A 56,465-nucleotide genomic window follows, 5' to 3' on the forward strand; every position below is an offset into this window, starting at 1 on the left:
TTGTTCTGCCAAGGGCATGGCTGGTTGGCTACGTTCGGGAGGGATAACCGCTGAAAGCATCTAAGCGGGAAGCCTGCTTCGAGATGAGTATTCCCACCCCCTTTGAGGGGTTAAGGCTCCCAGTAGACGACTGGGTTGATAGGCCGGATCTGGAAGCCCAGTAATGGGTGGAGGTGACCGGTACTAATAGGCCGAGGGCTTGTCCATATTTGCTCGCGTCCACTGTGTTAGTTCTGAGGCAACGACCGTTGTCGGCTTTGAGCTAGAACGCATAACAGAAAAGTGTGCTTGTTCGCTCGAAACCATTAGGGTTTCGGTGGCCATAGCGTGAGGGAAACGCCCGGTTACATTTCGAACCCGGAAGCTAAGCCTTACAGCGCCGATGGTACTGCAGGGGGGACCCTGTGGGAGAGTAGGACGCCGCCGAACAATATTTGGAGGACCCCTGGTCCCAGCGTTCAGCTGGGACCAGGGGTCCTTTTGTTTTTAGAATGCTTGCAGTACCGAAGACAGGAGTCACCATGTCCACCAACTCTCCCGACGACCGACCGGAGCGCGACCAGCGGCGACGGGACAGTGGTGACCGTGGCGGTTTCCGCCGCGACGACAACCGCGGTGCCGGCGACCGTGGCGGTAATGAGCGCGGCGGTAATCGCGGTGGCGGCTATGGCCGTCGTGACGACAACCGCACTGGTGGCTACCCCCGGCGGGATGACCGCCGTGACGACCGCCGGAGCGATGACCGCGGCGATCGTGGTGGTTTCCGTCGTGATGACAACCGCGGTGGTGACAGTCGTGGTGGGGACAACCGTGGTGGTGGCTACGGCCGGCGTGATGACCGTGACCGTGGGCCTCGTGCGGACGACCGTGGGCCTCGGCCCGCATTCCGTCGTGACGACCGGCCGACCGGGCCGCGCCGTGACGACCGCGATCGCGACCGTGGGTTCCGGCGCGAGGGTGACCGGCCTGCCTTCCGCCGTGACGACCGAGGCGACCGTGGCGAGCGCGTAGAGCGTCGCGACAACGACCGCGGCGGTTTCCGCCGCGACGACAACCGCGGCGGTGGATACGCCGGCCGTGACGACCGCCGGAGCGATGACCGCGGCGATCGCGGTGGCTTCCGTCGCGACGACAACCGTGGTGGTGACAGTCGTGGTGGGGACAACCGTGGTGGTGGCTACGGTCGGCGTGATGACCGTGACCGTGGGCCTCGTGGGGACGACCGTGGGCCTCGGCCCGCGTTCCGTCGCGACGACCGGCCGACCGGTCCGCGCCGTGACGACCGCGATCGCGACCGTGGGTTCCGGCGCGAGGGAGACCGGCCTGCCTTCCGCCGTGACGACCGAGGCGACCGTGGCGAGCGCGTAGAGCGTCGCGACAACGACCGCGGCGGCTTCCGCCGTGACGACAACCGTGGCAGCTACGAGCGCCGTGACGATCGGCGGGACGACCGCCGGAGCGACGACCGCGGCGACCGTGGTGGCTTCCGCCGTGACAACGACCGGCGTGACGACAACCGTCGTGACGACAACCGAGGCGACCGTGGTGGCTTCCGGCGTGACGACAACCGGGACGACCGGGGCGGCTTCCGCCGGGACAGCGACCGGCGTGATGACCGTGGCGGGCGCGGTGGACCGCGTAGGGACGACCGTGGTGGGCGGCCCGGCGGGTTCCGTGGGCGCGACGACCGGCGCGGTGGGGACGACCGGCGTGGCGGCGGGCGTTTCCGCGACGAGCGGGAGCGCGATCGTGAGCCGATCAAGCGGCTGCCGATCCCCGAGGACGTCACGGGCGACGAGATCGACAAGGACGTACGGCAGGAGCTCCAGAGCCTGCCGAAGGGGCTCGCGGAGGATGTCGCCAAGAACCTGGTGATGGTCGCCCGGCTCATCGACGAAGACCCCGAGGGTGCCTACGGCTACTCCAAGGTGGCCCTGCGGCTGGCGTCGCGTGTCGCCGCCGTACGAGAGGCGGCCGGGTTCGCGGCGTACGCCAGCCAGAAGTACAGCGAGGCGCTCGCCGAGTTCCGGGCCGCGCGGCGGATGACCGGGAACGTGGAGCTGTGGCCGGTCATGGCCGACTGCGAGCGTGGGCTCGGGCGGCCGGAGAAGGCGCTGGACATGGCCGGGGCGCCCGAGGTGCACAAGCTCGACAAGGCCGGGCAGGTGGAGATGCGGCTCGTCGTCGCAGGCGCCCGGCGTGACATGGGGCAGCTGGACGCGGCCATCGTGACGCTGCAGAGTCCCGAGCTGGCCTCCAACTCGGTGCAGCCGTGGACTGCGCGGCTGCGGTACGCGTACGCCGACGCGCTGCTCGCGGCCGGTCGGGAGGATGAGGCGCGGGAGTGGTTCGCCAAGGCCGTGGAGTCCGACAAGGACGGCAGCACGGACGCCTCCGACCGGCTCGCCGAGATGGACGGGGTCGAGTTCGTCGACGCCTTCGACGAGGCTGAGGAGCAGGCCGACAGCGAGGCCGCCGAGAAGGTCGTAGTCGTAGAAGTGGACGACGAAGTCGCCGAAGAGGGCGAGGACGACGAAGACGACGACCTCAAGGACTGACACGCGCGGTCAGTGAAGCAGTGAACAAAGGGGCGGGATCCCGGGATCCCGCCCCTTCGTGCGTCATATGTCCAGTGCGCGCAGGACAAGCCCCGACGCCGGCTTCGGGCCGAACGACGTCGACTTTCGGGGCATCGTGACGCCCTGGCGGGCGAGGTCGCGTACGACCTCCTCGCGGACCGGGTGCATCAGGACGGCCGTTCCGCCGTCACGTTCCGCCTTCTCGACCGTGGCGGCCGTGTCGTGGATGTAGGCGATGCGGGCGGGGTCGTCCTCGGGGATGTGCCAGACGTGGGCGAGGAGCGTGGCGTGCAGGACCGTGGCGTCCAGGGTGCGCCAGGCGGTGGGGCGGTCCGCGGGGACCGTGCGGGACAGGAGGTCCGGGTCGGGGCGGTCCACGAGGTGGAAGGCGCCGTCTCCGGCGAGGAGGAAGGCGTTGCCCGCGCAGGCCGAGTCGGCGAGGGCGTCCAGGGCCTCGGCCAGGGGCACGTCGAGGCGCTGTACGCGGAAGAGGCCGTCGAGGAGCGCCAGGGACCGGGCCACAGGGACGCCGTGCAGCAGGCGGTGGATGGCTCGGACGCGGAGAGGGTAGCGGGCCGTGTCCACGAGGAGGACCAGGCCGTGGTCCCAGGGGCTGGGGGAGGGATGCTCCGAGCGTAGGCGGCGGTAGGTCGCCCAGCGGTGGTGGCCGTCGGCGATGAGGGCCTGGTGCTGGGCCAGGTCCGAGCGGATGCGGGCCACTTCGACCGGGTCGGTTATCGACCACAGGCGGTGGCTGTAGCCGTCCTCGGTGGTGGTGGCCAGCAGCGGGGGCTGCGCGGCCATGCGTTCGATCGCGGTCGTAGTGACGGACTGCGAGCCGTTGCCGCGGTAGGTCAGGAGCAGGGGTTCCAGGTTCGCCGAGGTGGCGCGCATCAGGGCCGCGCGGTCGGCGACCACGTGCGGCATGACGTCCTCGTGCGGCAGGACCACGCCCTCCGACGGTTCCGACAGGCGCAGCGTGCCGATGATCCCGCGCTGGAGCAGGCCGGTTCCGTCGCGCTGTTCGTACACGTACAGGCCGGGCTCGGGGTCGGCGGTCAGGATGCCCTCGGAGAGCCAGCCGCGCAGGGTGCGGGCCGCCTGTTCGTTGCGTTCGGCCGGTGTCGTCGCCTGCGGGAGGATCAGCCGGACGATGTTGTACGGGTCGTTGGACTGGAGCTGGTGCAGGCCGTCGGGGCGGACCACGACGTCGTACGGCGGTGATGTCACGGCGGCCAGGCTGCCGACCCGGTCGGGGTCGTAGCGCAGGCCTCGGAACGGGGTGAGTTCCAGGCCTCGGCGCGCCGTTGCTTCCGGGTGACCTGCTGTGTTCATCCCGGCATCGTACGGGTGTCAGTGGCATGGGGGATGATCGGGGGAAAGCCGACGAACGAGGAGCGATGCGGAATGAGCCAGGGCGCGAGGACGAGGCCCGAGGGCAGTGGGCAGGCCCTGAGCGAGGCGTACGACACCGCACTGCTCGACCTCGACGGGGTGGTGTACGCGGGCGGGAACGCGATCGCGCACGCCGTCGAGTCGCTCGCTACCGCGCGTGAGGGGGGTATGCACCTCGCCTACGTCACCAACAACGCGCTGCGTACGCCCGACGCCGTGGCCGAGCACCTCACCGAGCTGGGGATACCGACGGGCGCCGGTGACGTCATCACCTCCGCCCAGGCGGTCGCGCGGCTGATCAGCGAGCAGGTGCCGGCCGGTTCCCGGGTGCTCGTGATCGGTGGCGAGGGGCTGCGGGTCGCGCTGCGCGAGCGGGGTCTTGAGCCCGTGGAGTCGGCGGACGACGATCCGGTGGCGGTCGTGCAGGGCTTCGGTGGTCCGGACCTGCCCTGGGGGCGGTTCGCCGAGGCCAGTTATGCCGTTGCGCGGGGGGTGCCCTGGTTCGCGTCCAACACTGACCTGACGATTCCGAGCGGGCGCGGGATCGCACCGGGCAACGGAGCCGCGGTGGAGGTCGTGCGGATAGCGACCGGTGCCGAGCCGCAGGTCGCGGGCAAGCCGTTGCCCCCCATGCACCGCGAGACGATCCTGCGGACCGGTGCGAAGCGGCCGTTGGTGGTCGGGGACCGGCTGGACACGGACATCGAGGGCGCGTTCAACGGCGAGGTGGACTCGCTGCTCGTGCTCACCGGCGTCACCGACGGCGCCCAGCTGCTGGCCGCGCCGCCGCAGCACCGGCCGACCTATGTGGACGCCGATCTGCGCGGGATGCTCACCGGGCAGCCCGAGGTCACCGAGGCTGGAGAGGGCTTCCGGTGCGGTGGCTGGACCGCGAGGGCCGGCGAGGAGCGACTGGAACTCGACGGTGACGGCGAGGCCCTGGACGGGCTGCGGGCGTTGTGCGCTGCGGCCTGGACGGCGGCCGGAGACGATGTGTGCGAGCTGGACGGGGGGAAGGCGCTCGCCAGGCTGGGGTTGTGAGTCGTAGGGGCGGGCAGGCGTTCCTGTGAGTCCGGGGGCGTCCTGTGAGTTCGGGCGGCGTTCGGGCCTCGGGGATCGTGGCCGCTTGGCAGGGTAGGCTAACCTAACTGCGTGTTGGTCGACAGTCCTCCCGAACAGCGCGCGGAGACCGCCCCCGCGCCCCCAACCCGCCGGGCGCTACGAGTCCTTGGGCTCCTCGTGTCCGTCGTGATCCTGGTGCTCGTCGCGACGGCGAGCATCGCGGTCGGGGCGAAAGGGCTGTCTGTGGAACAGGTCTGGCACGGCCTGTTCCAGGACACGGGGACCTATGGCGACGTCGTGGTGGCCGACCGGCTGTCGCGGACCGTCCTCGGCCTGCTCGCCGGTGCCGCGCTCGGTCTGTCCGGGGCGGTGCTGCAGGCGCTCACCCGTAATCCGCTGGCCGACCCCGGGCTGCTCGGCATCAACGCCGGCGCGTCGGCCGCGGTCGTCACCGCGATCACCTTCTTCGGCGTCACCTCGCTCAGCGGCTATGTCTGGTTCGCCTTTCTCGGCGCGGCCGCGGTGGGCGCCCTGGTCTGGTTCCTGGGCGGGAGCCGGGGGGCGACCCCGGTCAGGCTCGCGCTGGCCGGCACGGCGATCAGCGCGGCGCTGTACGGCTATCTCCAGGCCGTGATGATCACCGACGACCAAGCGCTCAACAAGATGCGCTTCTGGACGGTCGGTTCGCTGTCCTCGGCGAACAACTCGACCATCCTGCAGGTGCTGCCGTTCCTCGCGGCCGGCTCACTCCTCGCCCTCGCACTGGCCCGGCCGCTCAACGCGATGGAGATGGGCGACGACACGGCCAAGGCGCTCGGCGCCAACCTCAACCGCACCCGGGCGCTGGCCATGCTCTCCGCGACCGTGCTGTGCGGGGCCGCGACCGCAGCCTGCGGGCCGATCGTGTTCGTCGGCCTGATGGTGCCGCACATCGTGCGCTCCTTCACCGGCCCCGACCTGCGCTGGATCCTGCCGTACGCGACCATCCTGTCGCCCGTGCTGCTGCTGGGCTCCGACGTCATCGGGCGCCTCGTCGCGCGGCCCGCGGAGCTCCAGGTCGGCATCGTCACCGCGCTGATCGGCGGGCCGGTCTTCATCTTTCTCGTACGACGGCGGAGGACGGCGCAGCTGTGAGGACCAACCGTGCCATCAGGACCCCCGGCGGGCTCTCCCTCCGGCTGGACGTCCGGGCCACCGTCGTCGTAGGCCTGATCCTCCTTGCCGCGCTCACCGCGAGCGTCGTGCTGATCGGCACCGGCGACTTCCCGATTTCCGCCGGGGACGTGCTGAAGACGCTGCTCGGGAACGGCAACGCGGGGCAGGAGTTCATCATCAACGAGCTCCGGCTCCCGCGGGTCCTCGTCGGGCTCCTGGTCGGCGCCTCGCTCGGGCTCGGAGGCGCGCTCTTCCAGGCCATCTCCCGCAATCCGCTGGGCAGTCCGGACGTGCTCGGGCTCAGCCAGGGGGCGACGGCCGGGGCGCTCACGATGATCGTCCTGTTCTCCGGGAGCGCCACCCAGGTCACCGTGGGCGCGTTGGCGGGCGGACTCGTGACCGGGTTCGCCATCTACCTGCTCGCCTGGAAGCAGGGCGTGCACGGATACCGGCTGGTGCTGGTCGGCATCGGTGTCTCCGCGATCGTCACGGCGGTCAACGGTTACCTGCTGACCAGGTCCACCCTCACCGAGGCGGCCCAGGCCGTCGTCTGGATGACCGGCTCCCTCAGCGGCCGGGACTGGACGCAGGTCTGGCCGCTGCTGTGGCTGTGCGCCGTCCTCGTCCCACTCGTCCTCGCCAACGCGCGCGGCCTGCGGATGATGGAGATGGGCGACGACGTGTCGAACGCCCTGGGGGTGCGTGTCGAACGCGTACGGCTGCTGCTGTTGGTCGCCGCCGTCCTGCTCACCGCCGCCGCCACCGCGGCCGCCGGACCGGTCAGCTTCGTCGCGCTGACCGCTCCGCAGCTGGCCCGCCGCCTCACTCGCTCGCCAGGGCCCAACCTGGTGCCGTCCCTGTGCATGGGCGCCACCCTCCTGGTCACCGCCGACTGGGTCTCGCAGAAGGTCTTCGGCGCGGACCAGCTGCCCGTCGGCGTGGTCACCGGAGTCCTCGGCGGCGTCTATCTGCTGTGGCTCCTGGTCACCGAGCGCAGGGCGGGCAGGATATGACTGCCGAGACCGTCCTCACCAGCGGACTGAACAACTCAAGGAGCACCGTGAACCGTCTGTCCGCCGACACCGTCACCCTCGCCTACGACCAGCGGGTCATCGCCGAGCAGCTGTCGGTGGAGATACCCGACAACTCCTTCACGGTGATCGTCGGCCCCAACGCGTGCGGCAAGTCCACGCTCCTGCGGGCCCTCTCACGCATGCTCAAGCCCAGCCAGGGCAAGGTGCTGCTCGACGGGCAGGTCATCCAGTCGATGCCGGCGAAGAAGGTCGCCCGCACCCTGGGTCTGCTCCCGCAGTCGTCGATCGCGCCGGACGGGATCACCGTCGCCGACCTGGTCGGCCGCGGCCGCTATCCCCACCAGGGCATCCTGCGCCAGTGGTCCACCGAGGACGAGCGGGTCGTGCAGGAGTCCATGCGGCAGACCGGGGTCGCGGAACTCGCCGAGCGGTACGTCGACGAGCTGTCCGGCGGCCAGCGGCAGCGGGTGTGGATCGCGATGGCGCTCACTCAGCAGACCCCGCTGCTGCTCCTCGACGAGCCGACGACCTACCTCGACATCCAGCACCAGATCGACGTCCTCGACCTCTGCGCAGAGCTCCACGAGGAGCAGGGCCGCACGCTGGTGGCCGTCCTGCACGACCTCAACCACGCCGCCCGGTACGCCACACACCTCATCGCGCTGAAGAGCGGGAAGATCATCGCCGAGGGTTCCCCGAACGACATCGTCACGGCCGAGCTGGTCGAGGAGGTCTTCGGGCTGCGCTGCCAGGTGATCGACGACCCGGAGACGGGGACGCCGCTGGTGGTGCCGGCGGCGCGCAAGGCACGCGTGCGCGTGGAAGCGGCTACAGAAGCTTCCTGAGCTGGAACAGGTCCCTCAGGCCCGCCTCCAGCTTCACCCGGCCCGAGCCCCAGGCCTTGGCGAAGTTCAGCTCGCCGTTCACCAGGGCCACCAGGTCGTCACCGGACATGGCGAGCCTGATCTGGGCCTTCTCCTGCGGAGGACCCTGCAGGGTGTCGTGGACCACGATCCGGCCGCCGGTCATCCGGCCGACGAAGGTGACGTCGAGATCGGTGATCCGGCAGCTCACCGAGCGGTCCATGGACGCCGCCGTGGCGGCGTCCCCCTCGGCGTTGCGCATGTTGTCGGAGAGCTTCTCGAGTGCGGCGCGGCACTCCTCGATCGTGGCCATCGCGATCGACGGTACCGCAGCGGTTCGGGGTAGCGTCTGGGCATGAGCGACGCAGTTCCAGAGCCTTCACAAGAGGTCCCGGTCGTGCCCGAGTACGACCCGGCTGCCCCCGCCCCTCTCCACGTGCCCCGCACCCCCACCGGCAACGCCGACGTGGATGCTCAGCTGGAGCGGCTGGGCGACGCCGACCACCTCGCCACGGACGGACACATCGAGGTGTACGAGGATGTACACCGGGGGCTGCGCGACGCGCTCACCGCGCTCGACGCCCGCCCGGGACCTCCGGCGCCCTCACCGTCGTATGACCAGAGGGCGCCCTCACCCTCGTATGGCACTAGGAGCTGAACCGAACGTGGCAGGAGTCGCACGCAACCGTCTGGACGCGGAGCTGGTCCGCCGGAAGCTGGCGCGCTCGCGCGAGCACGCCGGCCAGCTGATCGCGGCCGGACGGGTCACCGTCGGCAAGACCGTCGCGACCAAGTCCGCCACCCAGGTGGAGACCGCGGCCGCGATCGTGGTGCAGAGCGACGACAGCGATCCCGGCTACGTGTCCCGGGGCGGGCACAAGCTCGCGGGCGCCCTTCAGGTGTTCGTGCCGCGGGGACTCGTCGTCGAGGGGCGGCGGGCGCTGGACGCCGGGGCCTCCACCGGCGGTTTCACCGATGTGCTGCTGCGGGCGGGGGCCGCGCAGGTGGTCGCCGTCGACGTCGGCTACGGACAACTCGCGTGGTCTCTGCAGAGCGATGAACGCGTCACCGTCAAGGACCGTACGAACGTACGCGAGTTGACGCTCGAAGCGATCGATGGGGAACCAGTGGATCTTGTCGTGGGGGATCTGTCCTTCATCCCGCTCGGACTGGTACTGCCCGCCCTGGTGCGGTGCGTGAAGCCGGACGCCGATCTGGTGATGATGGTGAAGCCGCAGTTCGAGGTGGGTAAGGAGCGGCTGGGCAGTGGGGGAGTCGTACGCAGCACGCAGCTGCGGGCCGAGGCCGTGCGCGGTGTCGCCGCGAAGGCGGCGGAACTCGGGCTCGGGGTGAACGGGGTCACGGCCAGTCCGTTGCCCGGGCCCTCGGGCAATGTCGAATACTTTCTGTGGCTGCGTGCCGGGGCACCCGCCCTGGACCCGGCCGATGTCGACCGTGCAGTTGCGGAGGGGCCGCGTTGAGCCAGAACCGAGCTCGTACTGTTTTCCTGCTCGCCCACACCGGGCGGCCCGCGGCCATTCGCAGTGCCGAGCTGGTCGTCAAGGGGCTGATGCAGTCGGGGATCGGCGTGCGCGTCCTGGAGTACGAGGCGGCCGACCTGCCGCTGCCGCCCGAGGTGCAGCTCGTCAAGGAGGCGACTCCGCAGTGCCTCGAAGGATGCGAGCTGCTCATCGTGCTCGGCGGCGACGGGACGCTGCTGCGCGGCGCCGAGTTCGCCCGGGCGTCCGGGGTGCCGATGCTGGGCGTCAACCTGGGCAGTGTCGGGTTCCTCGCCGAGGCCGAGCGGGACGATCTCGACAAGGTCGTCGACCGGGTGGTGACCAAGGCGTACGAGGTCGAGGAGCGGATGACCGTCGACGTCGTCGTTCACCGGAACGGGGACATCGTTCACACGGACTGGGCGCTGAACGAGGCGGCCGTGCAGAAGGCCGGCGCGGAGAAGCTGCTCGAGGTCGTGCTGGAGATCGACGGGCGGCCGGTGACGGGCTTCGGGTGCGACGGGATCGTGCTGTCCACACCCACCGGGTCCACGGCCTACGCGTTCTCCGCGGGCGGGCCGGTGGTGTGGCCCGAGGTGGAGGCGCTGCTGATGGTGCCGATCTCCGCGCACGCGCTGTTCGCGAAACCGTTGGTGACCTCGCCGAACTCGGTGCTGGCCGTGGAGTTGCTGCCGCACATTCCGCCGGGTGTGCTGTGGTGCGACGGGCGGCGGACGTTCGAGTTGCCGCCGGGGGCGCGGGTCGAGGTGCGGCGGGGGGCTGTGCCGGTGCGGTTGGCCCGGCTGCATCACGCTTCGTTCACGGACCGGCTGGTGGCGAAGTTCGCGTTGCCCGTTTCCGGGTGGCGGGGGGCGCCTCACTAGCCGGCTGTGGGGGCTGGTTGCGGAGCGTGGGCGACCGCGGGCCGGTGGTGGCTTGTCGCGCCCACGCGGCGGAGCCGCAAATCGAAACAGCCCCGCGCCCCTGAGGAACCTCCACTCGCCCGAGTGAACAGGGCACCTCGCACTCGCCCGCCCCGACCTCGTAAGGTCTTCACCGTGCTGGAAGAGATGCGGATACGGTCGCTCGGAGTCATCGATGACGCCGTCGTCGAGTTGTCGCCCGGGTTCACCGCTGTCACCGGTGAGACGGGTGCGGGCAAGACGATGGTGGTCACCAGCCTGGGGCTGCTGCTCGGTGGGCGGGCCGACGCGGCGCTCGTGCGGATCGGGGCCGAGAAGGCGGTGGTGGAGGGGCGGATCACGGTGTCCGCCGGTGACTCCGTCGTCGTACGGGCCGAGGAGGCGGGGGCGGAGCTCGACGACGGGGCGCTGTTGATCAGCCGTACCGTTTCCGCCGAGGGGCGGTCCCGGGCGCACCTGGGTGGGCGGTCCGTGCCCGTGGGGGTGCTCGCCGAGCTCGCCGACGAGCTGGTCGCGGTGCACGGGCAGACCGATCAGCAGGGGCTGCTCAAGCTGACCCGGCAGCGGCAGGCGCTCGACCGGTACGCGGGTGACGCCGTCGCCGTGCCGCTGGCCAAGTACACCGAGGCCTACCGGCGGCTGCGGGCGGTCTCCGACGAACTGGACGAGATCGTCACGCGCGCGCGTGAGCGGGCCCAGGAAGCCGACAGGCTGCGGTACGGGCTCGACGAGATCGCCGGCGTGGAGCCCCGGGCCGGGGAGGACGTCGAGCTGGCCGAGGAGGCCGAGCGGCTCGGGCACGCCGAGGCTCTGTCGTCGGCCGCCACGGCCGCTCACGCCGCCCTCGCCGGGAACCCCGAGGACCCCGAGGGCATCGAAGCCGCGACGCTCGTGGCGGGCGCTCAGCGGGCTCTGGAAGCCGTACGGTCGCACGACCCGGCCCTGGCGGCGCTCGCCGACCGGATCGGGGAGATCGGGATCCTGCTGGGCGATGTGGCCGGGGAGCTGGCGGGGTACGCCGACGATCTGGACGCCGATCCGCTCCGGCTGTCGGCCGTCGAGGAGCGGCGGGCCGCCCTCACCGCGCTGACGCGGAAGTACGGCGAGGACGTCGCCGCCGTGCTCACCTGGGCCGAGCAGAGTGCCGCGAGACTCACCGAACTCGACGGCGACGACGAGCGGATCGACGAGCTGACCGCCGAGCGGGACGCGCTCAGGGCCGAACTGGGCGGGCTGGCGCAGGCGCTTTCGGACGCGCGTACGGAGGCCGCGGAGAGGTTTGCCGCCGCGGTGACCGCAGAGCTGGCCTCGCTGGCGATGCCCCACGCGCGCGTGTCCTTCGCCATCCGGCAGACCGAGGACCCGGAGGGTGTCGAGGTCGGCGGGCGCGCGGTCGCGTACGGGCCGGCTGGTGTCGACGAGGTCGAGCTGCTGCTCGCCCCGCATCCGGGTGCGCCGGCGCGGCCCATCGCCAAGGGCGCGTCCGGCGGTGAGCTCTCGCGTGTGATGCTGGCCGTCGAGGTCGTCTTCGCGGGGACGGACCCCGTGCCGACCTATCTCTTCGACGAGGTCGACGCCGGGGTCGGCGGCAAGGCGGCGGTCGAGATCGGGCGGCGGCTCGCACGGCTCGCGAAGACCGCGCAGGTCGTGGTCGTGACCCATCTGCCTCAGGTCGCCGCCTTCGCCGACCGGCAGTTGCTGGTCGAGAAGACGAACGACGGGTCCGTCACCCGGTCCGGAGTGAAGGTCCTGGAGGGCGAGGAGCGGGTTCGGGAGCTGTCCCGGATGCTCGCCGGACAGGAGGACTCGGAGACGGCCCGCGCGCATGCGGAGGAGTTGCTGGCCACCGCCCGGGCGGACGCGTGAGGGGTACGTCCCTGGGCATCACCGCCGCGATGACTCGCGTCGGCATGGCCGCTCTTCGGGCGACGGCGCCGGGTGGGCGGGAGCGGTGGGAGCGGACGAACTACGCGGGGCGGACGGTCGAGTTGTACGCCGGGCCCGCGAGCGCCCTGGCGGTCGCCCTGGGGGCGGGACGGGTTCGGCCCGCCGCGGGAATGGCTGTCGCTGTCGCCGGGCTCTGCGGGGCGTACGACGACCTCGCCGGCGATCACCGGCGGGGGTTCCGGGCGCATCTCGCCGCACTGCGTCAGGGCGAAGTCACCAGCGGGACCGTCAAGTTGTTCGGGATATCGGCGGCCGGGCTGGTCGCGGGGGCGCTGATGAAGGAGCGGCTGGTGGACAAGGCGCTCGCTGGTGTGGTGATCGCCGGGGCCGCGCATTTCGTCAACCTCGTGGATGTACGGCCCGGTCGGGCGGCCGGTGCGGTGGTGGCGCTCGGGGTCGCGGGGATGACGCAGTCGGAGTTGGCCGCCGTGGCCGTGGGCGCGGCGGGGGCCGTACTGCCGGACGACCTCGGTGAGCGCGTGATGATCGGTGATGTGGGGGCGCATGCGTTGGGGGCGGCTCTGGGGGCCGCGGTGGTCGAGAGCAACGGGCGGCTGGGGCTGGTTGCGCATGCCGCCGCGGTTGTTGCTGCCGCTGCCTGTGGGGGTGCGGTGAGTCGTGTGTCGGCTGTGGGCCCCTTCAGATCGGATCAGCCGTCCCATCACTCTTGTGAGTGACCCCGACTCGCCGCACACGCCGTTCGCCCGTCGTCCGCATTCACGGAACACCCGTACGGCCTGGCATCCTTGGCAGAGAACCCATCACGCGTAGGAAGCGCGCGGTACACCCCTCCGCTCGACACCTTCTGTACGTTTCCTCGTGACCGTCCGACCCGAACCAGGAGCCCGGCCACGTGACCCCCGTGAGCAGCCACTCACCGCACGGCCAGTCGCCGCTGCGCACCGTGCAGGTGCTGGGCGGAGGCAATGCCGGCAGCAGCGCGCATGTGCGCTCCCTGACCTCGGGGCTTGTCGCGCGGGGCGTGCGGGTCACGGTGTGCGCCCCCGTCGAGGCGGATCAGGCCTACGACTTCTCCGGGGCCGGTGCCGAGCATGTGCACGTGCCGCGCAGCAGCGACCCGACCTCCGTGGCCGTGCTGCGGGCGGCATGCGCGGACGCCGATCTGGTGCACGCGCACGGGCTGCACGCCTCGTTCCGCGCGGTGCTCGCGCTCAGCGGCCGGCGCACTCCACTCGTCGTCACCTGGCACGACCGGGCGTACGCCGAGGGCGCGCGGGCCCATTTCGTGCGCCTTCTCGAACGCCGGGTCGTGAAGGCCGCTTCCGTGGTGCTCGGGTCCACCTCCGCGCTCGTGGACCGGGCGCGCAGCACCGGCGCCCGGGATGCGCGGCTCGCCGCCGTCGCCCTGCCCGGGCCGCGCGCGGCCGTCGAGCAGGAGGACCCCGACCGGCTGCGGCCCAAGGTGCGGGCCGAACTCGGGGCGACCGGGCGCCCGTTGCTGATGGCGGTCGGCTCCCTGGTCCGGCACCGGGGCTACGAGACCCTGCTGGACGCCGCCCGCGCGTGGCGCCTTCTCGACCCCGTGCCGCTGGTCGTCATCGCGGGGGAGGGGCCGCTGCGGGCGGTCCTTCAGGGCCGTATCGAGGACGAGGGACTGCCCGTTCGGCTGATCGGGCGGCGCGACGACATCTCCGAACTGCTCGCCGCCGCCGATCTCGCGCTTCTGCCCAGCCGCTGGGAGGCGCGCTCGCTCCTCGCCCAGGAGGCCTTCCACGCGCGCGTGCCGCTCGTCGCGACCGAGGTCGGCGGCATCCCCGAACTCGTCGGCGACGCGGCCGAACTCGTCCCGTACGGCGACCCGGAGGCCCTCGGCGAGGCCGTCGTACGGCTGCTCGGAGATCCCGAGCGCCGGGAGCTGCTGAAGGAGCGGGGGGCGCGGCAGGCGGCGACCTGGCCGACCGAGGACGAGACCGTCGCGCAAGTGCTGAGTGTCTACGACGAGTTGACCCAGCCCCGGCCGCTCATCTGAGAAACCCGCCCGAACCGGGCTAGGGCACGTGCCGGCGTGCCCGTAGCGCCAGGCTCAACGCCAGTACCGTCTGCGGGTCGTCGAGGTCCGTGCCGAGCAACTCTCCGATGCGGGCGAGGCGGTTGTAGAGCGTCTGCCGGTTGAGGTGGAGTTCGCGGGCCGTCTCCGCCTTGCGGCCCGCGTGCGCCAGATAGGTCTGCAGGGTGGGCAGCAGCGGCGGCTTGGAGCGGTCGTCGTGGGCGCGCAGCGGGCCGATGGCGCGGTCCACGAAGGCCGCCAGGTCCGGGTGGTCGCGCAGCCGCCACAGGAGCAGGTCGATGTCGAGGCGGCGGGCGTCGTACCAGGGGCGGTCCGGCAGGCCCTGCGCCGCGGTCGCCGTCTCGGCCGCGTGCCTAAGGCCCGCGGAGGCCGCCGCCCAGCTGCCCGCGACTCCGACGACCACGACCGGCGGCTGGGCGCCCGGGCGTTGCATCCCGGCCCGCTCCACGCCCGCCCGCAGCGCTGCCGCGCCCCGGTCCGCCACCGCCGACCGCTCCGACTCCGAGCGCAGACCGAGCAGAACGAGCACCCGTCCCTCGACGGGCCGTACGCCGAGCAGGACGGGCACACCGAGCGAGGCCAGCTCCTCGGAGACCGCCCGGGCCAGCACCGCCCAGCCTCCCCCGGTGGTGGAGAGCGTGTCGCCCAGTCGCATCACCACGGGCAGCAGCGGGCCGGTGCCCGGCCTGAAGCCGAGCACGCGCGCCTGTGCCGGCGCGTCCTGCGAGGTGATGCGGCCCTCGGCGAGGTCGGTCAGGAAGTCGCCGCGTCCGCGGGCCGCGAGCTCCTCCTCCTGGCGGGCCTGCATCAGGACGACCGCCAGGATGCCCGCCGCACGCTCGGCCGCCATGCGGTGCACGGGTACCAGCGGTGCCCGTACGGGAAGCAGGACCAGCCGCGCCCGCACCGAACCCGTGCCGGGCCCGCCCCCGGGCACGTCCACGAGGACCGAGCCGGACGGCGGTGTGTCCTGGTGCTGGCCGCGCAGTCCCTCCCAGACCTGGAGCGGGTCGGCGCCCTCGGGGCCCTCCCCGGCGGCGTACAGGAGCCGGCCGTCCGTCGTCTCCAGGAACACCGGGTTGCCGCTGAAGTCGGCCAGGATGCCGAGGACCTGCGGGACACCGCCGCCGCCCAGCAGGGCCTCCGTGCAGCGACGGTGCACCTCCTCCGCGCGCTGGAGCAGCGCGTAGTGCCCGTTGACGATCTCGGTGTGGATCTCCTCGGTGACCGCCACGAACGGCACCTCGCGGTGCAGCTGGACGAGCGGAAGGCCGGTCGAGCGGGCGGTGTCGACCAGGGCGGCGGGGAGCCGGGTGAAACGCGGGCCCAGTTCGACCACCAGGGCCGCGATGCCGCGTTCGGCCAGGGTGCGGACGAACGCGCGCTGTTCGGCCGGACGGGTACCGAGACCGTAGCCCGTGGTCAGCAGCAGTTCGCCGCCCTTCAGCAGAGAGGCGATGTGCGGGACCTCGCCCGCGTGCACCCAGCGCACGGTCCGCTGCAGCCGGTCCGCGCCCGCGAGGATCTCCGGGAGCCCGCTGCGCAGAGCGGGCAGTTCCAGCGCGCGCTGGACGGTGATCCCGGCGCCCTGGGTGTCGAAGCCGCTGTTCGTAGCGCTGTCCATGAGCCGGACGCTACCCGAGGCGTGCCCGGTGCCGCGGCGGGGTAGCGGCCGGTGCATGGACTTCAGCGTGGTCGCCGTGGCACGGGAGGACGACAGTCCGGTCGAGGAGCCGCTCAGGGTGGCGACGGTCGCCGACCGGCTCGGATACCGGGAGGTCTGGGCCGGGGAAGGGCCGACGTGGGACGCGTTCGTGCTCGCCGCGGCGATCGGGCGGTCCACCGAGCGGGTCGCGCTGACGGCGGGCCCGATCCCGGTGTCGGTACGCGACCCGTACACCTCGGCCCGGGGCGCCGCCTCGGTCGCGGCACTCGTCGGCCGCCCGGTCGGGGTGGCGCTGGGCACGTCCAGCAAGCGGGTGGTCGAGGGCGTGCACGGCCGGCCCCGGGTGCGGCCCGCCGCCGTACTGGAGGAGCAGGCGGCGGCCGTACGACGGCTCCTGCACGTATCTCCGGGCGAACCGGTCGTGCCCGGCAGCACCTTCCGTCGGCGCCTGCCGCCGCCCGGCGGGCCGCTGACGGTGGCCGCGTTCGGGCCCCGCGCGATCGCCACGGCCGCCGCGCACGCCGACCGCATGCTGCTGGACGTGGTCTCCCCGGAGCAGGTGCGGGCGCTGCGCGCGGAGCTGGACGTGGCGGCTCGGAAGGCGGGCCGTACGCCGCCCACGCTCGCCGCCTGGCTGCCGGCCGCCGTCGACCCCGACCCGCGGTCGCTCGCGCAGGTGCTGGGCAGCATCGCCGGATACCTGACCGTGCCGGGCTACCGCGAAGTGTTCGCCGAGGCGGGGTTCGGGGAGGCGGTGGAGCTCGCCGCGAGCGGGGCGGACCGGGAGACCCTGGTGCGGGCCCTGCCCGCGGCCGCCGCGGGCTCGGTCGGACTGGTGGGCGACCTGGACGCCGTACGGGCCCGTGTCGACGCCTACGCGGAGGCCGGGCTCGACGAGATCGCCCTGGTGCCGGCCACGGCGGGGGACCCGGGCGGCGAGCGCACGCTGACGGCGCTCAGGTCGGCCTGACGTTCCTGGCGCCGGAAGGGGGGCACACCATGGGTGCCCCCCTTCCTGGCAGGTGCTGCTCAGCCGCCGTACGCCCCCGACGCCGTCAGCCGCAGGGCCGTGTCGATGAGCGGGACGTGGCTGAAGGCCTGCGGGAAGTTGCCGACCTGGCGCTTCTGGCGCGGGTCCCACTCCTCGGCGAGCAGACCGAGGTCGTTGCGGAGCGAGAGGAGCTTCTCGAAGAGCTTTCTCGCCTCGTCCACGCGGCCGATCATCGCGAGGTCGTCCGCCATCCAGAACGAGCACGCCAGGAAGGCCCCTTCGTCGCCGGGGAGGCCGTCGACGTTCTCGTCGCCGCTCGAGGTCGGGTAGCGCAGGATGAATCCGTCCGGCGTGGACAGCTCGCGCTGGATCGCCTCGATGGTGCCGATCACGCGCTTGTCGTCCGGGGGCAGGAAGCCCATCTGCGGGATCAGGAGCAGGCTCGCGTCCAGCTCCTTCGAGCCGTACGACTGCGTGAAGGTGTTGCGCTCCTTGTCGTAGCCCTTCTCGCACACGTCCCGGTGGATGTCGTCGCGCAGTTCGCGCCACTTCTCCAGCGGGCCGTCGGCGTCACCGGACTCGATGAGCTTGATGGTGCGGTCCACGGCCACCCACGCCATCACCTTGGAGTGCACGAAGTGCCGGCGCGGGCCGCGCACCTCCCAGATGCCCTCGTCCGGCTCGTCCCAGTGCTGCTCCAGGTAGCGGATCAGCTTGAGCTGGAGCAGGGAGGCGTAGTCGTTGCGGGCCAGGCCCGTCATGTGACCGAGATGCAGGGCCTCGGTGACCTCGCCGTACACGTCGAGCTGGAGCTGGTGCGCGGCGCCGTTGCCGACCCGGACCGGGGCGGAGTTCTCGTAGCCGGGCAGCCAGTCGAGCTCGGCCTCGCCCAACTCCCGCTCGCCCGCGATGCCGTACATGATCTGCAGGTTCTCGGGGTCGCCGGCCACTGCCCGCAGGAGCCACTCGCGCCAGGCGCGGGCCTCCTCGCGGTAGCCGGTGCGCAGCAGCGAGGACAGGGTGATGGCCGCGTCGCGCAGCCAGGTGTAGCGGTAGTCCCAGTTGCGGACGCCGCCGATGTCCTCGGGCAGCGAGGTCGTCGGCGCGGCCACGATGCCGCCGGTGGGGGCGTACGTCAGAGCCTTGAGGGTGATCAGCGAGCGGATGACGGCCTCGCGGTAGGGGCCGTGGTACGTGCAGTGCTCGACCCACTCACGCCAGAAGTCCTCGGTGGCCTCCAGCGACTGCTCCGGCTCCGGCAGCGGGGGCGGCTGCTTGTGCGAGGGCTCCCAGGAGATGGTGAACGCGATCCGGTCACCCGGGGCGACCGTGAAGTCCGAGTACGTCGTCAGGGCCTTGCCGTAGGTCTCGCAGTCGGTGTCGAACCACACCGAGTCCGGGCCCGCCACGGCGACCGTGCGCCCCTCGTGCTTGTGGACCCACGGGACGACACGGCCGTAGGAGAACCGCATGCGCAGGGCCGAGCGCATCGGGACGCGGCCCGAGACGCCTTCCACGATCCGGATGAGCTGCGGGGCGCCGTCACGCGGCGGCATGAAATCGGTCACTCTGACCGTGCCGCGCGGGGTGTCCCACTCGGATTCGAGGATGAGCGAGTCACCGCGGTAGGTCCGCCGGGCCGCCGTGGGGGGCTCGGCGTCGGCCGCGTGGGCGGGGCCGAGCCGCCAGAATCCGTGTTCCTCGGTGCCCAGCAGGCCGGCGAAGATGGCATGCGAGTCGAAGCGGGGCAGGCACAGCCAGTCCACCGTGCCGTCCCGGCAGACCAGGGCTGCGGTCTGCATGTCTCCGATGAGTGCGTAATCTTCGATGCGCCCGGCCACGTGCAACTCCAGTCGAACGGCCACGTCACCCCCTCAAGGAAAAAGGGGGCTGTCGCTTGGTGCGGTCAAGGGGGTCGTTGTAATGCGTCGTTGAGCGGTGAAGCAAAACAGTCCTGCCGCTGTGAGGCAAAACGACAACTGTTGCTCAACGAACTGACGAGCTCTCGTTGTTCCGGCGCTCACGGGTGGGGGTGGTCCCGAGTTTCCGGCCGGGCTCGGCAGCGAGTGTCCGAGCAGGATACGACGCACGTAGATGATCTGCGTGCCGCTCCGGGCAACGCGGGTGGGCCGAACGGGTGAGCAACGGGTGAGAAGCGGGTGTGTTCGTGCGGGTCCGTGTCGGCACGTGTGCGGAGCGTGGCCGGAAGCCATCTCCCCGAGGCGCTGATACCCTGGTAGCCCGTGGACCGGTGGGCGTCTGACCCCCGAACCGCACCTCAAGATCGCGACCACGGGAGCCCCCTCTTGGCCATGACCGCTGCTTTTCGAAACAGCACAGCCACGACGACCAAGCACATCTTCGTCACTGGGGGTGTCGCCTCCTCGCTCGGCAAGGGGCTGACGGCCTCCAGCCTCGGCATGCTGCTCAAGGCGCGGGGCCTGCGCGTCGTGATGCAGAAGCTCGACCCGTACCTCAACGTCGACCCCGGCACGATGAACCCCTTCCAGCACGGTGAGGTGTTCGTCACCAACGACGGCGCCGAGACCGACCTGGACATCGGCCACTACGAGCGCTTCCTCGACCGTGACCTCGACGGCTCCGCCAACGTCACCACCGGTCAGGTCTACAACACGGTGATCGCCAAGGAGCGGCGCGGTGAGTACCTGGGCGACACCGTGCAGGTCATCCCGCACATCACCAACGAGATCAAGCACCGCATCCGCCGCATGGCGACGGACGAGGTGGACGTCGTGATCACGGAGGTCGGCGGCACGGTCGGCGACATCGAGTCGCTGCCGTTCCTCGAGACGGTCCGCCAGGTGCGGCACGAGGTCGGCCGTGACAACGTCTTCGTCGTCCATATTTCCCTCCTGCCGTACATCGGCCCGTCGGGAGAGCTGAAGACGAAGCCGACCCAGCACTCGGTTGCGGCCCTGCGCAACATCGGTATCCAGCCGGACGCGATCGTGCTGCGGTCCGACCGCGAAGTCCCGACCGCGATCAAGCGCAAGATCTCGCTGATGTGCGACGTCGACGAGGCCGCCGTGGTGGCCTGTCCCGACGCCCGCTCGATCTACGACATCCCCAAGACCGTGCACAGCGAGGGCCTGGACGCCTACGTCGTCCGCAAGCTGGACCTGCCGTTCCGCGACGTGGACTGGCGGACCTGGGACGACCTGCTCGACCGCGTCCACAACCCCGACCACGAGATCACCCTCGCGCTGGTCGGCAAGTACATCGACCTGCCCGACGCCTACCTCTCGGTCACCGAGGCCCTGCGCGCCGGCGGCTTCGCCAACAAGGCCCGCGTGAAGATCAAGTGGGTCACCTCCGACGACTGCAAGACCCCGGCCGGCGCCGCGGCGCAGCTCGGTGACGTCGACGGTATCTGCATCCCGGGCGGCTTCGGCGACCGCGGCGTGCTCGGCAAGGTGGGCGCGATCCAGTACGCCCGCGAGAACCGGATCCCGCTGCTGGGTCTCTGCCTGGGCCTGCAGTGCATCGTGATCGAGGCCGCGCGCAACCTGGCCGACATCCCGGACGCCAACTCCACGGAGTTCGACTCGGCGACCGGCCACCCGGTGATCTCCACCATGGCCGAGCAGCTCGACATCGTCGCCGGTGAGGGCGACATGGGCGGCACCATGCGGCTCGGCATGTACCCGGCCAAGCTCGCCGAGGGCTCCATCGTCCGTGAGGTGTACGACGGCAAGGAGTACGTCGAGGAGCGGCACCGTCACCGTTACGAGGTGAACAACGCCTACCGGGCCGAGCTCGAGAAGAAGGCGGGCATCCTGTTCTCCGGCACCTCGCCGGACGGCAAGCTCGTCGAGTACGTCGAGTACCCGCGCGACGTCCACCCCTATCTGGTCGCCACACAGGCCCACCCCGAGTTGCGCTCGCGCCCGACCAGGCCGCACCCGCTGTTCGCCGGCCTGGTGAAGGCCGCGGTCGAGCGGCAGAGTTCCAAGTAGCACGACAGTTGTACGGTGGCCGGGGCACACGCATTCAAAGGCGAGTGCCCCGGCTTCTTTTGCGCACGTGGGGAAGGACAGGGAATGACGATCAAGGATGCCCCGGAGGAGTGGGAGATCCGGGCGACGGAGACCCCCTTCGTGGGCAACAAGACCTCCGTCCGCACGGACGAGGTGGTGATGCCCGACGGGTCGGTGGTCCGCCGCGACTACCAGGTCCACCCGGGTTCCGTGGCCGTCCTCGCCCTCGACGACGAGGACCGGGTCCTGCTCATCCGGCAGTACCGGCATCCCGTACGGCAGAAGCTGTGGGAGATCCCCGCGGGGCTGCTGGACGTGCCCGGTGAGAATCCGCTGCACGCGGCCCAGCGGGAGCTGTACGAGGAGGCGCACGTCAAGGCGGAGGACTGGCGGGTGCTGACGGACGTCTACACCTCGCCCGGGGGCTGCGACGAGGCGATCCGGATCTTCCTGGCCCAAGGGCTGTCCGAGGCCGAGGGCGAGCGCTTCGAGGTCGAGCACGAGGAGATCGACCTGGAGTACGCGCGCGTGCCGGTGCCCGAGCTGGTGCGGGGGGCGCTTGCCGGAGAGCTGCACAACGCCTGCCTGGTGGTGGGGGTACTTTCGCTCGTCGCCGCGCGGGCCTCCGGCGGGGTGGACGGGTTGCGTTCGGCCGATGCGGAGTGGCCTGCGCGGCCGTTCGAGGCGTGACGTTTTCCGGGATTCGCCGTTCGGGGCGCGGTTCGTTGCGCGGCGCGGGTTCGTTGTGGCTGGTCGCGCCCACGCGGCGGTAGCCGCACATCGATACAGCCCCGCGCCCCTAAGACCGGTACTGCCGAACCCGGCGATCCTATGATCCGTTGATCCGATTGAGGGACTCCCGCGGCCCCGCCGCCGCGCTCTGCCGGGACCGTTGCACAGGGTGAACTAGGCTCTGAAAAGCCCGAACCGGGGTCACCGGCGGGCTTTGCGCGTGCGGTGGGACGGGAGTGTGGCCCGTGACGGATCAGGCGGTGGACACAGGCGGCGTACGGCTGTCGGGCGAGGGCCAATTCCTGGGGCGCACGCGGGAGTTGAAGGAGCTGCTCGCCGACATCGAGCGGGCGGGACTCGACACGCTGTCCGGCAAGAAGGCACCTCGCGCGCGCGTGCTGCTCATCGCCGGGCGCCCCGGATCCGGCCGTACCGCACTCGCCGAGGAACTCGTCCGGGCGGTAGCTGACCGTTACGACGACGGGTTGCTGCGCGCCCGGCTGAGCGAGCCCGACGGCACCCCCGTGCCGGTCGGGAACTCCGCCCGTGAACTGCTCACCGCGCTCGACGTGGCGGCGCCCGCCGGGGCCGCCGAGGACGACCTCACGGCGGTGCTGCGCGAGGCGCTCGCCGACCGCCGCTCGCTGCTCCTGCTCGACGACGCGGTGGCCGCGGAACAGGTGGACGCCCTGCTTCCGGATGCTCCGCAATGCCTGGTCGTGGCCGTTTCAGGTGGTCCGCTGACCGGGATCGCGGACGTTCGCCCGTGCACCCTCGGCGGCCTCGACACCAAGGCCGCGCTGGAGCTGCTGTCCCGGCACACCGGGTCGGTCCGCATCACCGTCGACCCGCGCGCCGCCGAGGGCCTGGTCGAGGAGTGCCAGGGCCACCCCGCCGCACTGATGCTGGCGGGAGGCTGGCTCGCCGCCCGCCCCAAGGCGGCCGTCGCCGATCTGGCCAAGCAACTGCACACGGAGAGTGACGAAGGAAGCCCCCTCAGCCGGGTCTTCAAGCTCGTCTACACGTCCCTTCCCGCCCCGGCCGCCCGGATACTGCGACTGCTCTCGCTGGCCCCGGCCGGCCTCGTCGATCCGCACACCGCCTCCGCGCTCGCCGGCTGCTCGGTGAGCGGCGCCCGCTCCACCCTGGACGACTTCGTCGCCCTCGGTCTGCTGCACGCCGTGGAGTCACCGCTGCCGCAGTACGAGGTCCCCGGCTGCCTGTATCCCCTGCTCAAGGCCCTCGCCGACACCCAGGACCGCCCGGCCGAGCTGCAGCTGGCCCGGGCCCGCATGCTGGAGCGGACCGTACGGCTGCTCCAGTCCTCCCGCACGATCACCGAGACCGACAGCCCCGACGCCCGCGAGAAGCTCCAGGGCATGCCGCCCTCGGTGCGCTTCCCGAACCCCAGGGCGGCCGAGGACTGGCTGCGCAACCGAAGGCCGGCCCTGCTCGCCGCGGCCCGTCACGCGGTCGCCGACGGGCAGCTGGACACCCTGGCCCGGCGTCTGATGTCGCAGCTCGTGCGCGCGATGGTGGCCCACTTCGGCATGAAGGCCGCCGCCCCCGACCTCTACGGCATCCACGGCCTCGTCCTCGACGTGGCGGAGCGGCGGGCTCTGCCGCGCGAGAAGGCCGCCGCCCTGCTGAACCTCGCCGACCTGGACGCCCAGACCGGCCGGACCCGGGAGGCGCTGGCACGCTATCGGGCGGCCCTGGACGCCGGACGGGAGGCAAATGACCCGTACGCGACCGGCCGCGCGATGGAATCCGTAGGCGGCGCGCACCTGGAGCTCGGGGACTACGACCGGGCCGCCGACTGGTTCGGCCGGGCGCTGGCCCAGCGGCTGGCCCGGGACGAGCGCGCGGAGGCCGCCCGGCTGTACGGCCGTATCGCCGCCACGCACACCTACGCGGGCCGCTACGGCGAGGCGGTCAGGAACTGGCGGGCCGCGCTCGCCGGACACCGCAAGAACGGCGATGTGGCCGCGCACGCACGGGCGTTGAGCGAACTCGCCCGCGTCCAGGAGTACGCAGGACACCCCGAGGAGTGCCTGCGCACCTGCCAGGAGGCCGTGGAGTGGGCGCGGCGTGCCGAGGACGTCCGGCTGCAGGCCGCGCTCCAGCTGCGGCTCGCCGACACGCTGGACCGTCTCGGCGATCCCGCCGCCGCCCAGCTGCACCGCGGCGCCGCCGAACGGCTGCTGAGCGAGGAGGTTTCCGAGGAGGAACCCGGGCCTCAGCAGGTCGATGAGCCGAAACAAGACGCTGACGCCTGCGAAATCCGTAGTACATCCGCAGAGGATTGATGCAATGAAAGGCTAGACAGCGGGAACGCCTTCATTAGACTGGCTCTGCCGCACCTTCTCCTGCGGTGTCTCCTGGTGTGCTCACGCATGCCCGGGTATGTGTTGTATTGCCCCACACACTCTGAGCCAAGGACCGTGATCCACGTGAAGGTCGGCATCCCCCGCGAGGTCAAGAACAACGAGTTCCGGGTGGCCATCACCCCCGCCGGCGTGCACGAGCTGGTGCGCCACGGCCACCAGGTCGTCATCGAGCGGGGCGCCGGCATCGGCTCCTCCATCCCGGACGAGGAGTACGTCGCCGAGGGCGCCCAGATCCTGGACACCGCCGACGAGGTGTGGGCCGACGCCGACCTGCTGCTCAAGGTCAAGGAGCCTGTCGCCGAGGAGTACCACCGCCTCCGCAAGGACCAGACGCTCTTCACCTACCTGCACCTGGCCGCCTCCAAGGAGTGCACCGACGCGCTGATCGAGTCCGGCACCACGGCGATCGCCTACGAGACCGTCGAACTCTCCTCGCGCGCGCTCCCGCTGCTCGCCCCGATGTCCGAGGTCGCGGGCCGGCTCGCCCCGCAGGTCGGCGCCTACCACCTCATGCGCTCGGTCGGCGGCCGCGGTGTGCTGCCCGGCGGCGTCCCCGGCACCCAGCCCGCGCGGGCCGTCGTCATCGGCGGCGGGGTCTCCGGCTGGAACGCCACGCAGATCGCCGTCGGGATGGGCTTCCACGTCACGCTGCTCGACCGTGACATCAACAAGCTCCGCGAGGCCGACAAGGTCTTCGGCACCAAGGTCCGGGCGATCATGTCCAACGCCTTCGAGCTGGAGAAGGCCGTCCTGGACGCCGACCTCGTCATCGGCGCCGTTCTCATCCCGGGCGCCAAGGCCCCGAAGCTGGTCACCAACGAGCTCGTCGCGCGGATGAAGCCCGGAAGTGTCCTTGTCGACATCGCGATCGACCAGGGCGGCTGCTTCGAGGACTCACGTCCGACCACCCACGCCGAGCCCACCTTCCAGGTCCACGACTCGGTCTTCTACTGCGTCGCCAACATGCCCGGCGCGGTGCCCAACACCTCCACCTACGCGCTCACCAACGCGACCTTGCCCTACATCGTCGAACTCGCCGACCGGGGCTGGGTGGAGGCGCTGCGCCGCGACCCGGCTTTGGCCAAGGGGCTCAACACCCATGACGGCAAGGTCGTTTACCGGGAGGTCGCGGAGGCGCACGGCCTGGAGCACGTCGAGCTCGAGACGCTGCTCGGCTGAGCCTGTGACCTGGCCGGATGGCTAAGTCACCTTTTCGTGAAGGCGATACGTCAACAAGGCGCGTCAACGCGTCACATGCGGCCGGACCTTGCCCCGCAAGGTCCGGCCGCATGTGTGTATGGTCACTTTGCGACTCTCGGTCAACTCGCGTCGAACGTAACCCTTGAACCGATTCGTACACCGGCGAAACCTGCCGTGCGACTGCCGTACGCCCTTGACAGCGGGATGTTTCATTGCCGACACATCCTGCCGGGTCCGGCGGATTGTGTTGCTGTGAACACCCGACACGCCATAGAGTCGCCAACCGTCGGCATGGTGACACGCTGACCTTGTCTAGAAGTTTCCTGGTCTCCAAGGAGGTAAGACGACTTGTGAATGAGTCGACATTTTCTCCCGGGGGTGGTCAACCAGGAATGCCTGCCGGGGCCCAGAGCCCCGCGGGGTTCGAGGCTGTCGGCTCCGTCGCGGTGCGCACCTTCGCAGCCCGTCAGAGTCCGCAGACCCTGCGGACAGCACACCAGAGCATGGATGGCCATCACGTGAACGCCATGGCCGGCGACGGAAGTGGCGCGCCCCACAACCACTTCGCCGACTACGACGAACTGCCCGAGGGGCACTTCTACGACCCCGACGCCGAGTACGAACCCGATCCGGAGTACGCGGCCACGCTCGCGCCCGACGCGGCCCGCCAGCGCCGTGAGCGCGTCGGCCCGACCGGGCGCCCGCTGCCGTACTTCCCGATCCCGGGCCCGCTGACCGACCACGGCCCCGCGAAGATCATCGCGATGTGCAACCAGAAGGGCGGCGTGGGCAAGACGACGTCGACCATCAACCTGGGTGCCGCGCTCGCGGAGTACGGCCGGCGTGTGCTGCTCGTGGACTTCGACCCGCAGGGCGCGCTGTCGGTGGGTCTCGGTGTCAACCCGATGGAGCTCGACCTCACGGTCTACAACCTGCTCATGGAGCGGGGCATGGCGGCCGACGAGGTCCTGCTGAAGACCGCGGTCCCCAACATGGACCTGCTGCCGAGCAATATCGACTTGTCGGCGGCGGAGGTCCAGCTGGTCTCCGAGGTCGCCCGCGAGTCGACATTGCAGCGTGCCCTGAAGCCGCTCATGGCCGACTACGACTACATCGTGATCGACTGTCAGCCCTCGCTCGGCCTCCTCACGGTCAACGCCCTGACGGCCGCGCACAAGGTGATAGTCCCTCTGGAGTGCGAGTTCTTCGCCCTGCGTGGTGTCGCACTGCTGACGGAGACCATCGAGAAGGTCCAGGAGCGGCTCAACCCGGACCTGGAGCTCGACGGGATCCTCGCCACGATGTACGACTCGCGCACCGTGCACAGCCGTGAGGTGCTCGCGCGCGTCGTCGAGGCGTTCGACGATCACGTCTACCACACGGTCATCGGGCGCACGGTCCGCTTCCCGGAGACCACGGTCGCCGGTGAGCCGATCACCACGTACGCCTCCAACTCCGTCGGTGCCGCCGCCTATCGCCAGCTCGCCAGGGAGGTGCTCGCCCGGTGTCACGCCGAGTGAGTCTGCCGGGGGCCGACGAACTGTTCCGTACGACAGGGGGGATGGCGCTCCAGGCGTCCACTCCCCGGCGGGGGACCAACGGCGAGGCCAGGGTGCCGGCTCCCGCGGGGGAACCGGACGGGGCGGCGACCGAGGACGCGCCGCAGTCCGTGCCCGCTCAGGGCGGGGACGGCGACGGGGCGGAGCACGTCGCGGCCGACGCCGAGGCGGGCGAGTCCCGCAGCCGGGCCGCCACCGCGGAGCGCTCCGGGCCACGTCAGGAGGCGCAGGAAGGTTCTGCCCAGGCCTCCGGTGGTCAGCAGCGCGGCAAGCGCGGACGCTCTCCCTCCCGGCGGCCCAGCGGGCGGGAACGGCACGACGAGAAGATCACCGTGTACGTGTCCGCCGAGGAGCTCATGGATCTGGAGCACGCGCGACTGGTGCTCCGGGGTGAGCACGGGCTCGCGGTGGACCGCGGTCGGATCGTGCGGGAGGCGGTCGCCGTGGTGCTGGCGGACCTGGAGTCCCGTGGGGACGCGAGCATTCTCGTCCGCCGGCTGCGTGGGCGGTAGCGGTAGCCTGCGGGGGCTATGACCTCGAACGACGTTCCCGTGCCCGGCGGCTCCGCCGGCCGTCGGCGTGTGCTCGGCCGGGGGGCGGGGGCCGAGCCGGCCGCCTCACCGGTCGAGGCGGAGACCGAGCCGGTCGAGGTGGAGATCGAATCGGTTGAGGTGGAGACCGAGCCGGTCGACATCGAGACCGAGCCGGCCGCCGAGGCCGAGGCCGAGGCGCCGGCCGGGACCGGTGAGCGGGACGAAGCCTCCGACGGTGTCTTCAAAGTCCGGCTGGTCAACTTCGAGGGGCCCTTCGACCTGCTGCTTCAGTTGATCTCGAAGCACAAGCTCGACGTCACCGAGGTGGCGCTCTCCAAGGTCACCGACGAGTTCATGGCGTACATCCGCGCCATGGGTCCGGACTGGGATCTCGACGAGACGACCGAGTTCCTCGTCGTCGCCGCCACTCTCCTCGACCTCAAGGCGGCCCGGCTGCTGCCGGCCGCGCAGGTGGAGGACGAGGCCGACCTGGCACTCCTCGAAGCGCGGGACCTGCTCTTCGCGCGGCTGCTGCAGTACCGCGCGTACAAGCAGATCGCCGACATCTTCAACCGGCGTCTCGACGAGGAGGCCCGGCGTTACCCCCGTACCGTCGGCCTCGAGCCGCACCACGCCGAGCTGCTGCCCGAGGTCGTCATCAGCATCGGGGCGGAAGGATTCGCGAAGCTCGCCGTGAAGGCGATGCAGCCCAAGCCCAAGCCGCAGGTGTACGTCGATCACATCCACGCGCCGCTGGTGAGCGTCCAGGAGCAGGCGGGCATCGTGGTCGCACGGCTCAGGGAACTCGGGGAGGCCAGCTTCCGCGTGCTGGTGGAGGACGCCGACGGCACCCTGACCGTCGTGGCACGCTTTCTGGCGCTGCTGGAGCTGTATCGGGAGAAGGCCGTGACACTGGACCAGGAGACCGCGCTCGGGGAGCTGCTCGTGCGGTGGACCGGCGGTGCGGGGGAGGCCGAGCCGGTGGTGACCGACGAGTTCGACAGACCGCCCGAGCCGCCCAAGGAGGACAAGGCGTGAGCGAGGAGACCACCGAGGTGCCGACGGGGCCGCCGGGTGTCGCCGACCTTGACCTGAAGCCGGCGCTGGAGGCCGTCCTGATGGTCGTGGACGAGCCCGCGACCGAGGAGCACCTGTCGAAGATCCTGGAGCGGCCGAAACGGCAGATCACCAGGGCGCTGCGCGAACTGGCGGGCGAGTACGCCGCTCAGGGGCGCGGTTTCGAGCTGCGGCACGTCGCGAACGGATGGCGGTTCTACACCCGGGCCGCGTACGCCCCGGCCGTGGAGCGGTTCGTCCTGGACGGCCAGCAGGCCCGGCTCACCCAGGCGGCACTGGAGACGCTGGCGGTGGTCGCGTACCGCCAGCCGGTCAGCCGCAGCCGGGTCTCCGCGGTGCGCGGAGTGAACTGTGACGGTGTGATGCGCACCCTTCTCCAACGGGGTCTGGTCGCGGAGGCGGGCACGGAACCCGAAACAGGTGCGATCCTGTACGTGACGACGAACTACTTTCTGGAGCGGATGGGCCTGCGCGGTCTGGACGAGCTCCCGGAGCTCGCGCCCTTCCTCCCTGAGGCGGAGGCGATCGAGGCCGAGACCCAGGAAGCCGTACCGTCGTTCGATCCGGACGCCCCGGATTCCGAGGACGCAGACGACAAGACGGAACTTTGATGCGAAGCAGCAGCGGCAGGAACAGCAGCGGAAACAACGGCGGGAGCCGTGGTGGCAACAGCGGCGGCCGCGGCGGGAGCAGCGGTGGTCGCGGGGGGAGCGGCGGTGGCCGCGGTAACTTCCGCGGTGCCGGGAACGACCGCGACGACAAGCAGGGCGGTCGGCCGAAGAACCCGCGCCCCGAGGAGCGCCGCTACGACGTGGGTCCCGGCGGCAACCACGAAGGCCCCAAGACCGGGCGCGGCGCCTCCGCGCGCGGAGGCGCCAAGGGCGGGCCGAAGCAGGGCCAGAGCACCGGGCGCGGCCGTTCGGTGCCGGCGACCTCCCGCGAGTACGAGGCGCGGGCCGAGGAGCGCAACCGTGAGCGGTACGCCGGCAAGAAGGACGTGAAGCCGCCGAAGACCTTCCCGGGCGCCGAGCAGGAGGGCGAGCGGCTGCAGAAGATCCTCGCGCGCGCGGGCTACGGCTCGCGCCGGGCCTGCGAGGAGCTCATCGAGCAGGCGCGGGTCGAGGTCAACGGCGAGATCGTCCTGGAGCAGGGCAAGCGGGTCGACCCGGAGAAGGACGAGGTCAGGGTCGACGGCCTGACCGTGGCGACGCAGTCGTACCAGTTCTTCTCGCTGAACAAGCCCGCCGGTGTCGTCTCGACGATGGAGGACAACGAGGGCCGGCAGTGCCTCGGGGACTACGTCACCAACCGTGAGACGCGGCTCTTCCACGTGGGGCGGCTCGACACCGAGACCGAGGGCGTCATCCTGCTCACCAACCACGGCGAGCTGGCCCACCGGCTGACCCACCCCAAGTACGGCGTGAAGAAGGTCTACCTCGCGCACATCGTGGGCCCGATCCCGCGCGACCTGGGCAAGCAGCTCAAGGACGGCATCCAGCTGGAGGACGGGTACGCGAAGGCGGACCACTTCCGGGTCGTCGAGCAGACCGGCAAGAACTACCTCGTCGAGGTCACCCTGCACGAGGGCCGCAAGCACATCGTCCGCCGCATGCTCGCCGAGGCGGGCTTCCCGGTCGACAAGCTGGTGCGGGTCGCCTTCGGCCCCATCACCCTGGGCGACCAGAAGTCGGGCTGGCTGCGGCGGCTGTCCAACACCGAGGTCGGCATGCTGATGAAGGAAGTCGACCTGTAGTCACCACGGACACACACGCGCGTGCGGCCGGTTCCGGAAGTCTCCGGGGCCGGCCGATGCGTTTTCGCCCTCCCCGCGGTCTGTATCCGTGACGGAGGGAGCGGGGATGGACGGGGCAGGGATGGACGCGAGATCCGGGATCCGTGATGAGGCGTGTCGGGCAGTGCTGGAGGGTCCTGTGCGCCCTTCGCGGGCCGACGGGCCCCCACGGGCCCAGGAGACCCCTGTGCGGCCGCTGAGGGGCTGCTGCGGCGGTCCCGCGGAGGTGCTGTCATGAGCGCGGGAGAGCTGCTGGAGCGCTCGCTCGCCTATTCGCTGGGCAGCGTGGCGGGGACGAAGGCCGTGAGCCTCGGCAGGGCCACGCCGTGTGCCGGGTGGGATCTCGAGGAGTTGCTCGGCCATCTCGACGACTCCCTGGACGCGCTGTACGAAGGGCTGACCGGCGGGCGGATCGGGCTGCTCCCGCACGCCGACCGGGTCTGCGGCTTCCGCACGCGCGCGTGTGCCGTACTCGGCGCCTGGGCCGCCGGTCCGCCGGAGGACGTGCTGGTGGGCGAACGGCCGTTGGACGTGCGGGTGATGGCCGCCGTCGGCGCCGTCGAGATCACCGTGCACGGGTGGGACGTGGCCCGGGCCTGCGGACGGCAGTGGCCCATTCCGGAGGGCCTCGCGGCCGAGCTGCTGTCCGTCGCCCAGTGCGTGGTGGGGGAGGAGGACCGGGGCGTACGGTTCGCCGCACCCGTCGCCGTGCCGTCCCGCGCGCGGCCCGAGACACGGCTTCTCGCGTTCCTGGGGCGGCGCCTCTAGGGGCTTGTGGAACACCCTCGCGCTCTTTATAGTCGTAGAGACTATTAGTCATCCTGACCATAAAGGGGGCGAGTGCGCGTGGACTACGACAAGTACGCCCACGAACCCTTCGCCGTCACCGTCGACCTCGCCGTCCTCACCGTCGCGGAAGGCGCCCTGTACGCGCTCCTCGTCGAGCGGGGGCAGGAGCCGTACGCCGGACGCTGGGCGCTGCCCGGCGGGTTCGTGCACCCGGACGAGTCCGCGGAGACGGCGGCCCGGCGCGAACTCGCCGAGGAGACCGGGCTGTCGGACGTCTCGGGGCTGCATCTGGAGCAACTGCGGACCTACAGCGAGCCCGGCCGCGACCCCCGGATGCGGGTCGTCTCCGTCGCGTTCGCCGCGCTGCTCCCCGACCCGCCCGAACCGCACGGCGGCAGCGACGCGGCCGAGGCCCGCTGGGTGCCGTACGACAAGGCGGGGCCGCTCGCCTTCGACCATGACCGCATCCTGGCCGACGCCCATGAACGCGTGGGGGCCAAGCTCGAGTACACCTGCCTCGCCACCGCCTTCTGCCCGCCCGAGTTCACTCTCGGCGAGCTCCAGCAGGTGTACGAGACCGTGTGGGGCGCCACCCTCGACCGGCCCAATTTCCGCCGCAAAGTGCTCGCCACGCCCGGATTCGTCGAGGCCGTCCCCGGCGCCGCACGTCTGACCGGCGGCCGCGGCAAACCGGCCGCGCTCTACCGCGCGGGACCGGCCGCAGCTCTGCACCCCCCTCTCCTCCGCCCGTCCCCGGAAGGACGCCCCGCATGACCACGACCGTGACCAAACGCGCCGCCACCGGAACTCTCGTCGGCCTCGCCCTCGGGGACGCCCTCGGCTTCCCGACCGAGTTCAACGACGTGCGGTCGATCCTCGCCAAGTGCGGGCCGTGGCGGGAGATGGAGCTGCGAACCCCGGCGATCGTCAGTGACGACACGCAGATGACGCTGGCGGTGGGCAGGGGATTGCGCGCGGCGATGGACCGGGGTGTGCTCGGCCCCAAGCGCCTGGAGCGGCCGCTGAGGGAGGAGTTCGTCGACTGGTATCAGTCACCGGAGAACAACAGGGCGCCGGGAAACACCTGTCTGCGGGCTTGCTCTCTGCTCAAGAACGAGCAACTGCCCTGGCAGCACGCCAGCCAGATCGGCTCCAAGGGCTGCGGCGCCAACATGCGCGTGGCACCCGTCGGGCTCGTCCCCGGGCTCAGTGACGAACAGCGCGCGGGCGCCGCCCAGTTGCAGTCCGCGCTCACCCACGGCCACCCGACCGCGCTCGCCGCGTCCGACCTCACCGCGCGTGCCGTACGGCTGCTCACACAGGGCGCCGAGCCGGGCGAACTGGTCGGCCTGCTGCGGTCGTACGCCGTCGTGAACCGGGGGCAATACCACGAGCGTTGGCTCGGCGACCTGTGGACCCGCAGCCAGGATGCGACGCCCGGGCAGTTCATGGCGCGTGGCTGGGACGAGTGCCTGGCGGTCCTCGACCGGCTCGACGACGCCGTGCGCACCGCCTCACCCGAGGAGGACCCGTGTCTGGCCACGGGGGCGGGCTGGATCGCCGAAGAAGCCCTGGCGACCGGGCTGCTGTGCTTCCTGCAGTTCCCCGACGAGCCGCTGACGGCCCTGCGGCGGGCCGCGTGCAGCTCCGGTGACTCCGACTCGATCGCCTGCCTCACGGGCGCCTTCGCAGGCGCCCACCTGGGGGCGGACGCCTGGCCGGTCGAGTGGGCCGACCGGATCGAGTACGGCAGCGAACTGGTGACGCTCGGGGCGCTCTGGGACGCCTAGGGCAGCCCTAGGCGAGCTGGATCGAGTCCCCGCTGACCTTGATCTGCTTCTCGGGCAGCGGCTTGGTGGCCGGTGGGTTGGCCACCGAGCCGTCCGCGATGTGGTACTTGCTGCCGTGGCAGGGGCAGTTGATGGTGCCGCCGGACACGCTGGTCACCTGGCAGCCCTGGTGGGTGCAGATGTCCGAGAAGGCCTTGAACTCGCCCTCCTTCGGCTGGGTGACGACGACCTTCTCGTCCTTGAAGATCTTCCCGCCGCCGACCGGGATGTCACTGGTCTTCGCCAGTTCGGTGCCGGCCTTCACCGAACTGGACCCGGAGTCGCTGTTCTCGTTGCCGTACTCGCTGCAGCCGACGGCCAGCGTGGCCGCGCCTGTCGTGAGAAGGATCGTGCGCCGCGTCGGGCTGTGCGTCATGTCGTGACTCCGAAGGTGCGGAAGAACCAGAGGGCCGAGGTCAGCCAGAGGACCGTGAGCGTGGTGAAGACGAGCCCACCGACGACCGGCAGCAGCCAGCCGGGAAGTCGCTCCGAGCGCAGCAGCAGCATCTTGGCACTGAACACACCGAAGAAGAAGCAACCCAGGAGCGAGTGCCACAGAACGCGTGATTCGTACGACTGGAAGCCCAGCGCGTACAGACAGTGCACCGCGACCGGCACCGCTACCAGGAAGGCCACGCGGCCGGACCAGCGGTGCAGGGTGGCGGACCAGCTCGGGCCCGGGAGCTTGCCGTACAGCATCAGGGCCGAGACGAGCTGCACGATCGCGAAGAAGATCGCGACCGTCGCGAGCCACGACTTCACCGCGCCCGTGCTGCTGAATCCGGCGAGGTTGAAGGCCGTCCCCGTCGGGTCGTGGACCTTGCCGTAGGCGCCCAGGGCGACCGCCACCGCGGCGGCCACGAGGGCGGGGATCAGATAGCGGGCAGGGCCGGCGCGGCGCTCGGGTTCGGGCGGCGGCCAGCTCTGGGTGGCGGCGTTCGGGTCGACGGTCATGATCGGCTCCCTCGGGCGGAGGTCAGGGGGTTACCGGACGGGCCGTGAGCTGCTGTCCGTCGACCGTCACCGCACCGGTCTCCGGGTCGATCTTCGGCGCCGGGGCGGGCTTGCCGTCGCGCTTGAGGATGCCGACCTGCTCGCCGTCCGGAAGGACGATCCAGCCGCCTTCGATCTTCGCGCCGGCCACCGTGCTGTTCGCCCGGTAGAGCCCGGACGACTTCTTCGCCCTGCCGATGGTGAAGGCGTAGCTCCCGCTGCCGACGTGGGCCGTACCGCGGATCTCCTTGGTCCCCTTCACCTTGCCGTCCAGGCTCGCGCCGCCCTTGCCGGTGAGCCGCAGGCTGCCGTCGTCCTTCACGTCACCCTGCAGCCACGACTCGATGTTGTGGCCGTCGCAGACGTACGCGATCGCCTTGTCGTCGCGCACGGTGATCGCGACCGCGGAGGAGTCGTCGTCGGTCCGGCCCGTGTAGACGCCCTCGGGCACGGAGGTCCGTGACGGTGACGGGCTGGGCGGGGCGGACGTCTGTGCCGGTGCGGTGCTCGGTGACGCCTTGGTGCTGGGCGACGGCTTCACGTACGACGATGTGGACTTCTCTCCCGTCGTGGCGTTGAGCGAGAGCATGAACAGGCCGACCAGCAATCCCGCGAGCAGCGTCAGCAACGGTCCGGAACGCTTCATGTAAGGGGCCTCCCCCGAGGCGAAGTTCCTGCCATCAGAGCGGACCCGGGGCCCCGCGTCCAGAGGCGCACAGGTGTGTTTTCACCCCAAGTAGCGGAACTGGGACATTCGGGTGACATTGGCACGGTCCGGGAAGCCGTCTCAGGGTGCGGGCGCCGCGCCCCCGCCCCGTACGGGCTGACTAGGCTGGACGGCCCAGAGCCGACGAACATCAGCAAGGAGCAACGCCGTGGCGGTACGAGCGGTCCGGGGCGCCGTCCAACTCGAAAAGGACGAGGCCGGCCACATGGACGAGCAGGTCGGGGCGCTGCTCACCGCCATCATGGAGCGGAACGAGCTGACGGCGGACGACCTGATCAGTATCTGGTTCACGGCCACGCCCGACCTGCACAGCGACTTCCCCGCGGCCGCGGCCCGCAAGCTCGGCACCGGCTTCGCCGATGTCCCGCTGATCTGCGCCCAGGAACTCGACATCGAGGGAGCCATGCCCCGCGTCGTCCGTGTGCTCGCGCACATAGAGTCCGACCGGCCCCGCGCCGACATCGCGCACGTCTACCTCGGCGCCGCGGCCGCCCTGCGCAAGGACATCGCGCAGTGAGGACCGCACTCGTCGTCGGGACCGGGCTGATCGGGACGTCCGCCGCGCTGGTGTTGGCGGGGCGGGGCGTCACCGTCCACCTCGCCGACCACGATCCCGAGCAGGCCCGTACGGCCGCCGCGCTCGGAGCGGGTACGGACGAGGCGCCCGAGGGGCCCGTCGACCTCGCGATCGTCGCCGCGCCGCCCGCGCACGTGGCCGGCGTGCTCGCCGACGCGATGCGGCGCGGGGTGGCCCGCGGATACATCGACGTGGCCAGCGTGAAGGGCGGACCGCGGCGGGAGCTGGAGGGGCTGGGGCTCGACCTCTCCTCGTACATCGGTACGCATCCGATGTCCGGGCGGGAGAAGTCCGGACCCCTGGCCGCCTCCGCGGATCTCTTCGAGGGGCGGCCCTGGGTGCTGACCCCCACCCGGGACACCGACACCGAGGTGCTGAACCTCGCGCTGGAGCTGGTCTCGCACTGTCGTGCGGTGCCGGTGGTCATGGACGCCGACGCCCACGACCGTGCTGTGGCGCTTGTCTCGCACATGCCTCATCTGGTGTCGAGCATGGTCGCCGCGCGGCTCCAGCACGCCGAGGAGGCCGCCGTACGTCTGTGCGGACAGGGGATTCGGGACGTGACCCGGATCGCCGCGTCGGATCCCGGGATGTGGATCGACATCCTCTCCGCCAATCCGGGGCCGGTGGCCGATCTGCTCACCGATGTCGCCGGGGACCTGGAGGAGACGGTACGGGCGCTGCGGGCGTTGCAGTCCGCGGACGAGGCGAAGCGGCTCGAGGGCACGTCCGGGATCGAGGACATGCTGCGGCGGGGGAATGCCGGGCAGGTCCGGGTGCCCGGGAAACACGGGTCCGCTCCTCGGGTGTACGAGGTCGTGGCCGTGCTCATCGACGACCAGCCGGGGCAGCTGGCCCGTATCTTCGCGGACGCCGGGCGGGCGGGGGTCAACATCGAGGACGTACGCATCGAGCATGCGACGGGACAGCAGGCGGGGCTGGTGCAGCTGATGGTCGAGCCGTCGGCGGCGCCGGTGCTGGCGGCGTCGTTGCGGGAGCGGGGCTGGGCCATTCGGCAGTAGGGCCGGCGCCCGGACCACGCGTCCGGACGAGTGACGCGCACCCAGTAACCTTGTGCGGGGCACCGTCGCGTCCCCACCCCACTCGCCAGACCGCACCCGAAAGGTGTCCCCCCGTGGAAAACGGCGCCGCCCAGCCCGTGATTGTCGCCATAGACGGCCCCTCCGGCACGGGCAAGTCGAGCACCTCGAAGGCCGTCGCCGCGCAGCTGGGTCTGAGCTACCTGGACACCGGGGCCCAGTACCGGGCGATCACCTGGTGGATGGTGACCAACGGGATCGACATCGACGACCCGTCCGCGATCGCCGCCGTGGTGGGGAAGGCGGAGATCGTCTCCGGCACCGACCCGGAGAACCCGACGATCACGGTGGACGGGACCGATGTGGCCGGTCCGATCCGGACCCAGGAGATCACCTCCAAGGTCAGCGCGGTGAGCGCCGTGCCCGAGGTGCGGGCCCGGATCACCGAGCTGCAGCGGTCGCTGGCGACCTCCGCCGAGAAGGGCATCGTCGTCGAGGGGCGGGACATCGGTACGACCGTGCTGCCCGACGCCGACCTCAAGGTCTTCCTCACCGCTTCCCCCGAGGCCCGCGCCGCACGCCGCAGCGGGGAGCTCAAGGGTGCCGACGTCAAGACCACCCGCGAGGCCCTGATCAAGCGGGACGCGGCCGACTCCAGCCGGAAGACCTCGCCGCTCGCCAAGGCGGACGACGCGGTCGAGGTGGACACCACCGAGCTCACCCTCGCGCAGGTCATCGAGTGTGTCGTCACCCTCGTCGAGGAGAAGCGGGCCGGGAAGTGAGTACGGACTCTTCCGGCACGGTCCCCTCGATGAAGGGCGCCGAGGTCGGGCGGCGGATCGGCGTCGGGCTGATGTACGGGCTGTGGAAGCCGCGGGTGCTCGGCGCCTGGCGGATGCCCGCGTCCGGACCCGCGATCCTCGCCGTCAACCACTCCCACAACATCGACGGCCCGATGGTGATGGGCGTGTCACCCCGGCCGACGCACTTCCTTGTCAAGAAGGAAGCCTTCATCGGCCCGCTGGATCCCTTCCTGACGGCCATCGGACAGCTCAAGGTGGACCGTTCCGTGGCCGACCGCGGGGCGATCACCCAGGCGCTCGATGTCCTCAAGGCCGGCGGGGTGCTCGGTATCTTCCCGGAGGGCACCCGGGGCGAGGGAGACTTCGCCTCCCTGCGGGCCGGGCTCGCGTACTTCGCGGTGCGCGGCGGGGCACCGGTCGTTCCGGTCGCCGTGCTGGGAAGCTCCGGGAAGCCGGGACGGTTGATAAAGGGGCTGCCTCCGCTGCGCAGCCGCGTCGACGTCGTCTTCGGCGACCCCTTCGAAGCGGGCGACGGCAGCGGACGGCGTACACGCAAGGCGCTCGACGAGGCGACCGAGCGCATCCAGAAGCAGCTCAGCGCCCACCTGGAAAACGCCAGGCGCCTGACCGGGCGCTAGGCGACACTGAGTAGTGGATCAGTCCGGCGGAACAACCGGGGATCCACCGATCACCACGATGAACGAGGTACGGACTTCATGAACGACCACATCCACTCCGAGGGCTCTTCCGAAGAGCACGACCACGGAGCGCTTGGCGATGCCGAGTACGCGGAGTTCATGGAGCTCGCCGCGGAAGAGGGCTTCGACATCGAGGACGTCGAGGGGGCCATCGAGGCGGCCGGGCACGGTCCGCTGCCCGTGCTCGCCGTCGTCGGCCGCCCCAATGTCGGCAAGTCGACTCTGGTGAACCGCATCATCGGGCGCCGCGAGGCCGTCGTGGAGGACAAGCCCGGCGTCACCCGCGACCGTGTCACCTACGAGGCCGAGTGGGCGGGACGCCGCTTCAAGGTCGTCGACACCGGCGGCTGGGAGCAGGACGTCCTCGGCATCGACGCCTCCGTGGCCGCGCAGGCCGAGTACGCGATCGAGGCCGCCGACGCCGTCGTGTTCGTCGTCGACGCCAAGGTCGGCGCGACCGACACCGACGAGGCGGTCGTACGACTGCTGCGCAAGGCCGGCAAGCCCGTGGTGCTGGCCGCCAACAAGGTCGACGGCCTGAGCGGCGAGTCCGACGCGGCGTACCTGTGGTCCCTGGGTCTCGGCGAGCCGCACCCGGTCTCGGCGCTGCACGGCCGGGGTACCGGCGACATGCTCGACGCCGTTCTGGAGGCGCTGCCGGAGGCGCCCGAGCAGAGCTTCGGCACCGCGATCGGCGGGCCGCGCCGCATCGCCCTGATCGGCCGCCCGAACGTCGGCAAGTCCTCGCTGCTGAACAAGGTGGCCGGCGAGGAGCGGGTCGTGGTCAACGAGATGGCCGGCACCACCCGTGACCCGGTCGACGAACTCATCGAGCTCGGCGGTGTCACCTGGAAGTTCGTCGACACCGCCGGTATCCGCAAGCGGGTCCACCTCCAGCAGGGCGCCGACTACTACGCCTCGCTGCGCACCGCCGCCGCCGTCGAGAAGGCCGAGGTGGCGGTCATCCTGATCGACGGCTCCGAGTCGATCTCGGTCCAGGACCAGCGGATCGTCACCATGGCCGTCGAGGCGGGCCGCGCGATCGTCATCGCCTACAACAAGTGGGACACCCTCGACGAGGAGCGCCGCTACTACCTGGAGCGGGAGATCGAGACCGAGCTCGCCCAGGTCGCCTGGGCGCCGCGCGTCAACGTCTCGGCCCGCACCGGCCGCCACATGGAGAAGCTGGTCCCCGCGATCGAGACGGCTCTGGCGGGCTGGGAGACGCGTGTCCCGACCGGCCGTCTCAACGCCTTCCTGGGCGAGCTGGTGGCCGCCCACCCGCACCCGATCCGGGGCGGCAAGCAGCCGCGCATCCTCTTCGGCACCCAGGCCGGCACCAAGCCGCCGCGGTTCGTGCTCTTCGCCTCCGGGTTCATCGAGGCGGGCTACCGGCGTTTCATCGAGCGCCGGCTGCGTGAGGAGTTCAGCTTCGAGGGCACCCCGATCCACATCTCGGTGCGGGTGCGCGAGAAGCGCGGCGCGAAGAAGAAGTGACGTACACATGAGGAAGGGCGGCCCCCACCGGGGCCGCCCTTCCTCATGTGTCAGACCCCTCTGCGCGGAGGTGGCAGCGCCGCCGGGACGTGGCGCATCCCGGTGTGCTGCTGCCCGATGTGTCCCACCCGCTGCCACTGCGACTGCTGACGGGCGCTGAACGCACCCGTGCTGTAGGCGCTGTACGAGCTGCTGAACGAGCCCGAGGCGTGCGGGGTGTTCCCGAACGCCGTGAAGCCCAGCTCCTCCTCACCGCTGCGGTCACCCGGCAGCGAGCGGAAGGTCCTGACGTACTCGGAGTAGAGCGCGTCGTAGATCGGCGTGGCCGATGGTCCGCCGGGAAACCGGCGCGGAGCGTCGTATGGGTGCACGTATGTCCAAACGACACCGGGACCTCGGGGATGCGGTCCGGCGTGATCCTTCAGCCGGTTGTCAGGTACCGGCGAGAGGCATCGCGGCCGCGACCAGCTTGCCGTTCGCCGCCGCCTTGTCGAGCGCGTCCCGCAGCAGGTCCTCCCGGGGCTGGCGTCCGATGGAGCCCACCGGTGCCGCGAACATCAGCACCTGCTGGTGCTTGTTGGCGGCGGCCCGCCAGGCGTCGGTGACCTGGAGCGGCTGGTGCGCCTGCCACCAGGCCACCGGCTGCCCGCCGTTCGGCGACGGCTGGAGCACGGCGTGCAGCTGGCCCACCGCCAGCAGCACCGACCATCCGTGCAGAACGGACGGGACCGCCTGGATCGCCGTCAGCGGCATGAACCCCTGCTCGATCAGCAGCGGCAGGAAGTCGTCGCCGAGCCCCGTCGCGCCCGGCCGCACGATCGGCCCGGTCGGCTCCACGACCAGCGCCGGGTGCAGCTCTCCGGCGATCAGGATCAGTCCGCTGGTCACCCCGAGCACCGCCTGCTCGGGTACGACCTGGTCCGGGTCCAGGTCGACGGTGTCGCCGGTGATGGACTTCACCGCGCCCCGGAGCTGCTCCTCGGTGACCTGGACGACCTGTGAGGGCAGGCAGCCGGCGTGGGCGAAGGCCAGGACGGCGGTCTCGTCGCCGATGAACAGGACGGTGCTGGTGCGCTCCTGTGCGGAGTCGCCCTGGGTGCGGCAGSAGGTGCAGTCGTAGCTGCCGGGGGCGTTCTCTCCGGCGAGCAGCCGGTCGGCTTCTTCGTCGCCGATCTCGGCGCGAACCTCGTCGCTGACGTCGAGCATGCGCGGCACGGGTGACTCCCTCGCGAAGCGGTGCCCGGGTGGGTCCCGGGCTCATGAAGAAGACAACGGGTGATCTGCGGCGGGAGTCACGCCCCAGAGCGAACGGAATCGAACCATCAACCGGCCGGGGCGGTCAGCCTCGCCGCGGCCGCAGCTCAGCCGCCTCTCCGCTGAACACGACCGCGCCGCGCCGCAGTTCGTACACGATCGCCGTCCGGCCGTGCAGTGCGGGTGGGAGCCGCTGCTCGGCCACGACGACGCACGCGTCCAGTGCGGCCAGCAGTTCGTACGTGCGGGCCGCGACCGTGGGGGACATGCCTTGCGCGGGTTCGTCGACGAGGACCACGCGCGCGCGTGCCAGGAGGGCTCGGGAGATCGCGAGCATGCGTTGCTCGCCGCCGGAGAGGGTGCCGGCGCGGCGGGGGAGCAGCCGGGCGAGCTGCGGGTAGGCGTCCAGGGCCAGGTCGTGGGCGGGGGCGGCCAGTTCGAGGTTCTCGCGGACCGTGAGGGAGCCGAACACCGACCGGCGTTCGGGGACCAGGCAGAGCCCGCGCCGGGCCCGTTCGTACGCCGGTACGCGGGTCACGTCGGTGCCGTCCCACACCACGCTGCCGCCGGTGAGCGGCACTGTTCCGGCCAGGGCGCTCAGAGTCGTCGTACGGCCGGAGCCGTTGCGGCCCAGCAGGACGGTGAGGCCGGGGCCCGGGGCGGTGAGGGTGATGCCGTGCAGGGCCTCCAGCGGGCCGTAGCGCACGCGCGCGTGGCGCAGGGAGATGGCCGTGACGGCTGTCATACGGCGGTCTCCCGGGCGTCGAGCGTATCCAGCACGTGGGCCGGAGGGCCGGAGGCGATGATGCGGCCCGCGGTCATGACGTGCACGACGTCCGCGAGGTCGGCGACCAGGTCGAGGTCGTGTTCGACGACGAGGAGGGCGGTGCCGTCGGCTGCGAGGGCCCTGAGGACGCGGGCCAGGGCGGTCACCTCGGCGGTGTCGAGTCCGGCGGCGGGTTCGTCGAGGAGGAGGACGGTCGGGGTGCCGGCGAGGGCTCTGGCGAGTTCCACCCGGCGGAGGGTGCCGGTGGGGAGGTCGGCCGCGGGGGCGTCGCGCAGGGGGCCGTCGAGGGCGAACAGTCTCAGGGCGCGGTCCACTGCGGCCGGGTCGCTCGTCCTGCCCTGTTCGGCACCCACTCGGACGTTCTCGGCCACGGTCAATGTCGGGAAGACCGCGAGTTGTTGGAAGGTGCGGGCGATGCCCAGCCGGGTACGGGCGTGGGCGGGCAGGCGCGTGATGTCGCGGTTGCCGTGGCGGACTTGGCCGTGGGAGGGGCGGACCGTTCCTGCCAGGCAGTGGAAGAGGGTGGTCTTTCCGGCGCCGTTGGGGCCGATGATCGCGGTGATTCTGCCGGGCGGGACGGTGAGGTCGACTCCGTCGAGGGCGGTGAAGCCGTCGTAGCGGGCCTGGAGGTTGTGCGTGGTGAGGACCGCCCGGCCTGCGGCCGGCGGCCTCGGTGGGGGTGGAGCGTCGTCGGCGACGAGCGGTGCGGGGGGCCGGCTCTCGCGGGGCGGGTCTTGTCCGGCACCGTCGGGATCCGATCGGCGGGGCGTGCCGGGTCCGGCGGTGCCGGGACCCGCCGTCGGGGTGTTCGCCGGGGCGGCGGCGGGGAGAGCGGTACGCGGCTCCTGGCTGTGCCTCGCTTCGGCGCCCGATGCCGCGGTCGGGGGCGTCGCGGTCCGCAGCGCCCGTCGCAGTCGTGTCCGTGCCTGGAGACCCGTCGCCGTCAGCCTTGCCTCCCGCCGTGGCCGCAGTCTTCGCACCGCCTCGTACGGACCCCCGGGAAACCGTCCCACCAGCGCCGCCAGTACCCCGACCAGCGCCGCCGCCACCCCTCCCCGGGCCCCCGCGTCCAGGCCGACCAGGAGGGCCGCCGCGGTCAGCGCGCCCAGGGTGCTGTCGGCGCCCAGGACGACCACCGCCGCGAACCAGAGGAGGCCGCGGACGGGGTCGTAGGCCGTGGGGTCGAAGGCGCGCAGGCCCATGCCGAGCATTCCGCCGCCCAGGGCGGCCAGGGCGGCGCCCGCCACGAACGCGAGGAGCTTCAGGGCGGGGACCCGGACGCCTGCCGCCGAGGCTCCGGACTCGTGGTCGCGCATGGCGGCCAGCGCCCTGCCCGTACGGCCTCTGCGCAACGCGTGGGTCGTCAGGAGGGCGAGCGTCAGCAGGGCCAACTCCAGGACGTAGTACGCGCGGTCGCCCTCGAAGCCCGCCGGGCGGTCCAGGGACAGACCGGACGTGGCGTACGGCTGGGCGAAGACGAAGCGGCTCACGCCGACGCCGACCGCGAAGGTCGCGAGGGCCAGCGCCAGCCCTCGGCGGGTGATCGCCGGCCAGCCGGTCAGCAGTCCCAGGGGGGCCACCAGGACCACCGCCACCGCCAGCGCCGCCAGTTCCGGCAGCCGGGGAAGACCCGGGAAGCGCCCCGCAGCCAGCAGCGCGGTGAACAGGGCGCCCAGGCCCGCGTAGGCCGCCTGCCCGAGGGAGATCTGGCCGCCCCGGCCCGTCACGACCACCAGGGAGAGCAGGACGACGCCCAGCGCCGGGACCTGGACCGAGGTGTGCAGGTCCGAGCCCGCGAAACCGAGCGGGATCAGGAAGAGGATCACCGCGACGATCCATGCGCCCGGAGGCGTCGGCACGCGCGCGGTGGCCGTCCGCGGAAGCGCGTCCCGGGTGCCGATGCGGGGGAGCGCCAGGCACGCGACGAGGAGGGCCACGACGAACAGGTTCGCCCCCACCGCCTGGAGCAACGGTTCCACCCGGCCCGAGGGATGCAGCCGGGTCAGCTGGCTCTGGGCCACCCCGATGCCCAGCGCCACCACCACCGCCACCGGCAGGCTGCGCATCCGCGCGGCCACCGCGACCGCCACCACCTCCATGACGAGCAGGGGCAGCCCGTACGGGTCCAGGCGGACGAAGGGGGCCAGCAGAACGCCCGTCAGGCCCGCGGTGAACGCTCCGAACGCCCAGCCGGCCGCCGCCACCCGGTCGGCGTCGATCCCGCCGAGCACGGCCAGCCCGCGGTCGTCCACGACGGCCCGCAGTTCCCGTCCGAAGCGCGTCCAGCGGATCACCGCGCCCACGCCGGCCGCCAGGACCACGACGACCGCCAGCTGCCCCCAGGGATCCGCCGAGACCAGCTCCGGGGCGTCGTCCCGGGCGCCCTGACCCCACAGCAGCGCGGCCCCGCCCACCAGCAGCACGAAGACGCCGATGGAGGCCACCAGGGTCTGGGCCGGATCGCCGCCCAGGACGGACAGGGGCCGGAAGACGAAACGCTCCAGCACCACGCCCAGGGCCGGCGCCAGGATCAGCAGGGTCACCACCGCCCCGGCCCACAGCGGCCAGCCCCACTCCACCACGCACTGCCGCAGCACGTACGCGCACACCATCGCGATCGCCCCGTGCGCGAAGTTCAGCACTCCGGTCGCGCGGTACGTCACGACCAGGCCGACTCCGGTGAGCGCGGCCGCGCTGCCGACCGACAACCCGGCGAGGGTGAGGTCGTAGGTCAGCGACGACATCAGTCGGTTTCTTCGACGGGCTCGCAGATCGGACAGGGGCCCAGCTCTCCGCTCGCCAGGAGCTTGGCGTCCACCGGGACCGACTCGACCTTCCCGGCGACCAGCGGGCAGTCCGCGCGGTGCCAGAGCGTCCCGCCGGGCACCATCAGCAGGTCCCCGCTGACCGCCAGGGGCGCGCCCGCCGCGGTGCCGGACTCCTCGGCGTCGGCGGGCTCCGCGGCGACCAGGAGGCCGTACAGCTCCTCCACACGCGCGGCGGCGAGCGCGCCCCGGCCGTGGGTGAGCAGCACTGCCCCGGCGACGATCAGCGCGGCGCCGGGCACCGTGCAGGAGGCGAGGTAGGGCAGCTGCCGCTCGGCGTAACGCTCGCCCGAGACGCCGTACCAGCCGAGGACGCACAGCACCGCGCCCGCGGCGAGCGCGGCCCAGCCGGTCCACAGGACGGGGTGCACGGTCCGCAGTCGGGCTGTCCGCATCTCTGGCCTCCACACGTCGTGTGTCTGTCCATGTCAGCCGATGGCTTGCACTATGCCTTCTGGAAGCTGACCCTGAAAGCACCGGGCGCATGTGGCCCGGACCGACACCCGGTGGTGAGCCAGATGGTTCTCGGGAGCGACCGCACGTGGGGGAACGGCAGCCGGGGGCTGATGGCGGTGGGGTTCGCCCTCGCCGTGGCCCTCACGGCGTGCAGCGACGACAGCGGCGGCGGCAGCGAGAGCCCGCCGCCGACGCCTTCCGTGGAGCGGACCACACCCTCCGCGGCCCCGTCACCGAGCGGACCCGCCGACGCGGCCGCCGCCCAGCGGGAGATCAAGGCGAACTGGGAGAAGTTCTTCGACCCGAAGACCTCCACCAAGGACAAACAGGCCGTTCTGGAGAACGGCGACGAGATGGGCCCGGTGCTCCAGGCCTTCAGCGGTGACCAGCGCGGCGGACAGGTGCAGGCGAAGGTCACGAAGGTCGGGTTCACCAAACCGAATGCGGCCGACGTGACCTACACCCTGATGCTGAACGGCGCCACCGCCCTGCCGGACGCCTCCGGAACGGCGATCGAACAGGACGGCACCTGGAAGGTGTCGGTCAACACCCTGTGCGCGCTGGTCCAGTTGAGCGGCAATGCCACGGCGTCGGCTCTTCCGGGCTGCTGAGGCCGCCCTCGCGGTCCTGCTGCTCACGGTGGGCACGGCGTGCGGCAGCCGGCTGCCGGAGAGCGACTTCGAGCACCGGGAGCGGGCCACCCCCACCCGGGACGACACCCCGATCCGGGTCGGCATCGTCACCAGCGCCACCAGCCCGGTCGGCGGCAGCGCCTTCACCGGCCCGCGCGACGGCGCCAAGGCGTACTTCGAGCGCCTCAACGCGCGCGGGGGCGTCGGCGGCCGCCGGATCGAGGTGCGCGAGTGCGACGACGGCGGCAGCGGGGTCGGCAACAACACCTGTGTGCACCGGCTGATCGACGAGGACAAGGTGGTCGCCCTCGTCGCGACCACCGCTCTCGACTACGCCGGCGCCTCCCGTGTCTCCCACGCGCGCGTGCCCGACATGGGAGGCCAGCCCATCGGCGCCGCCTACGACACCTGGCCGCACCTCTACGGCATCTACGGCAGTCTCGCGCCCCGGAACGGCACGACCGGCTGGGGCGGGAAGCAGTACGGCGGCACCGAGGTCTACCGCTACTTCAAGCGCGAGCACGGGGCCCGTACGGCGGCCGTCGTGTCGTACAACCAGGCCGCGTCCGCCGCCTACGCCCGGCTCGTCGAGCAGGGGCTGAAGGCCGAGGGCTACAAGGTCGTCACCGAGCAGGTCGACTTCGCGCTGCCCAACTTCCGTGCCGTGGCGGCCGACCTGAAGGAGCAGGGCGCCGACCTGGTCTTCGACGCCGTCGACAGCCATGGCAACGCCCAGCTGTGCGAGGCGATGGACGCGGCCGGCGTCGAGGTCACCGCCAAGGTCACCAACGTCCAGAACTGGACCTCCACCGTCCCGGACGACTACAAGGACGCCCCGCACTGCCGCAACGCCCTGTGGGCGACCGGATCCAGCCGCAACTACGAGGACACGGACCATCAGGCCGTAAGGGAGTTCAGGGAGGCCACGAAGAGCCTCAAGACGCATTCCCAGTGGCAGTTGGAGGGCTGGGCGGCCGCGATGTGGTTCACGGACGCCGCGACATCATGCGCGGCGGCACAAGGCGTCACGCGCGCGTGTGTCGACGCCTACATGAACCGCGGCCGGGACCACACCGCGGACGGCCTTCTCGTCCCCGTCACCTTCCAGCGTCTCGCGAAGCCGCCGAAGTCCCGCCGGACCTGTCTGTCGGTGGCCCGCTGGGAGGACGGCCGGGGCTGGGTCTCCCAGGGCGACATGGACCACACCTGCTTCGACGTTCCGCAACTGCCCTATCGACAATGAGTCACCGGATGCGCGCAACCAAAGGGGGCCCATGACGGTCTGACCGGACACCATGAACCACGGGAGCACCATGCCTGCCGGACGGGGCACCTCGCTGCGCGCCGACTGTGTCGCCGACTCCGCGGGCGGACTGACCTTCGACGTCACCGCCGGCGGGGCGAGCGGTACGGCCCATCTGGTGCTGCGCCGGCGCGAGGGACACGAGGAGGTCGGTCTGCCGCTGGCCCCGACCGGCGACGGAAGGCTGCGCGCCGCCCTGCCCAGCACCGTCGCCCTGCCCGAGGGCCGCTGGGACGCGTACGCGCGCGTGGCCGACGACGAGCCGCTGCGCCTCGCACCCGGCGCCACCGACCTGCGCGCGCTCACCGCCCGCACCCCGAGCGGCTCCCGCGGCCATGTCGCCGTCCGCATCCCGTATGCGACCCGGCAGGGCAACCTCACCGTCCGCAGCTGGCTGCGCGCCCCGCACGCCGAGGCGGGCGAGCTGCGCATCGAGGGCGCCGGACTGACCGTACGGGGGCGGATCTACGGCACCTGCCTCACCCCCGACGCCTACGCCGAGGTGCGCCCCCGGCACTCCCCGGGCCCCGCGCGCCGCAGCGACGTCACCACCGACGAGGCCCGGTTCGGCTTCTCGGTGTCGTACGCGGCCCTCGGCCCCGGAGTCTGGGACCTGTGGCTGCGGCCGCACGGCGAGAGCGGGCCGCGGGTGCGGATCGCGCGGCTGCTCGACGACGTCGCCGACAAGAAGCCCGTGTTCACCTATGCACGCGCACGCGTGGACACGGCGTACGGCCCGGTGGAGGCCGGGCCGTACTACACGCGGGACAACGACCTGTCGGTGTCCGTCACCGCGTGTCCCTCACCGCAGTGAGCCGAAGAACTGCCTGACGTCACCGGCCAGCAGCTCGGGGACCTCCAGGGCCGCGAAGTGGCCGCCGCGGTCGAACTCCGTCCAGCGGACGAGGGTGTTGGCCTGCTCGGCCCAGCGCCGGATCGCCACGTCCTCGCCGAAGTTGGCCACCGCGGTCGGCACCCCGGAGGTCGCCGTCGGGAACCAGTCCGGCACATGGCTGTTCTCGTAGTACATGCGGGCCGCGGAACCGGCCGTGCCGGTCAGCCAGTACAGCATCACGTTGGTGAGCAGGGTGTCCCGGTCGACCGCGTCCTCCGGCAGTGTGGCCGAGGAGTGCGTCCACGCCTGGAACTTCTCCATGATCCACGCCAGTTGGCCGACGGGTGAGTCGGTGAGGGCGTAGGAGAGGGTCTGCGGTCGGGTCGACTGCAGGGCGTTGTAGCCGAAGCCGTCCGTGGTGAACTCGGCGATGCCCGCCAGGCTTCGCCGCTCGCGGTCGGTCAGCCCCTGCCGCGCCTCCTCGTCGACCGGGCCGAGCGGGATGAAACCGACCGAGGCGGCGTTCACATGGACACCGACCACGGACTCCGGAGCGACCCGGGCGAGCGCGGGGGAGATCAGCGCGCCCAGGTCGCCGCCCTGGGCGCCGTAGCCCTCGTAGCCGAGCCGGTGCATCAGCTCCGCCCACGCGCGGGCGACCCGGTTGACGTTCCAGCCCTTGTCGCGCGTCGGCCCGGAGAAGCCGAAGCCGGGGATGGACGGGATCACCAGATGGAAGTCCTCGCTCAGCGAGCCGATCACACCGAGGAACTCGACGACCGAACCCGGCCAGCCGTGCGTCAGGATCAGCGGAAGTGCGTCCGGCCGGGACGAGCGGACGTGCAGGAAGTACACCTGCGCACCGTCGATCTCGGTGACGAACTGCGGGAGCTCGTTGAGGGCGGCCTCATGCTTGCGCCAGTCGTAGGCACCGCGCCAGTACGCGGCGAGCTCGCGGACATACGGCAGGGAGGCGCCGTACTCCCAGCCCGCGTCCGGCAGCTCGTCCGGCCAGCGGGTGAGGTCCAGGCGGGTGTGCAGGTCGTCGAGCTGCGCCTGAGGGATGTCGATCCGGAAGGGGCGGATCTCACGGCTCTCTGTGGTCGCGCTGTTGTCTGCCATGAATCCAAGGTAGGAAGGCTTGCGGACAACAACTGTCCGCAACCGCTGGCAGACTCGGATTCATGTTGGAGACCTCGGCACGACTCCTGCGCCTGCTCTCGCTGCTCCAGGCCCACCGCGAATGGTCCGGCGCTGACCTGGCCGACCGCCTCGGCGTCACCCCGCGCACCGTGCGCCGGGACGTGGACCGGCTGCGCGAGCTGGGCTACCCCGTCAACGCCAGCCCGGGCACCGGTGGCGGCTACCAGCTGGGCGCGGGCGCCGAGCTGCCGCCGCTGCTCCTGGACGACGACGAGGCCGTCGCGGTCGCCGTCGGCCTGCGCACGGCCGCGGGGCAGGGCATCGAGGGGATCGGCGAGACCTCCGTGCGGGCCCTCGCCAAGCTGGAGCAGGTCCTGCCGAGCCGGCTGCGCCGCCGGGTGGGAGCCCTGAACGCCTTCACCGTGCCGATGCTGCGCGACCCCCAGCCCTCCGCCGTCGACCCGGGCGTCCTCACCGAGCTCGCCAACCTCTGCCGGGACGCCGAGCGGCTGCGCTTCGAGTACAGCGACCACGGCGGCGCCTCCAGCCGCCGTACCGTCGAACCGCACCGCCTGGTGTGCAGCGAGCGGCGCTGGTACCTGGTCGCCTGGGACCTGGACCGTGACGACTGGCGGACCTTCCGGGTCGACCGGATCACCCCCAGGCCGCCGCACGGCCCCCGGTTCGCTCCGCGCACCCCGCCCGCCGAGGATCTCGCCGCGTACGTCTCGCGAGGCGTCTCCACGCGCGCGTACGCCTCACACGCGGTCGTGCGGCTGCTGGTGCCCAAGGAACGGGCCGCCGAACGGATCTCGCCGAGCGCCGGGGTGCTGGAGGCGGAGGGGCCCGGCAGCTGCCTCCTGCACACCGGGGCCTCGAGTCTCGACGTGATGGTGATCCACGTGATGATGACGGGATTCGAGTTCGAGGTGCTGGAGCCGGCCGAGCTGACCGAGGCGATCAGGACTGCTCACGACCGGCTTGCTCGCTCTTTGGCTCGGGCTGCGGAGCCTGGGCCGCGTACTGCGGATGGTGCAGGTCGAACGCCGGGGACTCGGAGCGGATCCGGGGCAGCGTCGTGAAGTTGTGCCGCGGCGGCGGGCAGGAGGTGGCCCACTCCAGGGAGCGGCCGTAGCCCCAGGGGTCGTCGGTCTCCACCTTCACGCCGTACTTGGCGGTCTTCCAGACGTTGTAGAGGAACGGCAGCGTCGAGGCGCCGAGCAGGAACGCCCCGATCGTCGAGATCGTGTTGAGCGTGGTGAAGCCGTCCGCGGCGAGATAGTCCGCGTACCGGCGGGGCATGCCCTCCGCGCCCAGCCAGTGCTGCACCAGGAACGTGGTGTGGAAGCCGACGAACAGTGTCCAGAACTGGATCTTGCCGAGCCGCTCGTCGAGCATCTTGCCGGTGAACTTCGGCCACCAGAAGTGCAGCCCGCCGAAGATCGCGAAGACGACCGTGCCGAACACGACGTAGTGGAAGTGCGCCACGACGAAGTAGGTGTCCGACACATGGAAGTCCAGCGGTGGCGAGGCCAGCAGCACCCCGGTCAGGCCGCCGAAGAGGAACGTCACCAGGAAGCCCGTCGCCCACAGCATCGGCGTCTCGAAGGACAGTGAGCCCTTGATCATCGTCCCGGTCCAGTTGAAGAACTTCACGCCCGTGGGGACCGCGATCAGGAAGCTCATGAAGGAGAAGAACGGCAGCAGCACCGCGCCGGTGACGAACATGTGGTGCGCCCACACCACGATCGACAGACCGGTGATCGACATCGTCGCCGCGACCAGCGTCAGATAGCCGAACATCGGCTTGCGGCTGAAGACCGGGATGATCTCCGTGATGATGCCGAAGAACGGCAGCGCGATGATGTACACCTCGGGATGCCCGAAGAACCAGAACAGGTGCTGCCACAGCAGCGCCCCGCCGTTGCCCGCCTCGAAGACCTGCGAGCCGAAGCGCCGGTCCGCCTCCAGAACCAGCAGCGCGGCCGCCAGCACCGGGAACGCCAGCAGGATCAGGATCGACGTGAACAGCGTGTTCCAGGTGAAGATCGGCATCCGGAACATGGTCATGCCGGGCGCGCGCATCCCGATGATCGTGGTGATGAAGTTGACCGCGCCGAGGATCGTGCCGAAACCGGCCAGCGCGAGGCCCATGATCCACAGGTCGGGGCCGACGCCGGGGGAGTGCGCGGAGTTGTTCAGCGGCGCGTAGGCGAACCAGCCGAAGGCGGCCGGACCGGACGGCACGAGCAGCGAACCCAGCACGATCAGTCCGCCGAACAGGAAGAACCAGTACGACAGCATGTTCAGCCGCGGGAACGCCACGTCCGGGGCGCCGATCTGCAGCGGCATCAGCTCGTTGGCGAAGCCGGCGAAGCTCGGGGTCGCGAACAGCAGCAGCATGATCGTGCCGTGCATGGTGAACAACTGGTTGTACTGCTGGTTGTCCATGATCTGCAGTCCGGGCCGGGCGAGTTCGGCCCGCATCAGCAGAGCCATGACGCCGCCGACCAGGAAGAACACGAACGACGTGATCAGATAGAGGTGACCGATCTTCTTGTGGTCGGTGGTGGTCAACCAGTCGACGACCACCCGCCCGTGCCCCTTGGTCCGCACGGGTCGTGCCGTCGCGTGCACGGTCTGCGTCCCCATCGCTCGCCCCTTCGCTCGGCTCACGCCATGATGCTCGCGCGGTCGTGCGCGGCGACAGAGGGCGTAAGGGGGTTCTGTGCCGGAACCGTGTATTTCCTATGCGGTGTCAGCTTCTCCGGCGTGTCCGGAATCAGTGGGCAAAGGGGTTCGGGCCGGTTCTCGGACAAGCCTTCTCACGGTCCATTCGGAGAAGTCGTACGACACGCGGGAATTGCGTTCGAATACCTGCGGAAGGGCGAGGGAAACGCCCGTCCGTGTGACGCAGCGCGAGGGAAACGCGTGTCGTGATCCTGTGACAGAAGCGTGACAGGAGGCGTGCGGGATCCGGACTTCCGCGGCCGCCGGACAGGGCCTAGCGTGGCGGTATGGCATCCATTCCGACACCGCCCGCCGAACCCCAGGACAGTCCGGACACCTACGTCGGCCTCGACTCCGCCGCCGCCGAGCGCACCGCGCGTGAGCGGGGCTGGTCGACGGTCAGGTCACTGCCGCCGGGGGCGATCATCACGATGGAGTACCGCGCGGGCCGGCTGAACTTCGAGGTGAAGGACGGCCGCGTGGCGCGGGCCTGGAAGGGCTGAACCGCATGCCGCGGGCCCCGGTTCCACGCAAGGGAACCGGGGCCTGTGGCATGCGCGGGGTGGTGGTGCGTACCGGCCCCGCCGGGTCCGAGGTGGGATCAGCCGCCGGTCACCGGCCGGGTCGCCGGGGAGGGCGTGCCGCGCACGATCCGGTCCGACTGCGGCGGGCGGCGGCTGCCGGCCGGGGTGACCGGGGTGCGCTCCGAGCGGGTGGTGTGCGGGCCCGGGGCCAGGTACACGGGCGACCTGGGGCCACGCGCCGGGGCGGTGGCCTCGCGGGCCGCCGTCTCGTTCTGGGGGGCCGTGAGCGGCTTGAGGCGGGCCGGCGCGGGCGCCGTGACGGGGGTGACCGGGGCCGGGGCCTTCGCACCGCCGCGGGCCCGCCAGCGGTCGCGCAGGTCGAAGGCGTAGGTCTCGGCGCGGGCGATCAACGGCTCGAACCAGGGCAGCGCGAGCAGGATCAGCAGACCGGCGACCCATCCGAGCACGACGTCGCTCAGCCAGTGCGTACCGAGGTAGACGGTGGCCATGCCGACGCCCAGCGAGGTCACCGCGGAGATCGCGGAGAGCCAGCGGCGGGCTCTCGGGGTGGAGGCCAGATACGCCAGGATTCCCCAGGTCACCACGGCGTTGGCGGTGTGGCCGCTGGGAAATATATCGCCGCCCAGACCCATCTCGTTCGAGCCGATGACGGTCGCGTAGTGCGGTCCGAGTCTTCCCATGCCGTACTTGGCGGCGCCGACCGTGATGTTCAGCAGCAGCAGCGAGGCGCCCAGGGTCAGCAGCGGGCGCAGGGTGTGCTGCCGCCAGGAACGCCAGCCCAGCCAGGCCGCGACCATCACCGCGGTCGGGCCGCGCTGGCCCAGCACCACGTAGTAGTCGACGAACCAGTGGATGGACGCCCACTGCTGGTACGGCCGGAAGAACATGACCTGCCAGTCGAGGCGGACCAGCCACGACGTGGTCACCACGAGCCACACGATCGCCAGGTAGAAGGCCAGGGCGGCGATCACCAGGACGGTCCGGTGCCGGCTCGCTCTCGGCACACTGAGGTGGGCCGGTCGTTCCGGCTCACGGTCCAGCCTGGCGAACACCCGGTCCAGACGGGTGAGGTTTCGTTCGGTACGCACCCAATCGACGTTACAGCGAGTGAGCTCTGTTCCCTGTCGAATCAGCGGCTTTGTGATGACGATGTGATGTGGGATTCCTCTCAGGCGGAGGTTTATATCAGGGGATTCCGCAAAGGCGGGCGGCTGCGTCCTTCAATTCCTTTGATCATTCCGGGTCGGGTTTTATGGCCCTTATGAATTCGTTCACCGAATCATGGGTCGGAATTCTCCGGGCGCTCATCGGGGCTCGGAGTCGATCATGGCGGACCGGAGCCGTTCAGCCAGAAGGCGCCGTACAGGGCGGACGCGGTGGCGATCACGGCGATGACCCCGGCTGACCTGCGGGTACCTGAGCGCGCGAGGGCCAGGGCGAGGGGGAGCAACAGGGGGAAGGCGGGCATCAGCAGGCGCGGTTTCGAGCCGAAGTAGCTCGACGCGCACAGGGCGAGCGCCGTGACGACCCCGGAGTACACCAGGAGGGGCAGCGGCTGGCCCTGGCGCACACAGGTGACGTACAGCCATACGACGAGCCCGACCCCGACGATCAGTCCCACGCCGGCGAGGGCCGACGGGAACGACGTGAACTTGTCGGCGACGAAGCGGGCGAAGGCGTATCCGCCGTCGAATCCGTTGCGCCACCCCGCCTGCACGTCGAGGTAGCCGAGCGGCCCTTTGCCGGTGCGGTGACCGACCCACAGGATGTAGGCGGCGGTACCGAGGGGGGCGAGGGCCATGCCCGCGGCCCGCGTGGCCGTGGTCGCCCCGGCCGGTGCGCCCCGCTCCGGCCCGGACGCGGCGCGGCCGCGTCGGTCCCGCAGGAAGGCGGCGACGCCGGCCGCCCACACCGCCGCGACCACCGCGAGGCCCACCGGGCGCGTCAGGCCGGCCAGTGAGGCCAGCAGGCCCGCGGCCGGCCAGCGGCCGGTCAGCAGGGCGTAGAGCGACCAGGCGGCGAGCGCGGTGAACAGGGACTCGCTGTACGCCATCGACTGGACGATGCCGACGGGCAGCACGGCCCACAGCAGGACCGCGCAGACGCCGGCCCGGCGGCCGTACACGTGATCCGTCACCGCGAAGACGCCCCAGGCAGCGAACAAGGAGGCGAGCAAGGAGACCACGAAGCCCGCGTCGGCGTACGACAGCGGCGTCACCGCGGACAGCAGCCGCTCCAGCCAGGGCAGGAGCGGGAAGAACGCCAGGTTCGAGTGCACGTCGCCGTTCGGCAGCCGCACCTCGTAGCCGTAACCGAGTTCGGCGACCCTCGTGTACCAGAGGGCGTCCCAGCGGGCCGTCAGCAGGGTGTACGCGCTCTTGTCGCGCGCCGCGGTCCACAGGGCCAGGGTGATCAGGCCCAGGGCGCGTACGGCCGCATAGCCGAGCAGCGCCGGGGCGGCTCGGCGCAGGGCCGGTTCGGTGCGCGTTGCAAGATCGGTCACGGGCCCGATTATCGACCGCGCGCCGAACCGGCCCGCCCGCCGGGGCGGGGGACCGGATGAGAACGTGGTGTACACCACACGTGTTCCGCGTGGAGTCTGAGAGGTCCGCCACTGGGCCTACGCGCGAACTCGCGTACTCTGACGAGTCACCCGCCGTTCGCTGCGCGGGCCGGAGACACCGCTCCTCTCCGGCCGAGATCATGGGGAGTCCCCACCCCGTGTGCCCGCCGAACGCACAGGGAACATCTGGGAGGTACGTACATGTCCGGGACGACCACGGCCGCCGCAGCGCTGCGCCGTCGGGCGGCCGGGGCCGGTGCCAACCGCTGGGTCGTCCTCGTCGTCCTCTGCATCAGCCTGCTCCTGGTCGCCCTCGACGCGACCGTGCTGCACGTGGCGGTACCCGCCGTCACCGAGGACCTCAAGCCCGGCGCGATATCGCTGCTCTGGATCGTCGACGTCTATCCCCTCGTCTGCGCCTCGCTGCTGATCCTCTTCGGCACGCTCGGCGACCGCGTGGGCCGCAGAAGGATCCTCCTCCTCGGCTACGGCCTCTTCGGCGTCGCCTCCGCTGTCGCCGCCCTCGCGGGCACCGCACAGGTGCTGATCCTCGCGCGGGCGCTGCTCGGCGTCGGCGGCGCGATGATCATGCCCGCCACCCTCTCCATCCTTCGCCAGGTCTTCCCCGACCGGCGCGAGCGGGCGCTCGCGATCGGCATCTGGAGCGCGGTCGCCGCCGTCGGCGCGGCCGTCGGACCACTGCTCGGCGGCTTCCTCCTGGAGCACTTCTGGTGGGGGTCGGTCTTCCTCGTCAACATCCCGCTGATGCTGGTCAGCCTGCCGGTGGGCCGCCTGCTGCTGCCCGAGTCGAAGGGCAGCGGGGCGGGTCCCTGGGACGTCGTGGGCGCGTTGATGGCCGCCGGCGGCCTGTTCGCCCTGGTCCTCGGCGTGAAGCAGCTCGGCGCCGGCGAGCTCGACGCCTTCACCGCGATACCGCTGCTCGTGGGCGCGGTACTGCTCGTCCTGTTCGTACGGCGGCAGCGGCGGCTCACCCATCCCCTGGTGGACCTGCGGATGTTCGCGCGCCCGGCGTTCAGCACCTCGGTCGGCTGCATCGTCCTGGCGATGCTCGCCCTCGTCGGGCTCGAACTGATCGCGGCGCAGTATCTCCAACTGGTCCTGGATCTTTCCCCGCTGGAGACCGGCCTGCGGCTGCTGCCGCTGACGATCGCCGCGATGGCGGCGGGGCTGGCCGGAGCGCGTCTGCTGCGCAGGTTCGGGCCGCGCCGGATGGTCAGCGCCGGGTTCTGCCTCACGGCCGTGGCCGTACTGCTGCTGACCGCGATGGGCGACACGGACAACACGGGCCTGCTGCTGTTCGGGTTCGTACTGCTCGGGTTCGGCCTGGAGACGACGCTCTTCGGGGCGTACGAGTCGATGCTCAGCGAGGCGCCCCCGGAGCAGGCGGGCGGGGCGGCGGCGATCGGCGAGACCTCGTACCAGCTCGGTGCGGGCATCGGCATAGCGCTGCTCGGCAGTGTGATGAACGCGGCGTACACGCCCGGCCTCTCCGGCGTGCCGGGCGTCCCCGAGACGGCGTCCAGGTCGGCCGGGCATTCCCTGGGCGAGGCCTACGAGGTCGCCGGACGCCTCGGTGGACCCGCGGGCGTGGCCCTGCGCCGGGCCGCCCAGGACTCCTTCGTGCACGGGTTGCACGTGACCTTGCTGGTGAGTGCGGGGTTGTTGGTGCTGGGTGCGGTGATGGCGCTGCGGTTGCCGCGTGTGATGCAGTGCGGCGAGTCCCCGGCGGCGGTGGAGCTTCCGTCGCCCCGGGAGGTCGCGGAGTCCCGCGTCTCGGCCTGAGCGCCGGTCTGGATGTGCGGGACACCGCGCTGTACCGTCGGCCACGAAGGTTTAATTAGCGCTGCTAGTTTCGAGTCGCCCGTCTGCCGGAGGATGTGCCATGCCCCCGTTCGACCCCGCCGACCCCCTCGGTATCGACGACCTGCTGGAGCCGGAGGACCTGGCGATCCGCGAGACCGTGCGGAGTTGGGCCGCCGACCGTGTCCTGCCGT

General features: G+C 71.3%; 51 protein-coding genes, 2 rRNA genes and 2 pseudogenes (1 of these 55 running past the window's edge). 39 read left to right on the forward strand and 16 right to left on the reverse strand.

Translation table 11 applies throughout. From position 1 onward, the window contains the following. The 4 genes and pseudogenes from BFN33_RS18270 to BFN33_RS55260 form a co-directional block, all read left to right on the forward strand. Positions 1-207, forward strand: a 23S ribosomal RNA gene (locus BFN33_RS18270); the annotation flags it as partial. A gap of 105 nt (positions 208-312) precedes the next feature. Beyond that, a 5S ribosomal RNA gene (rrf, locus tag BFN33_RS18275) occupies positions 313-429 on the forward strand. A 521-nt stretch (positions 430-950) separates the two neighbouring features. Continuing rightward, a pseudogene (locus tag BFN33_RS55505) lies at positions 951-1,745 on the forward strand (tetratricopeptide repeat protein); the annotation flags it as partial. A gap of 21 nt (positions 1,746-1,766) precedes the next feature. Further along, a complete protein-coding gene (locus BFN33_RS55260) occupies positions 1,767-2,558 on the forward strand; it encodes a tetratricopeptide repeat protein (protein ID WP_088245373.1) in 792 nt (263 codons plus the stop codon). Between the two features lie 63 nt (positions 2,559-2,621). Here the strand turns inward: BFN33_RS55260 and BFN33_RS18295 are convergent, their stop codons facing one another. After that, positions 2,622-3,914, reverse strand: a complete 1,293-nt coding sequence (locus BFN33_RS18295; protein WP_069761158.1) for a DUF1015 domain-containing protein — start codon at positions 3,912-3,914, stop codon at positions 2,622-2,624. Between the two features lie 72 nt (positions 3,915-3,986). On the opposite strand from BFN33_RS18295, the gene BFN33_RS18300 reads away from it, so the two are divergent. The 4 genes from BFN33_RS18300 (at position 3,987) to BFN33_RS18315 (ending at position 8,070) form a co-directional block, all read left to right on the forward strand. Further along, complete coding sequence (locus BFN33_RS18300) at positions 3,987-5,015, forward strand: HAD hydrolase-like protein (RefSeq protein WP_069761159.1); 1,029 nt, start codon at positions 3,987-3,989, stop codon at positions 5,013-5,015. A gap of 111 nt (positions 5,016-5,126) precedes the next feature. Next, a complete protein-coding gene (locus tag BFN33_RS18305; RefSeq protein ID WP_069761160.1) occupies positions 5,127-6,170 on the forward strand; it encodes an iron ABC transporter permease in 1,044 nt (347 codons plus the stop codon). Further along, a complete protein-coding gene (locus tag BFN33_RS18310; protein WP_069761161.1) occupies positions 6,167-7,204 on the forward strand; it encodes an iron chelate uptake ABC transporter family permease subunit in 1,038 nt (345 codons plus the stop codon). Before BFN33_RS18305 ends, BFN33_RS18310 begins: the two co-directional genes overlap by 4 nt. Continuing rightward, positions 7,201-8,070: an ABC transporter ATP-binding protein gene (locus BFN33_RS18315; protein WP_069761162.1), complete on the forward strand. Its 870-nt coding sequence runs from the start codon at positions 7,201-7,203 to the stop codon at positions 8,068-8,070. The genes BFN33_RS18310 and BFN33_RS18315 overlap by 4 nt, the downstream gene beginning before the upstream one ends. On the opposite strand, the gene BFN33_RS18320 is transcribed toward BFN33_RS18315, so the two are convergent. Then, the gene (locus tag BFN33_RS18320; RefSeq protein ID WP_069761163.1) at positions 8,054-8,401 is read right to left on the reverse strand and encodes an SCP2 sterol-binding domain-containing protein; all 348 of its coding nucleotides are present in this window, start codon (positions 8,399-8,401) and stop codon (positions 8,054-8,056) included. The genes BFN33_RS18315 and BFN33_RS18320 overlap by 17 nt on opposite strands. A 42-nt stretch (positions 8,402-8,443) precedes the next feature. On the opposite strand from BFN33_RS18320, the gene BFN33_RS49855 reads away from it, so the two are divergent. The 6 genes from BFN33_RS49855 to BFN33_RS18345 all read left to right on the forward strand — a co-directional run bounded on the left by BFN33_RS49855 (position 8,444) and on the right by BFN33_RS18345 (position 14,447). Next, the gene (locus BFN33_RS49855) at positions 8,444-8,746 is read left to right on the forward strand and encodes a hypothetical protein (protein ID WP_079140880.1); all 303 of its coding nucleotides are present in this window, start codon (positions 8,444-8,446) and stop codon (positions 8,744-8,746) included. 7 nt (positions 8,747-8,753) lie between these two features. Next, the gene (locus BFN33_RS18325; protein WP_069761164.1) at positions 8,754-9,569 is read left to right on the forward strand and encodes a TlyA family RNA methyltransferase; all 816 of its coding nucleotides are present in this window, start codon (positions 8,754-8,756) and stop codon (positions 9,567-9,569) included. Continuing rightward, positions 9,566-10,471 (forward strand): NAD kinase, encoded by a 906-nt coding sequence (locus BFN33_RS18330; RefSeq protein ID WP_069761165.1) that lies wholly within the window; start codon positions 9,566-9,568, stop codon positions 10,469-10,471. The genes BFN33_RS18325 and BFN33_RS18330 overlap by 4 nt, the downstream gene beginning before the upstream one ends. Before the next feature lie 186 nt (positions 10,472-10,657). Beyond that, on the forward strand, positions 10,658-12,376 hold the full coding sequence (gene recN / locus BFN33_RS18335) for a DNA repair protein RecN (protein WP_069761854.1): 1,719 nt from the start codon (positions 10,658-10,660) through the stop codon (positions 12,374-12,376). Between the two features lie 29 nt (positions 12,377-12,405). Further along, positions 12,406-13,134 (forward strand): hypothetical protein, encoded by a 729-nt coding sequence (locus BFN33_RS18340; protein ID WP_069761855.1) that lies wholly within the window; start codon positions 12,406-12,408, stop codon positions 13,132-13,134. Positions 13,135-13,310: 176 nt separating this feature from the next. Continuing rightward, complete coding sequence (locus tag BFN33_RS18345) at positions 13,311-14,447, forward strand: glycosyltransferase family 4 protein (protein WP_069761166.1); 1,137 nt, start codon at positions 13,311-13,313, stop codon at positions 14,445-14,447. 19 nt (positions 14,448-14,466) lie between these two features. Here BFN33_RS18345 and BFN33_RS18350 read toward each other — a convergent pair whose 3' ends face one another. Continuing rightward, entirely contained in the window at positions 14,467-16,110 is a 1,644-nt protein-coding gene (locus tag BFN33_RS18350; protein ID WP_069761167.1) for a PucR family transcriptional regulator, read from the reverse strand. A gap of 55 nt (positions 16,111-16,165) precedes the next feature. On the opposite strand from BFN33_RS18350, the gene BFN33_RS18355 reads away from it, so the two are divergent. Further along, positions 16,166-17,122: an LLM class F420-dependent oxidoreductase gene (locus BFN33_RS18355; RefSeq protein WP_069761168.1), complete on the forward strand. Its 957-nt coding sequence runs from the start codon at positions 16,166-16,168 to the stop codon at positions 17,120-17,122. 59 nt (positions 17,123-17,181) lie between these two features. On the opposite strand, the gene BFN33_RS18360 is transcribed toward BFN33_RS18355, so the two are convergent. Further along, a complete protein-coding gene (locus BFN33_RS18360) occupies positions 17,182-18,984 on the reverse strand; it encodes a glycoside hydrolase family 15 protein (protein WP_069761169.1) in 1,803 nt (600 codons plus the stop codon). 471 nt (positions 18,985-19,455) lie between these two features. Between BFN33_RS18360 and BFN33_RS18365 the strand changes: the two genes are divergently transcribed. The 12 genes from BFN33_RS18365 (at position 19,456) to BFN33_RS18420 (ending at position 33,003) form a co-directional block, all read left to right on the forward strand. After that, positions 19,456-21,120 carry a CTP synthase gene (locus tag BFN33_RS18365; protein ID WP_069761170.1) on the forward strand — a complete coding sequence of 555 codons (1,665 nt, stop codon included), beginning with the start codon at positions 19,456-19,458 and terminating at the stop codon, positions 21,118-21,120. Between the two features lie 84 nt (positions 21,121-21,204). Then, entirely contained in the window at positions 21,205-21,831 is a 627-nt protein-coding gene (locus BFN33_RS18370; protein WP_069761171.1) for an NUDIX hydrolase, read from the forward strand. 287 nt (positions 21,832-22,118) lie between these two features. Beyond that, positions 22,119-24,182, forward strand: coding sequence for a tetratricopeptide repeat protein (locus BFN33_RS18375; RefSeq protein WP_069761172.1), 2,064 nt, complete (start codon positions 22,119-22,121; stop codon positions 24,180-24,182). 144 nt (positions 24,183-24,326) lie between these two features. Continuing rightward, complete coding sequence (ald, locus tag BFN33_RS18380; RefSeq protein ID WP_176742438.1) at positions 24,327-25,442, forward strand: alanine dehydrogenase; 1,116 nt, start codon at positions 24,327-24,329, stop codon at positions 25,440-25,442. Between the two features lie 413 nt (positions 25,443-25,855). After that, entirely contained in the window at positions 25,856-26,983 is a 1,128-nt protein-coding gene (locus tag BFN33_RS18385; protein ID WP_057614506.1) for a ParA family protein, read from the forward strand. Beyond that, positions 26,968-27,534, forward strand: a complete 567-nt coding sequence (locus BFN33_RS18390; RefSeq protein WP_069761174.1) for a hypothetical protein — start codon at positions 26,968-26,970, stop codon at positions 27,532-27,534. Before BFN33_RS18385 ends, BFN33_RS18390 begins: the two co-directional genes overlap by 16 nt. Positions 27,535-27,552: 18 nt before the next feature. Then, on the forward strand, positions 27,553-28,593 hold the full coding sequence (locus BFN33_RS18395; RefSeq protein WP_069761175.1) for a ScpA family protein: 1,041 nt from the start codon (positions 27,553-27,555) through the stop codon (positions 28,591-28,593). Continuing rightward, complete coding sequence (scpB, locus tag BFN33_RS18400) at positions 28,590-29,243, forward strand: SMC-Scp complex subunit ScpB (RefSeq protein WP_069761176.1); 654 nt, start codon at positions 28,590-28,592, stop codon at positions 29,241-29,243. The genes BFN33_RS18395 and scpB overlap by 4 nt, the downstream gene beginning before the upstream one ends. After that, complete coding sequence (locus tag BFN33_RS18405) at positions 29,243-30,385, forward strand: pseudouridine synthase (RefSeq protein WP_069761177.1); 1,143 nt, start codon at positions 29,243-29,245, stop codon at positions 30,383-30,385. The genes scpB and BFN33_RS18405 overlap by 1 nt, the downstream gene beginning before the upstream one ends. 273 nt (positions 30,386-30,658) lie before the next feature. Then, positions 30,659-31,192, forward strand: coding sequence for a TIGR03086 family metal-binding protein (locus BFN33_RS18410; RefSeq protein WP_069761178.1), 534 nt, complete (start codon positions 30,659-30,661; stop codon positions 31,190-31,192). Positions 31,193-31,270: 78 nt separating this feature from the next. Then, positions 31,271-31,987, forward strand: coding sequence for an NUDIX domain-containing protein (locus BFN33_RS18415; RefSeq protein WP_069761179.1), 717 nt, complete (start codon positions 31,271-31,273; stop codon positions 31,985-31,987). Then, entirely contained in the window at positions 31,984-33,003 is a 1,020-nt protein-coding gene (locus BFN33_RS18420) for an ADP-ribosylglycohydrolase family protein (RefSeq protein WP_069761180.1), read from the forward strand. Before BFN33_RS18415 ends, BFN33_RS18420 begins: the two co-directional genes overlap by 4 nt. A 7-nt stretch (positions 33,004-33,010) precedes the next feature. Here BFN33_RS18420 and BFN33_RS18425 read toward each other — a convergent pair whose 3' ends face one another. From BFN33_RS18425 to BFN33_RS18435, 3 genes are read right to left on the reverse strand one after another with little or no spacing between them, the layout of a single operon-like run. Further along, on the reverse strand, positions 33,011-33,418 hold the full coding sequence (locus BFN33_RS18425; RefSeq protein ID WP_069761181.1) for a Rieske (2Fe-2S) protein: 408 nt from the start codon (positions 33,416-33,418) through the stop codon (positions 33,011-33,013). Continuing rightward, positions 33,415-33,996: a DUF6529 family protein gene (locus BFN33_RS18430; RefSeq protein ID WP_069761182.1), complete on the reverse strand. Its 582-nt coding sequence runs from the start codon at positions 33,994-33,996 to the stop codon at positions 33,415-33,417. Before BFN33_RS18430 ends, BFN33_RS18425 begins: the two co-directional genes overlap by 4 nt. Before the next feature lie 22 nt (positions 33,997-34,018). Next, on the reverse strand, positions 34,019-34,681 hold the full coding sequence (locus BFN33_RS18435) for a hypothetical protein (RefSeq protein ID WP_069761183.1): 663 nt from the start codon (positions 34,679-34,681) through the stop codon (positions 34,019-34,021). A gap of 229 nt (positions 34,682-34,910) precedes the next feature. Here BFN33_RS18435 and aroH point away from each other — a divergent pair, with 229 nt between their 5' ends. The 5 genes from aroH (at position 34,911) to der (ending at position 39,377) form a co-directional block, all read left to right on the forward strand. Next, positions 34,911-35,279 (forward strand): chorismate mutase, encoded by a 369-nt coding sequence (gene aroH, locus BFN33_RS18440; RefSeq protein ID WP_062052069.1) that lies wholly within the window; start codon positions 34,911-34,913, stop codon positions 35,277-35,279. Further along, positions 35,276-36,361 carry a prephenate dehydrogenase gene (locus BFN33_RS18445; RefSeq protein ID WP_069761184.1) on the forward strand — a complete coding sequence of 362 codons (1,086 nt, stop codon included), beginning with the start codon at positions 35,276-35,278 and terminating at the stop codon, positions 36,359-36,361. Before aroH ends, BFN33_RS18445 begins: the two co-directional genes overlap by 4 nt. A 113-nt stretch (positions 36,362-36,474) precedes the next feature. Further along, positions 36,475-37,161, forward strand: a complete 687-nt coding sequence (gene cmk / locus BFN33_RS18450; protein WP_069761185.1) for a (d)CMP kinase — start codon at positions 36,475-36,477, stop codon at positions 37,159-37,161. Positions 37,162-37,190: 29 nt separating this feature from the next. Next, positions 37,191-37,820, forward strand: coding sequence for a 1-acyl-sn-glycerol-3-phosphate acyltransferase (locus tag BFN33_RS18455; RefSeq protein WP_069761856.1), 630 nt, complete (start codon positions 37,191-37,193; stop codon positions 37,818-37,820). A gap of 78 nt (positions 37,821-37,898) precedes the next feature. After that, entirely contained in the window at positions 37,899-39,377 is a 1,479-nt protein-coding gene (der, locus tag BFN33_RS18460) for a ribosome biogenesis GTPase Der (RefSeq protein ID WP_069761186.1), read from the forward strand. Between the two features lie 50 nt (positions 39,378-39,427). Here der and BFN33_RS18465 read toward each other — a convergent pair whose 3' ends face one another. The 5 genes from BFN33_RS18465 to BFN33_RS18485 all read right to left on the reverse strand — a co-directional run bounded on the left by BFN33_RS18465 (position 39,428) and on the right by BFN33_RS18485 (position 44,638). Next, on the reverse strand, positions 39,428-39,748 hold the full coding sequence (locus BFN33_RS18465) for a hypothetical protein (RefSeq protein WP_069761187.1): 321 nt from the start codon (positions 39,746-39,748) through the stop codon (positions 39,428-39,430). A gap of 61 nt (positions 39,749-39,809) precedes the next feature. Then, the gene (locus BFN33_RS18470) at positions 39,810-40,592 is read right to left on the reverse strand and encodes a hypothetical protein (RefSeq protein ID WP_069761188.1); all 783 of its coding nucleotides are present in this window, start codon (positions 40,590-40,592) and stop codon (positions 39,810-39,812) included. Positions 40,593-40,716: 124 nt separating this feature from the next. Further along, entirely contained in the window at positions 40,717-41,376 is a 660-nt protein-coding gene (locus BFN33_RS18475; RefSeq protein WP_069761189.1) for an ABC transporter ATP-binding protein, read from the reverse strand. Further along, a complete protein-coding gene (locus BFN33_RS18480) occupies positions 41,373-44,162 on the reverse strand; it encodes an ATP-binding cassette domain-containing protein (protein ID WP_069761190.1) in 2,790 nt (929 codons plus the stop codon). The genes BFN33_RS18475 and BFN33_RS18480 overlap by 4 nt, the downstream gene beginning before the upstream one ends. Then, complete coding sequence (locus BFN33_RS18485; protein ID WP_069761191.1) at positions 44,162-44,638, reverse strand: hypothetical protein; 477 nt, start codon at positions 44,636-44,638, stop codon at positions 44,162-44,164. The genes BFN33_RS18480 and BFN33_RS18485 overlap by 1 nt, the downstream gene beginning before the upstream one ends. 123 nt (positions 44,639-44,761) lie before the next feature. Between BFN33_RS18485 and BFN33_RS18490 the strand changes: the two genes are divergently transcribed. From BFN33_RS18490 to BFN33_RS18500, 3 genes are all read left to right on the forward strand, one after another. Then, complete coding sequence (locus tag BFN33_RS18490) at positions 44,762-45,310, forward strand: hypothetical protein (protein WP_256122792.1); 549 nt, start codon at positions 44,762-44,764, stop codon at positions 45,308-45,310. Beyond that, complete coding sequence (locus BFN33_RS18495) at positions 45,279-46,574, forward strand: ABC transporter substrate-binding protein (RefSeq protein ID WP_069761192.1); 1,296 nt, start codon at positions 45,279-45,281, stop codon at positions 46,572-46,574. The genes BFN33_RS18490 and BFN33_RS18495 overlap by 32 nt, the downstream gene beginning before the upstream one ends. A 70-nt stretch (positions 46,575-46,644) precedes the next feature. Continuing rightward, positions 46,645-47,448, forward strand: coding sequence for a hypothetical protein (locus BFN33_RS18500; RefSeq protein ID WP_069761858.1), 804 nt, complete (start codon positions 46,645-46,647; stop codon positions 47,446-47,448). Here the strand turns inward: BFN33_RS18500 and BFN33_RS18505 are convergent. Continuing rightward, positions 47,437-48,591 carry an epoxide hydrolase family protein gene (locus BFN33_RS18505; RefSeq protein ID WP_069761193.1) on the reverse strand — a complete coding sequence of 385 codons (1,155 nt, stop codon included), beginning with the start codon at positions 48,589-48,591 and terminating at the stop codon, positions 47,437-47,439. The two genes, BFN33_RS18500 and BFN33_RS18505, sit on opposite strands and share 12 nt — an antisense overlap. 62 nt (positions 48,592-48,653) lie before the next feature. On the opposite strand from BFN33_RS18505, the gene BFN33_RS49860 reads away from it, so the two are divergent. Continuing rightward, positions 48,654-49,694, forward strand: coding sequence for a YafY family protein (locus BFN33_RS49860; RefSeq protein ID WP_079140882.1), 1,041 nt, complete (start codon positions 48,654-48,656; stop codon positions 49,692-49,694). A 43-nt stretch (positions 49,695-49,737) separates the two neighbouring features. Here BFN33_RS49860 and ctaD read toward each other — a convergent pair. After that, a pseudogene (gene ctaD, locus BFN33_RS18510) lies at positions 49,738-51,264 on the reverse strand (cytochrome c oxidase subunit I); the annotation flags it as partial. 365 nt (positions 51,265-51,629) lie between these two features. Here ctaD and BFN33_RS18515 point away from each other — a divergent pair. Then, complete coding sequence (locus BFN33_RS18515; RefSeq protein WP_069761195.1) at positions 51,630-51,845, forward strand: I78 family peptidase inhibitor; 216 nt, start codon at positions 51,630-51,632, stop codon at positions 51,843-51,845. 98 nt (positions 51,846-51,943) lie between these two features. On the opposite strand, the gene BFN33_RS18520 is transcribed toward BFN33_RS18515, so the two are convergent. After that, a complete protein-coding gene (locus BFN33_RS18520) occupies positions 51,944-52,975 on the reverse strand; it encodes a phosphatase PAP2 family protein (protein WP_069761196.1) in 1,032 nt (343 codons plus the stop codon). Between the two features lie 236 nt (positions 52,976-53,211). Beyond that, complete coding sequence (locus tag BFN33_RS18525) at positions 53,212-54,390, reverse strand: mannosyltransferase family protein (RefSeq protein ID WP_069761859.1); 1,179 nt, start codon at positions 54,388-54,390, stop codon at positions 53,212-53,214. 261 nt (positions 54,391-54,651) lie between these two features. Between BFN33_RS18525 and BFN33_RS18530 the strand changes: the two genes are divergently transcribed. After that, positions 54,652-56,253 carry an MFS transporter gene (locus BFN33_RS18530; protein ID WP_069761197.1) on the forward strand — a complete coding sequence of 534 codons (1,602 nt, stop codon included), beginning with the start codon at positions 54,652-54,654 and terminating at the stop codon, positions 56,251-56,253. A gap of 100 nt (positions 56,254-56,353) precedes the next feature. Then, on the forward strand, positions 56,354-56,465 hold the beginning of the coding sequence (locus BFN33_RS18535; RefSeq protein ID WP_069761198.1) for an acyl-CoA dehydrogenase family protein. It continues 1,061 nt past the right edge of the window; only the first 112 of its 1,173 coding nucleotides appear in the window; its start codon is at positions 56,354-56,356; the stop codon falls past the right edge of the window.

It is taken from the genome of Streptomyces sp. LUP47B (assembly GCF_001746295.1).
Classification (GTDB): domain Bacteria; phylum Actinomycetota; class Actinomycetes; order Streptomycetales; family Streptomycetaceae; genus Streptomyces.

What these genes read in the sequence shown, in the direction of transcription:
- BFN33_RS18295 (WP_069761158.1), bottom strand. Translation starts at nt 3,914, where the DNA reads ATGAACACAGCAGGTCACCCGGAAGCAACGGCGCGCCGAGGCCTGGAA.
- BFN33_RS18300 (WP_069761159.1), top strand. Translation starts at nt 3,987, where the DNA reads ATGAGCCAGGGCGCGAGGACGAGGCCCGAGGGCAGTGGGCAGGCCCTG.
- BFN33_RS18315 (WP_069761162.1), top strand. Translation starts at nt 7,201, where the DNA reads ATGACTGCCGAGACCGTCCTCACCAGCGGACTGAACAACTCAAGGAGC.
- BFN33_RS18320 (WP_069761163.1), bottom strand. Translation starts at nt 8,401, where the DNA reads ATGGCCACGATCGAGGAGTGCCGCGCCGCACTCGAGAAGCTCTCCGAC.
- BFN33_RS49855 (WP_079140880.1), top strand. Translation starts at nt 8,444, where the DNA reads ATGAGCGACGCAGTTCCAGAGCCTTCACAAGAGGTCCCGGTCGTGCCC.
- recN (WP_069761854.1), top strand. Translation starts at nt 10,658, where the DNA reads ATGCGGATACGGTCGCTCGGAGTCATCGATGACGCCGTCGTCGAGTTG.
- BFN33_RS18340 (WP_069761855.1), top strand. Translation starts at nt 12,406, where the DNA reads ATGACTCGCGTCGGCATGGCCGCTCTTCGGGCGACGGCGCCGGGTGGG.
- BFN33_RS18350 (WP_069761167.1), bottom strand. Translation starts at nt 16,110, where the DNA reads ATGGACAGCGCTACGAACAGCGGCTTCGACACCCAGGGCGCCGGGATC.
- BFN33_RS18355 (WP_069761168.1), top strand. Translation starts at nt 16,166, where the DNA reads ATGGACTTCAGCGTGGTCGCCGTGGCACGGGAGGACGACAGTCCGGTC.
- BFN33_RS18365 (WP_069761170.1), top strand. Translation starts at nt 19,456, where the DNA reads ATGACCGCTGCTTTTCGAAACAGCACAGCCACGACGACCAAGCACATC.
- BFN33_RS18370 (WP_069761171.1), top strand. Translation starts at nt 21,205, where the DNA reads ATGACGATCAAGGATGCCCCGGAGGAGTGGGAGATCCGGGCGACGGAG.
- BFN33_RS18385 (WP_057614506.1), top strand. Translation starts at nt 25,856, where the DNA reads ATGCCTGCCGGGGCCCAGAGCCCCGCGGGGTTCGAGGCTGTCGGCTCC.
- BFN33_RS18395 (WP_069761175.1), top strand. Translation starts at nt 27,553, where the DNA reads ATGACCTCGAACGACGTTCCCGTGCCCGGCGGCTCCGCCGGCCGTCGG.
- BFN33_RS18405 (WP_069761177.1), top strand. Translation starts at nt 29,243, where the DNA reads ATGCGAAGCAGCAGCGGCAGGAACAGCAGCGGAAACAACGGCGGGAGC.
- BFN33_RS18410 (WP_069761178.1), top strand. Translation starts at nt 30,659, where the DNA reads ATGAGCGCGGGAGAGCTGCTGGAGCGCTCGCTCGCCTATTCGCTGGGC.
- BFN33_RS18420 (WP_069761180.1), top strand. Translation starts at nt 31,984, where the DNA reads ATGACCACGACCGTGACCAAACGCGCCGCCACCGGAACTCTCGTCGGC.
- BFN33_RS18425 (WP_069761181.1), bottom strand. Translation starts at nt 33,418, where the DNA reads ATGACGCACAGCCCGACGCGGCGCACGATCCTTCTCACGACAGGCGCG.
- BFN33_RS18430 (WP_069761182.1), bottom strand. Translation starts at nt 33,996, where the DNA reads ATGACCGTCGACCCGAACGCCGCCACCCAGAGCTGGCCGCCGCCCGAA.
- BFN33_RS18435 (WP_069761183.1), bottom strand. Translation starts at nt 34,681, where the DNA reads ATGAAGCGTTCCGGACCGTTGCTGACGCTGCTCGCGGGATTGCTGGTC.
- BFN33_RS18455 (WP_069761856.1), top strand. Translation starts at nt 37,191, where the DNA reads ATGAAGGGCGCCGAGGTCGGGCGGCGGATCGGCGTCGGGCTGATGTAC.
- der (WP_069761186.1), top strand. Translation starts at nt 37,899, where the DNA reads ATGAACGACCACATCCACTCCGAGGGCTCTTCCGAAGAGCACGACCAC.
- BFN33_RS18475 (WP_069761189.1), bottom strand. Translation starts at nt 41,376, where the DNA reads ATGACAGCCGTCACGGCCATCTCCCTGCGCCACGCGCGCGTGCGCTAC.
- BFN33_RS18480 (WP_069761190.1), bottom strand. Translation starts at nt 44,162, where the DNA reads ATGTCGTCGCTGACCTACGACCTCACCCTCGCCGGGTTGTCGGTCGGC.
- BFN33_RS18485 (WP_069761191.1), bottom strand. Translation starts at nt 44,638, where the DNA reads ATGCGGACAGCCCGACTGCGGACCGTGCACCCCGTCCTGTGGACCGGC.
- BFN33_RS18490 (WP_256122792.1), top strand. Translation starts at nt 44,762, where the DNA reads ATGGTTCTCGGGAGCGACCGCACGTGGGGGAACGGCAGCCGGGGGCTG.
- BFN33_RS18495 (WP_069761192.1), top strand. Translation starts at nt 45,279, where the DNA reads ATGCCACGGCGTCGGCTCTTCCGGGCTGCTGAGGCCGCCCTCGCGGTC.
- BFN33_RS18500 (WP_069761858.1), top strand. Translation starts at nt 46,645, where the DNA reads ATGCCTGCCGGACGGGGCACCTCGCTGCGCGCCGACTGTGTCGCCGAC.
- BFN33_RS18505 (WP_069761193.1), bottom strand. Translation starts at nt 48,591, where the DNA reads ATGGCAGACAACAGCGCGACCACAGAGAGCCGTGAGATCCGCCCCTTC.
- BFN33_RS49860 (WP_079140882.1), top strand. Translation starts at nt 48,654, where the DNA reads ATGTTGGAGACCTCGGCACGACTCCTGCGCCTGCTCTCGCTGCTCCAG.
- BFN33_RS18515 (WP_069761195.1), top strand. Translation starts at nt 51,630, where the DNA reads ATGGCATCCATTCCGACACCGCCCGCCGAACCCCAGGACAGTCCGGAC.
- BFN33_RS18530 (WP_069761197.1), top strand. Translation starts at nt 54,652, where the DNA reads ATGTCCGGGACGACCACGGCCGCCGCAGCGCTGCGCCGTCGGGCGGCC.